The following is a 57444-nucleotide window of genomic DNA, read 5'->3' as shown; positions in this document are numbered from 1 at the left end:
GACAGGGAGCTGCCACAACCAAAACGCTCTTGTGGTCGAAACCACTGCAGCCAACCCGGAGGTCAAGAACCTAACTGCTTTGGGTACGGGCAAGCCCGCAGTGCTGGTGTTAGGCACACCAGTCAGGCCTTCAAGAAATCATTTTGGAAGACCCGCTGTGAAAACAGTGGGCTATCCAAAAGGCTCTTAGGAGCATTAATTCAGTGATTCAGTGCATGAGTAGCTGATCAATCTGCTCGATGAGAGCCGATGTACCAGGCAGTCAAGACTAAAACAGTGGTAATCAGAATGAGCGTGACTATCATTTCGGCCTCCGAAGATAAACTGAAGCGATTAGCAGTATAGGACAAATGGCGAACAGTGTCGCCATTTCCCAAAAGCTCAATACGCTATGACCAGTCATTCCAACAACAGCACCAATGAGTGCTGATGCGGCAATCGTATCGAGAAATCGGGCAAAGCCCTCATTCTGTTCTTTGTTAAATTTCATGTGGTCGACGACCTTGCGGCTGATCTTGCGCGGAGAAAAATCCGCCAGCACACCCCGGATGGGGTGGCTGGACTGGATCGACCGATCAGCCGTTGGTGCCGTCAGCCTGTGGGGCTTGGGCGGGCGTCTCGGGTTGTGCTGCAGGCTTCTCGTACGCCAGGGCGTAGCTCGATTGCCCGGCGGCCTTGATCCATACGTGAGTGACTTGGAGCAAACGCCCCTTCAACACGTAGCCGATCTGGCCAGCACGGTCGCCCCTTGTCACGCGATAGGTGTCAATGTACTGATCACCGATGCGGAACTTGATCATGACTTTGCAGTCACGGTCATTGGCTTGAGTTTCGAATTGCTTCAAAACATCGTGTGCTTGGGCGCTCGCAGCTTTGACATCGAACGGAACGAAGGTCATACCATCTTCGACACCTTTTTCACCGTGGAAACCACTGATGGAGCAGGAGACGAAAGGTTTGCCCTTGCGCACTGGCACTTCACGAACACGGCTGAGATAGCCAATGCCCATGGTGTGCATATCGACGTAGTTGTTACCCTGTTGCTTGGCGCTGTTAGAAGCGTTGGCAGAAGATTGGGTGTTGATTTCAGACATGGAACTCTCCTAAAAAGAAAAGGGAATTCCATGCCCCGCCGGGGATAGGAATCCCCAGTGGGTTGATAACAAAAATGCTCCTGTCCCTCTTGCGAGTGCCGCCAGACAAAATGTCTTGGAACCGAACGGCTTGGTGCAGCTTGCGCTGCGTTCCTGGTGCTGGCGAGCCAGCGGTACAAGAGCCTTCAATTTAGCAAACTATTTAGCTGATTGCAAGACCTTCACGTTAAACTTTCGCAACAAAAATTTGGGCAATTGATTGTTTGGGCTCGTGTGCGGCAACCAGGCAGGGATGGTCAGGTCATCGTCAGGTAGATCGAAGCTGATCCATCGCTCTAGGCCTTCGCAGGCCGTGACCCGGCCAACACCCAGGTGCAGAAATTCAGAATGGAAAACGCAACTGCCTGGCGGCAAGTGGCGGTGCGCAAAATGACTTCGCGCATCAATGACAACAGGTGGGAAAGGTAGGCGCATGTCGGGGGGACTTTCAAAAGTTGATGAAGCGACTCAATGGCCAGAGGCCTTGGGGCGCGTCCCCTCGCGTAATAGCGGGCTCGATAACAGGTCGAGACTGGTGAAAATTTTAGCATCGACACGAGCCCTGGGGTCGGCATGCATGAGAGTGACTGCCCTGCCCTTTGTTGCTGCCTGCATTGGTCGTATCGCCTGGAGCGCGCAATCGGCGGATGCCGCTTTGCTTGTACTCATGCTCATGCCGATATTGTGGGGAGCGGCCAACTCAAGATTGCACGCGGGCGCCGTGATGCTCGCATACATCATGGCCACGGGGGTGAATGCGCCCGCCGCACTAGCGGTTTTCAATCAGTGGTCACTCTATTCAGCCTGGCTGATTTGGGGCGTTTACAGCGTCATATATGCGGGCCTTTGGACGCTGTGTTGGTCAAAGAATGCATCCAGGCGTGCGTGGGGCATGTTGATGGCCATCGTGATCTTGACCTTGCCACCTTTTGGGACCACGTACTACGGCTCATTGCTGACGGCTTGCGGATGGCTGTTTGAAGGCTGGGGAATTTGGGGGATCGCGGCGTACATCCTGCTCATGATGCTGGCGGCCGCTGCACCAAGTGCGGGGGCGTTGGTGATGGGCGTCGTTGTCTTGATGGCATTTTCTACGACGACAGATCCGCGACAACTGACATGGCCAGATGTGACGCCAGTGCACACCGCCCTGCCCCGTTTTTCAGATTCAGATGTTCAGGCACGCTACGACAGAACATTCGAGCTGCTTGACCGAGCTCAGGCCGCATTGAACTCGCCCGGGGCCGCAATCCTGTTTCCGGAGAATAGCCTTGGTGCCTCTGAAGTCAGAACCCAATGGTTATGGGATGAAGTGGCGCATCGTTACTCGATAGCAGGCAAAACATTGATCATTGGTGGCGCACATGTTCATCCTGATCAGACGGCTGATAACACCCTGATTTTGATGGGCGCTACCAGAGGGATACTTCGAGCATCAGCCACGGTGCCCATTGGATCATGGCATCCGTGGCAGCAACAGGGGCACATGCAATCGAGGTGGTTTGACACCCCGGACACATTGCACATCACCCTCGATGGAAAGTCAGTACGGCTGGGGGCAATTTTTTGCTGGGAAGAGCTGCTGCCTTGGTCATGGATGCGTTACGGGGTGCTGGGCGTTGACCGCATTGCCGTGGTGAGCAACACCTGGTTTGATGCCAGCGGTGATGTCGACGCATCCCAAAAGCGCTCCAGCCAAGCTTGGGCGAGACTCTGGGGAATGAAATTTACGAGGGCTGTCAACAAGGCGTCGCCCTATCGCCTCACCACGCTAAGCCAGTAAAATATACACAAGTTTGTGTTTTAAAAAAAACCGGCAATAGATGCTACGGAGTTGTAAATGACGAAATCAATTTGCCTGTTTAATCACAAAGGTGGTGTGAGCAAGACTACGACCACGTTCAATCTTGGCTGGGGTCTTGCTCGGCTTGGTCACAAGGTCTTGATGGTTGACTTGGATGCTCAAACCAATTTAACGGGGCTTGTGCTGGGTTTTCAGGCCATTGATGATGAAAAAATGGATGCCTTCTACAGCAACAGAGACATCCTCACCCTTGGCCCAATTGTGCGTGCCTTGATTGACGGAAACACGCCCGATGAGTTTTTGAGGAACGAACGAGCCAAGGTCTTCAAAACTGGCCATGACAATCTTTTCTTGCTGCCTGGTCATCTGGATGTCTCTGATCTTGACTCGCAGATCAGTGTCTCGCTCAAGATCGCAAGTGGAATTCCATCCACCCGGAACATTCCTGGCAATTTGCCAAAAATTCTCAGCCTTGTTGCTAAAGACATGGGTGCTGATTACGTTCTCTACGATTTGAGTCCAAATGTTGGGGGCCTCAATGAAGTGATGTTAATGTCGAGCGATTACTTTATTGTTCCAACATCACCGGATTATTTTTGCTTACAAGCCATTGGTTCTTTGGAAAAAAATATAAAAAAATGGCACCGGGAAATCAAAAGATTTAAAGAGGATAATGATTTCGAGTCTCCAAGTTTTTCAATTAAAAATGAACCGAAATTCATTGGTGCTATTCAGCAGCGCTACAGACCTCGGAACGACAAACCGGCGACATCGTTTCAAACTTGGATTGATAAAATTCGTGATGCCATTGCAAACAAATTTGTTCCGTCTTTAAATCAACTGAACCTTGTTATTGAGCGTGAAAAAATTGAAAGCTTACTGAATGGAACAGGGCTCACACCTTTTGATCTTGCACACGTTCCGGACTTCAACTCATTGATTGCAATTAGTCAGCAACTCTCGAAACCCATTTATGCTTTGACTGATCAAGAAATCAAATCTGTGGGAAAAGTTTTTGGCCACGCCGAAGAAACCATGATTCGCAGTCGCGACAACTTCAATGAGGTTTTTACAGCTTTGGCAAACCGAATCGTTGAGTTGACGAAGTAGGCTAAATTTTCCCAGTCCCCGAAAAATCAAAGTTAGGCAAATTCGTCATCCTCACCCTCTTGCTTAGCCTGCCTCCAGCTTGCACGTCACGCACCATGTCGGTCGCTTGGAGAAGAACACAAGGGGGTGCGGACAATGGCCCTGGCAGAGGCCAGGCTCCTGCGCGCCTGTATTACTCGAACAGATCGGCATGCGTGCCGGCGCGCACGAATACGATCAGGCCATGTTTCCCGTCGTCGTCGATTTTGTAGGCCAGCAAAAAATCACCGCCGATATGGCACTCCCTACTCCCTTCCCAGTCGCCACCCAACGGGTGATCGAGCCACTCCGCTCCAAGCGGGGCATCGTTGGCGATCAATAAGAGCATGGCTTCCTTGAGCCGGTTCATGTCGTACCGGCCAGAACGTGACAACCGCTCCCAGTCCTTCAGGAAGGACTTTGCATAGTCCGCCGCACGCGGCAACGGGGCCCGTTTACTTGCCGCTGTTTTTTTCAAGGTCATCGAACAATTCAGTAGCAGTGTCAAAGCGAGCGCGGCGTGTGCGCGCAATCTCGTCGGCTTCGGCCATCGCTGATCGAGTTTCGGCGTTCGGCACCTTGAGCGTGAACGGCATTTGCTTGTCGGCAACGACGCGCATCAAAAAAACGCGCACAGCGTCCGAAAGGGACAGGCCCATAGCGGCCAGCGTCTCGGTGGCTTGCGCTTTAATTTGTTCGTCCACGCGGACGTGAACCATTGTGGTGGTAGCCATGGCAGCCTCCTTTTATTGATTGCGATACATTGTATCGCAATGTTACTCGCTTGAACGGTTGTTTAAATCACACTCATAAGTGCAAATCGTTTCCCGTGCCATTCAGCCTTGAGTAATAGGGGTGCTGCTGCATAGGCAAAGCCTGCGGCCTCCTAACGCCTGGCCATTGCCCCTATGGCAGCACCCAACGGCGCTTCAAACTGAGTTTTCAGGGATGAAATTTAAGAGGGCTGTCAACCTAAGTCATTAAGCATTCGTTATGATTGCATAAAATCTTAAATAGCGTCATTAAGTCCCATAGACGCACATCCTGTTTCGCGCTCCCCACGCGTGGGTTTTACCTCAACAACCCCATGGAGTTCTCATGACAAACACCAAATTCTCACGTCCTCTTTTGCTGGCTACGTGCGCATCAGCCCTTTTGCTGACTGCGTGCGGTGGCGGGGGAAGTGGTGGCGTCAACAACAACCTGGCCACGATCACTGGCTCGTCTAGCGGAGCGGTGACTGCATCCAGTACGACGGCCACGGGCGTGCTGACTGTGGTCGATCCTGATGCGGGCCAATCCACGTTTGCACTGCCAAGCACCCTTGCTGGCAGCTATGGCTTGTGGTCAGTGGCTATCACTGGGGCTACTGCAACTTGGCGCTATACGCTTGACGCATCCAAGGCACCATCCAGCGCTGCAATTGATGTTTTGAGCCTCAAAAGCCTTGATGGCTCAGCCACCCAATCAGTCACCGTGTCGATTGCCGCAAGCGGTGGCAATGGCTCGGCATTGGTGACCACTGTTTCTGATGCCGTGTATAACGGTGCTTATGCCTCGGAGAAAGTGGCAGTTTTCAACCGCCTGAATGAAGACCGGTCGAAATGTGGATTCGGTAAATTATCACAAAACGCAAAACTTGATCTTGCTGCGCAAAATCATGCAAATTACATTGCACTGAATAAAATAGCAAATACACATGATGAGACACAGGGCTCATCCGGCTTTACAGGAATTAATCCTACAGACAGATTTAAATACGTTAACTATGATTTCTCATATGGAAATGAGAATCTTGCACAAAAGGCATGGGGTTCTTGGTATTCTTCTAACCCTGAGTATTCTAGCACAGACTTTCAATCGACTAATATATTGAAGTTGTTGTACTCGACGGTTTATCACCTTTCAGGATTAATGGAAAAAACAACGCAGATTGGGATTGGTATTTCCAATTTCCAATATTTAAACGATGGTACTTCGAATGCCAAAACATTGAATATAGATACTGGAGTGCCTGTTAACAACACAACTGGTCAATTGATTGCCCCTGATGCAATACTTACTTTTCCTTGTGCTGGCATGACCGAGCTTATTCCTGCTTTCAAAGGAGAAAAACCCGATCCATTCCCATTGTCAGGCGATAGAAATACGTCGCCATATGGGCACCCCATTTACATCACCTCCGGTCCTAACACCACGGTTGCACTCACATCTGGAACAATCACACTGAAAAACGGTGCGGCCGTTGTAACAACAACACTCACAGCCGCTAACGATCCGCAGCGCCGTTTGCTCAGCAACCAAGTCTTTTTAGTGCCGACCACACGACTTGCGGACAACTCGGAATACGTCGTTGCCTTGTCTGGTACCAGCACCGGACTGATCGGTGCGGGAAATCTGTTGGGTACTTGGACAAAAGAATTTACTTTCCGTACTGGGACGATTTTGAGCCAGTAAACAGCTTCCTCCTTGCCCCAAATGCGGGGCTTTAACGGCGCAGCACTTTTGCTGCGCCGTTTTTTTTTGGTTTATGAATCAGCTCATTGACTTGCGTGACCTGCTCGCTGTTTACACCCGGTACAAGCTTTTGAGGCCATCGACAGTTCGGTCTTACGAAGATGCCATTCGCAATATGGAGCGCTTTGCGTTGACCTCCGTCCGACTGGAGTCACTGAATGTGGATGTGTTGCTCTCACACCGCGCTTGGTGCCTGGAGCGCATGCGACCGACGAGCTACAACAAGCACCGACGTCACCTTCGGGCACTGATCAATTTTGCCATTGCCGAGGGCCGAGTTCAGTCCCAACCCTTCGTCAAAGTAGGCCCAGCTCCTGTGGGGGCCAAGCGGCCGAAAACCGTTCCATCTTCTTGGTACAGGCGCACGATGACCTTGCTGGATTCAGACAGCGTGAGTGGCTTGAATCCGACCAAATTTTGGCGTTTGTTGTTTTCAGTGATGCACTTCACAAGCATGCGTCGGCGACAGATAGTTGAACTGAAATGGGAGCACGTTTTGTTGTCTCGCTCAGCCCTGCTCATGTCCTCAGAGGGCTCTAAAAGCAAGCGGGAATGGCTTGTGCCCGTGCCAGCTTGGATCAGCCAGGCACTACGTGAACTGCGATCTGAGATTGTGCTGAAATCGGGCCTGCCTGTACGACCAGATGACCAGGTGTTCTGCCTGCCTTTGCTGTCGCTTGGGAGGATCAAATCACCCGGAATGCTGGACGAGCACATCAGCCGTGCATTTGAGGCTTTGTCGCGGCATCTTGGGTACACGGTGAGCGCACATCGCGTGCGGCACACAAGCGCCACGGTGATGCTGGAGCGAACCGGCAACATCAAGGCGGTATCAGACATGCTGGGACACTCGGACATTAAGTTGACGGCCTCGACGTATGTACATCCCCGCCTGGGTTCATTGAGACGTGTGCAGCAGTCGCTCACGGGGTACAAGATAGAGCAGAACTAGAGCAGAACGCATAAGCAAATGCGCCCAAATTTGGGCGCTTTTTTTAAAAGAGACGAATTTCAAGGGAACATTTGACGTCTTGATTTTGCTTGAACAGCATAAATTAGAGACTTCAAAGAAGGAGTTTCTATGCTGACTGACCAACAAATCCAATGGGTCAACCTAATGCAAGATTGGGATGCGTCACCCGAATCAATTTCGCGCGCTATCGAGGTTCCAGTCGATCAGGTCATTGAAATTGTTGGAGACACAAATCTTCAATCGAACGGCCGAGACGAGTTAAAAAAAGCGCTTGTAAAAGACAATGACGAGTTGACCATGTTTTGGCTCCTGTTTCGCGAATCGTGGCGCAAAACAGAATCACCACTGAGTTGTGCCTATGCCTATTCCTATTTAAATAAAATGCTTAGACCAAATTCAACAGTCACATTCGAAGCCTGTGTTGAATTGATAGAGCTTGTTGACAGTGCTTTCGCCGCGCTCAAGACCTGCTCGAACTGCGGCCGCATGATGATCAACATTCCCTTTTTGCAGCCTTATGCGAGAGAATGCTGCCGTGCCTGATTTCGAATCAGGTTGCAAATGCAAAAGGGACCTGGGCCACCGAAATTTTCAGAGTTTGGAATGGAAGTGCGAAAGCAGATGCCATTGGTGCCTGTGTGTGGGGTATGGGCGCCAAAGCAACGAGTCTTGGTGATCTCGCCAATTGTCCAACTGGCTCTGGATTCATGGAGATGAAGGTAGAGAATCTCTCGTTGCCTTGAATCGAATTTTGAGGATGCCCACTCACTGTGGGCATTGCTCATTTCGACCTCACGAAGTGGCTGATTTCGAATCAGGCGGCCATTCCTGCAGGTTCTATGTGCGGGTCAAGCATAGGCTTTGCCATGGGTGAAACTGGTGAAATATCATTGACATCTAAAATTGACTGCCTAGGCCTTAGCCTGGACAAGGGTTGTCCATCTGGATATTTAATGCGCGAGGTTTACTTCGACCGAAATATGGGCTCACGCTTCTTTTCTTGTGTGAAGACATGATTTCGAATCAGGCTACAGGCATCCGTTCTTGGACAAGTCACTTCGTTGGGCAGCAGAAGTGTGTGCAGGGAAGTTGGTGCATCGCAATTCTTGATGATGGTCGTTTACAGCTGACATCTGGAGGATATTTGGAGGGTGTAAACGATGTCCCTTACGCAAATAACTCTTCAGCGTTTACGTTGGACGGGTGGCAAGCTGACGGTGGGTATATTCAGGGTTCAATTATTTCGGCTAAACCAATCTTGAACAACTCAAATAAATCAAATTTTTTGGGCACACCATCAGAAATTATTGATTGGGTAGTGACTATTCGTTGATTTCGATATCGATGCCCGCTCAATGCGGGCATCGTCTTTTTCGGTCTGGTAGATATCCTGATTTCGAATCAGGCAACAGGATTGCCATCGTGGACGAGTTATTTTCTTGATCAAAGCAGATGCTCTTATGGGGTATGCGCCACGATCTTCAGTGATGGCCGAATCCAATTTCCGCAATGGGGACCAGAAATTTTTGATGTTCCATTGGGGAATAATCCAATTGAAAGAAATAAAGTAACGGGAGATGGTGCATGCGTTTATACCCATTCAAGCATTTTTATTGGCCCCATTTTGAGCAACGCAGACAGACTTAAAGGCGCAGCCCCCTCGAACTGGCAGGTGCTCTATGGAAGTTATGACTCGATATGCCAATGAAACTGAACATGTGGGGTCTACCGTAAAAAACGATGCAGGGTCGTTTTTTACGGACTCCCGAAGCGCCTGATTTCGAATCAGTCAACTGGCGTGCGTGCATGGACGAGCTATTTTCTTGGGCAGCGTAAAGGCGATTACCGAATTAATAGTGACGGATCAATTACAACTGTATATGGATACACATTCCCAACGCCAATCGGTAACTCTACAGTCCATGACGCTACCCCTAGCCCAACATGCTGGGACCATGAAATTAAACCAGTATTTACCAACGCCGAAGCTTTGAATGGCTTCGCTCCATCGAATTGGAGCGTCATTACTACCAGCTGGAAGTGCGGCTGATTTCGAATCAGGGGGCGTATGGACCGAGCTGGACCTCGTACTTTCCTGGTCAAACGAAATGCACTGTTTCTGGATGTCTGGAAATTAAAGCTGATGGTTCATCCGTCTTTCGGTATCCAGTTACAGGGGTGACGGGGGGGCATTACCCCGCACCTTTTGAATTAACGCCAGTGGGTCACTATGCTGGATGCGGTCAAGGAGGCGCTATGAATGGATCAACTGTTGCAAGTCCGGTCGGAATGAATATGGTCGCGGGTGGACCTCCTACTGGTTGGACCTTGGTTTTTACGGCTGATAATGGCAACGCCTGTTCTGGGCCAAATTAAACTTCAGTGCTACCCGCACATCGCGGGCATTTTTTCGTTCACTCACTAATGCGCCTGATTTCGAATCAGAACGCAGGCCAGCGCTCGTGGACGAGCTACTTTGTCGGGCAAGAACGATGCGACACCACGAGTTATCTTTGGGGAGGGCCTTGCTACAAAATCTTGAGCGACGGTCAAGTACAACAAATCACATATCCAGGCGGCATTCCAACATATAACCCTTGGACCGGCCAAGGTGGACCAATTTATCCAACTCCGTTTGGTATGAATGCGATCAGTTCGGTTTGTGGTCCCACCATTCAACCCCAAAATGCGAACCTCGCACGATTTCAAGGGATACCTCCTACAGATTGGGAGGTCATTGACTCTTCCAATCCAAATTGCATACCAAGCGGTAATGGATCGAGCGCGGACTGATTTTTAAGGCGATGCCCGCTTGAAGCGGGCATCGCCTTATTGAACCTTGTGAAGAGGCTGATTTCGAATCAGAGCACAAGAGGCACATGGGCGACTGAGCCATTTATTTTCACGCCTGAGCCAGGCGTGGACTATGCGGAACAAGTCGTCTGCGTGTGGGGAATGGGCCTCACTGAAGTTCGAAAACCCTGGGGGCCAGGTACAGTGCCAGCGCCCTGTCCAACAGGCTCAGGCCTGGTCACCATGCACATTTACAACAACACTTCTGGCGGCGGCATCTGATCTGATTTTGAAGTCGATACCCGCAGAGAGGGCATTGATAGATTTCTGCCGTTGAAGCGCCTGATTGGCAAAGTTGATCCCGTCAAAAGGCGGGCTCGAATCCAATATCAACAACCGGTGTCGTACTTCAAACTGTGAAATACCCAGTCAGAAGGTGGTAGCCCATTCAGGCGCTCCGCACTTGAGAAAACGGGCTCGACTCTGACTTCGGAAATGTAGCTGCACCCATCACCGGCTGAAGACGATTTTGCTGAAAGCGCCGTCCATGCATGTGGCACGTCAAATGTTGTGCTGACAGCTGCTCTGGATGTTTGGACTCGACCATCGCTGAGGATGGTCGCACAAGCTGGCCAGTCAACACTGTCGCATTTCTGCTGGTTCAAAAAGTAGCTTGTCCAGGATCGAACACCTGCGCTCTGATTCGAAATCCGCCAACGGATCGATTCAATATCCGGCTACTGCTTTGCACAGATCGTATGGCTTATGAATTGGCTCGAATCTCCAGTTCCTTCGCTTGAAGTCCACGACACCAATTCTGAGTAACCATCCGGGCAGGAATTCGGTCTCCCGTCATAAAGTGTAGCTACTGACACCAGCTTAGGTGCCGTTGTGTTTTGATTCGAAATCAGGCGCTTCGAAGGGTTAAAAAAGATGATGCCCACATCAGGTGGGCATCGTTAGCTGACGCCATCAAAGGGCAAGGGAATCACAGCTGCTCGGACTGTCAATGTTCCAATTCGATATCGTCGTTGACAAATTGAAAGCCCAAGAAGTGGGAGCGCTTCCTGCAACAAAACTTTGCCCCATTGAAGATGCACTCAGATGATATTCAGTCCCAGATGCATCAACAAAACACCTCGATAAACCATTAAACATGAAAGGTGCGTTCGCTTGCCAAATTTCTCGACCATAGTGACTTGTAAAGGTTAGACCACCGTCGCTACGTATGCTCACGCAAAAATTTAGACCATGCGCTGTCTTACATTGCCGCTGGTCTAAAAAATACGCAGTCCAACTCTTGCCATATGCTGACTGATTCGAAATCAGGCTCGTTGGTAGAAAGCGAAACCTGATCCTTGATAACGCTTAATTTGTTTTCGGACAAGCCGATTCGATCCATTCTGGCAACGCCCCATTGCGACAAGTCCATGATTTGGGCGCTGTGCCATTCAATCTGTTTTCATCTGTCACTATTGGCCATACAGTAAATGTGATTTGCCCCTCCGAGCCGTCTGCTCCTGCTGATGACTTAGCAAATCCTACAGCCGAATTTCCAGCTGGAACTTGGGACGTAAAAATTCCACTGCCATGTCGAAACTTGACTCGACCGTCTGACAAGATTTCTACACATTGGACGCCCCACTCTGATCGATAACTTTCACAGCGAATCTCACCTAGAAAGTTGCTTGTCCATGACCGCTGGCCTGTGCTCTGATTCGAAATCAGTCTTTTATACAGGTAGCCCATGTTCGATCTTCCGATGTTCTTTTGGTGTAACCAGAGGGGCAACTGAAAGTCCATAAGTGAGCAAACGGTCCAGGCGTGTATGGGTTGTATCCATTGCAGGGAGAAGACGATACAGTCATCGTGTCCATAATTCCCAAAGTCGAATAAAAACCGCAAAGTGATCCTTGCACAGGTGTAGCCTGATTCGAAATCAGTACGCAGGCGCCCCCCGATAAAGTTGAACCAGCGGGGCAAGAAGGAACTGAGGTTGGATCTACAGATGGAGTTCCAGTCAATCGATCAGTTCGAGAAAGATCAATGGTCGACCGAGGCCGTGCCATTTCAGTGTTTTGAGCCATTGAGTCGACTGGCTGCACTGATGCGTACAGTGTCAGGCAGGACATCAGAAATCCTGCGATTTTGGTTGTAATTTTCATAGCGTTCTCCTTGGTGGTAAAAAACTTCTGGTTAAAAAATCAGTACGTGCAATAAGACATCACGATCACGTCGCCTGCAATAGTTCCGCCATTGCCGTTCGTGATGCGCAATGTCCAGCTGGTCCCGTTGTCAGTGATGAATCGGTTGACGAATTGAATGTTTTGCTGCTCATTGCCGGGGGTCGCTATCAAGCGTGTACCTGTTGACCCGGCTCCACAGCTTGGTTTGGGGATCACAGAGCCATCGACTGCCCGCCAGGTCTCTGCCGCCACCATGTAGCCAAATCGGTCCATGAGGGAGGCCCACTGACCATTCGTGCAGATGAGCATCACGCCAACACTTGAAATGGCGGAGGTGCCATTGGTTGTGCATGCGCCGCCACTGGATGCAGATCGAGAGATCGCCACCCATTGGCCGGAGGTCTGGTCACAGATTGCAAGTCCACCGCCTGAAATTGAGCGAAGCACGGTTGTAGCCGCCGTTGTCACCTGGGTGGCGCCCACTTGAGCAGCCGCGCTAGAACAGGCCTGGCCAGGAACAACAGGGTCAGTCAGGCCCAGAACCGGCGTGGCCATGGAGTTGCGTGATCCAGTGCGGCCGCTGTCATGAACTGCAAGGCCATCGACCCCGGAGCTGGTTTGAATGGTGAAAACCGTCCCTGCGGCCCGAACGCCCAGCGTGTTGTCTCCAAACACGCTGCCCATCGCAGTCCAAAATCCGGCATCACCACGAATTTTTCCGGCTGTATCAACGGTGTAGTTGGTCCCCGTGGCACCCACTTTGACCATGCCTTGTGGCCCGGTAAAAGTGCCTGTCGTGGCATTGAGCTGCCCCAGGCAATTGATGTTGATCACTCCAGACTTGAGGATCTGCACGCATACCTGACCTGTGGCCGGGTCCACCACAGCCAGGTCACCGTTTACCCGCATCGCTTCCCCGGTGGCATTTGTGCCGCTGACCGTGAGCCCCCCCTGAAAATTCGGGTCCCGGTTGTCGTTCATCTTGACGAACGTGTCGTAAAGCCCTGCATCCACATTCGATTGACCGCACACGATGCCGGTCACCGCCCCCAAGGGGTTGGCGATGCTCATGTTTGCGCCCCTGACCAGGGCTGGATTGTCCGAATGAGACCGTGCACCTCGGCCAGACATGGCCATCATCACATTGGTGGTTTCATCGTCACGGTATTTCCCCCGAACTTGGTATGCAGCCATCAGGCATGCGTTGGCCGTGATGACGCAGTTTGCCCCTGGGCAGCCTGACTTGGTCACGTAGACCTGGGCACGCTGATTGGATGGGGTCCAGGCGGGAAAACCGGAAGCCAAACGGCCTGTAGCAATCAATTCGTCCCGCGTGGGGGCCAAGTCATTGACAATTGCAGGCACATCAGTTGCTGCGGCAAGAGCCATGTAGTTGACCAGGATGTATTTCTGGCCAGCTGATGCGAGTGTGTCCAGGTGAATGCCTGTTGCCTGAGCCGTGGCGTCGTCTGAGATCTGCTGCAGCTTTGTGCTGGCCCAAAGGGCCAACACACCGGAGATGAGTATGGCGATAGTCAGCTCAAGCAGGGCAAAGCCCTTTTGCCGACGAGCGGCATGACCAGTACTGCGCCCTGTTGGACGGGGCTGATGGGGGGGCATACTCAACTCCTTGTGCATGTCAGCAACACTCAGCGGAACGTGAAGACAAAGGCGTTTGTGTCGCCGCCTGTGCATGCGTCTTGCGCAGCCTGGCCGTTGTACGCAGTGCCAGCTGGGATGGACTTGACCACGGTTCCGTTGATCGAGATGATTTCTGCCGTGTTTTGGATCTGTGTGCTGAAACTTGGGCACGCACCGTTGTGCACCGTGGGGAACGTCACGGTAAAGGAATCGCCGCCCGTTGTGATCTGTGCCGTGGCCACGGTTACCAGGGAGCCGGTTGCGCCCAGCGAATGGGAAACAGCAGCGGCGGCACCAGCACCGGTCACTGTCATGGCCGTCGAACGATCGCGCAGCGTGTTGGCCAGTGTGGCTGTAGTGACGCTGCTGTAAGGCGTTGGGCCTGCACCTTCGGTATTGGCCCGGATGCGCATCACTGCCTCAGCAAGCGCCTTGGCATGCGATTCAACTCGGCCCTCGATCATGTAGGCCCGGATTTTGGGCATTGACAGATAGGCAAGAACCGCGATCAAGATGAGCACAATTGTCAGCTCAAGCAAGGTGAATCCGCGTTGAACCAAGTTGCGATTTTTTTTCGTCATGCAATGAGTAGGGTTAATGACGGGGTTGATGCTGGCGTTTTCCATGAGGATCTCCTTTGAAGGGGTTAAGAAATTGTTAAATCACTGATGCGAGGTCATCGCATTCATCATCACGGTCTTCATTTCTCCGACCGTAGATTGAAAAGCTGCAACAAGCACAACGACTACTGCGAGTGCTGAGAGCAGCAAAATCCATCGCCAGACGATCATCTGGCGCACAAGCTTTGGCAGCCACAAGTCTTGAATGCTCTGAGCGATCACGCCGAATGCCTCAGCCAGGGGCTTTGCCCGAGTTACATCCATCAAACGCCAGTACATCGGTTGCGTGAAAATGCCAGTGCCAAACACTTCTGCGGAAGCCGCACCGGTCGCATCAATGTGGTCAATGACCCGCTGCAATTGCCAGCTTTTCCAGGTAGAGGTCGTGCTGCTGGCAAGCACTTCGATGGCCGAGCGCAAGGTCAGCATTGCAGATGCGTTTTTGCGCGTGAGGGTCGCCATGGTCAGGGCCGCTCGGATGCCAAACATCTCGTGATAGACGCGGTACAGCAAAATTTTTCTGTCTGCCCAGTCCCGGCCTGGTCCTACCCATCCATCCAGTGACCAGACGACCCAAGCCAGAGCAAGGGCGAAAATCACACCGATGTAGGGGCCGTACAACTTGACAAAATCTGCCCAGGCGGCAAGGCGACGGCCTACGGGTCCCCAGTCGGATGTAGGCACCTCAAATGCTTGCATCAACACGCCTACGCCCCAGGATGGCATGAAGGCCACAGCAATGACTGCAATGGCCATGGCCAGCAAGCCGACCCCAACAGATGTCTGTGCTGCTGACTGCAATTGCCGCTTGATCTTGGCGGTCTTGGCCAGGTCTTTGAGTGCGCCGCAAATGGCATCGCTGCCAAGATCTTGCTGAACTCGGATGATGGCCACATCATCGTCCGGCAAAAACCCCTCCCATGTGGCGGCCAGATCAGCACCAAGTTCTTCGTACCGTTCGGCCCAAATTTGCGACAACTGCCCCCGAGGCGTGCCTTCGTACCTGGCAGCGTCAGACTGAAAAATTTCAAGCTGCCGAATATTTTTGGCAGTCTCAAGCAGTGATCCCAGGTCTTCGTAATAGTCGGGCAACTGACGTGCAAAGGAGAGCATGGCCAGCTTTGTGTTCAGTGAGTTCATGCGACCCCGCCTTCAGTGGATTTTTTGGAGACAAATGAAGGGGTTGATCCAAAGATGTTGGCTCGTGAAGCATGTCGACGTGCTGACAGCATTTTTTCTGACGCAGCTTTGGCTTTCAGGGTCGAAAACGGTTCAAAGTGGTGTTCGATCTCGTAGGGATCAATGAGGCCCTTTGTGGCTTTGAGCAAGGCAATTTCCATGGCAGATTTGCCGACCAGATTGGATGAAGTCAGGTCCCCATCTGATAACCCTCTCCAGTACCGCTGCAGGTCAACTTTTTTACCCGCCAAAATCAACTCGCACATGGTTTCGTCGGGCTCGATCATCTCGGCCACCACGGTGCGTCCCAAGTAGCCAGTCAGGGCCTCCAGTCCGTGGCGACGGCATTTAGGGCAGCCTTGTGGATTGCGCACCCTAAAAACCCCCTGCCCCAGTCCATAGAGGCCTTCAATGTCATCGAACATGCGCTGGTGCTTTGTCAGGGCATCACCTTGCAAATCATCGGCCAGCTCTTGAGGCGTCAAAGCACATTCGCAATTGCGCAGCAACAAGGCTTGGTAGACGTTGAGCTTCAGCATCCCGGGGTCACCCAGCACATCCAGTGGAATGCCGACCTGAGGCGATGCGAACTTGGAGATGATGCCCAGGGCACTGCCCGCATGTGTTGTGGTGTAGCAGCTGTGTCCGCTTTCAAGAACGGCGCGAACCACCTTGCCGGTGGTCACATCTCGCACCTCTCCGAGCATGAACATGTCCAGTGCCGAGCGAAATAATGCGCGCACGCCCGCTTGAAAATCTCTGTCATCGTCACCGACCAGGTCGCGTGAAATGGTCTTTTGGTGCAGGTTGTCGTTTTCAATTTCGACTGGGTCTTCAAACGAAACAATCTTGGTGTTGGGGGGCAGCAAGCCCATCAAGATCGCCAAGGTGACGGTTTTGCCCGAGCCTACCGTGCCGGCCAGCGTCGTCAAACCGCCTTTGCCCATCACCACCCGTCGAAAAATTTCGACTTGTTCCGACAAATACCCTGCCTCTTCGAGCGTTTGGACGATACGGCTGCTGCCAAGCGGCTGCAGCCTAAACGTCACCGTACAACCCTTGTCGGTGGCCATGGAGGCCCAGCGAAGGCGCAATCTCGATTGCGTGCTCAGCGTGACATCAACGTTGCATTGCTGCTCTTGGCGGGGCTCGAACTTGCTGCCAGCACCGCCTTTGCTGTGCTGCCAGGCAATCCCCAGCATGGACATGAGCGTCTCGGTCGGCAGGCTCCACCTGGGCATGGTGATGTAGCGGCCATTGATCTTGAAAAAAACCTGACTTTCGTGCGCTGCGTGGCAGATTTTGAAATCAATGTCGTTGGCCCCCTGGGAGTGAGCCCACTCCACAATGTCCATGAACGATTGCCACAACGCCGATTGCGCACTGTCGCCCATACGGGCACGGACCATCCGCGTTTGCTGGGCAGACACGTCATCGGCCACAACGGCGGTGAGTACAGTCACTGAACACCACCATGCCTGCACACCAGTTTCATTAGGTGTGATGCCTCTGTGCTCCAGTCGTTCAAGCACAGAGCGCACGACATCGGCAGATGCCGTCCTGGACACCAGCAGTGTTGCCCGCGTCTTGGTAGCGTCAGTGCTCAGTACAGCAATAGAGGCAGCCAGGCTCGGTGCCAGATCCAGCTCGCGATTGAGGCATGCCTCAAATCCCACGCGGGTCAGGCCCTCGATGCTAGTGATGGGTTGAGGGTCAAAAACCAGACCCGCAAAATCCGCCGGAGCTGCTGCTTCAAAAGCGTCATGCTTCGTGGACGAGGCATCCGAAGACTGTGCGGCACTGATGGTGGATGCGGGTAAGCGCAAAACCGATTGGTTAGGCTGAGGAGCCTTGGGGGCGCGAAACATCGAGAGCATCAACGTACTCCTTGTGTGGACGTGGCCAGGGCGCCAGGTACAGGCGTGGGCGGATAAGGCAACGGCAGCAAGGGCGCTTTGGTGGTGGAAGCCGAAAGGCTCGGCTGATAGGCTTTACCGGTCCAGCAAGCGGTTTTCGGGCAAATGTCCCCTGCCTTCTTTTCTTGCCCCAAGATGACGCAACGCGAATGCATGTCCAGCGCAATCACTTTGCAACTAGCGGTCTCTGATTTGAGAATCGCCCCCAGTGAAAGCGCACGGAAAACCTTGTCGTTCAGATGCATGTCCACTCGCAGATCGGAGGACTGACCGTAAATCGCATCAAGGGTGATGCTCGCCGTCACCCTATCTTGTTCCCGAGGCTGAGACACCTGCTTGTTTTGCACGGGTTGGGATAAAACATCCCGAATCGTCACTGTCTGTGACTGCTGACCATGAGCGCTGAGCGCCATCACGAACATCAAGGCCACACACCAGATAGACTTACTTTGCATATACGGCTCCTGTCATGTCCAGAACGATCTCTGGGCGATCTCCGGGGTTCATGGTCAGGCGTGCGGTTTGCCAGTCCACTGGTAATGCCACAAACTCCTTGAAGACTTGGAAGCGTGCACGCAGAGAAATATTCGCTTGCTGGAGCAAAACTGCGTTGACAGGCATGTCAATGACACGCCCATCTTCGAATTTAGGAGGCTGCACCTGGATGGATGCAAACTTGATGTCGGAGGTAGACATCAGACTGCCGAGATTGCTTTGCACGATGGAGGCGGTTTGCACGAGATGATGGTTAACCGTCTCCAGTGCATCCTGTGCAATTGGCATAGCCGCATGTTTAACTTGCCAGGTCAATTTCAGCGCCTTGGCGGGCAGATACTCCACTTCAAATCCTGTAGGCACGTTGACCTTGGAATTCGGAGCGAAGGACTTTCCAGTCGTGGGCTCAGGTGCTGAATAACTCGCCTCGCAAGACCATAATTTGGTCTCATTTGCAAAACTTGAAGTGCACTGTGCGTTTTGTAATGCCCAGCCTTGAAGCTGCACGGGCAAAGGCAGAAAACTGTCAAACAGCTTTTGAATATCCAGGTGATGTGCTCGTTTACCCAGTTCCTTGGCAATCACCGCAGCCCAAAGCTGCTGCCCCTCTTCTTTTTGACGCAACTTTTTAGCCTGGGATTGAGAGACCTTGTCATCTTGCTGCTGCTGCAGATAAACCTCATAGCTGAGCAATCCAACGACCAACAACCCTAAGGCGATCTGAACGGGCACTGGGATGCGTTTGAATAGGCTTTGTGCGCCCACCTGTTGAACCCGCGCCCATGATCCTGGAGGCATGAGCATCAGGTCGGCAAATGCGAGCAATTCGGAGCCACCGGGCACATGCTGCAGATCCGAATGGACAGGCAGGGTTACCCCGCCGTCCTTGATTTGACGCAGGCGCTCGATGGCATCGGCAATCGAATCCATGATCAGCTCGGCCCCTGAGGGTTTGCCGTTCTGAACCGTGCACAGCCAAACACGCTCATCTGGTAGCCGCAAAGCAAACAAGCCATCACGGGCATGTTGTGCTGCCAGCATTGCAGCGCTGACCAGGTTGTCAGCCCTTTTGAGGGTCAAGCGCCCCAGTCCCAAAATCGCAGGTGCGACCACCATGTGTGTCGCTCGCACTTTGAGGGCGGCGTTTCTGCTGGTTTTGCTTTGAGTGCCTGCTGTGACCACCGCTTTCCATGAAAGCCCCAGCACCAACGTTTTATTGCCCGAGCTGCCTTCCAGCAGGGTCAGGTCAGGTGCCACTCCTTGCGCACTCTTGGGCTTTCGCGGACGAAATGCGCTGAATACTCGATTGGTGGACTCTGTGGCGGCCGCACGTTGGGGCGGCATCAGCTTCCTGCGTTTTTTCCAAAACATGGCTACCCTTTCAGAATCCATCCTCACTGACACACGTCACCAGGAGTACCGTGTGCGACTTCTGAAGGCTTGCTTTATCGGAGCCCCCCGCCAGCATCGGCATGCCCGGTGCCAGTCGGCGCTCGGTCGAACTCCCCGAAACACTGTCAATCGCACCAATCACCACTGTTTGACCTGATCGCATGGGCAACTCTTGAACAACGCCCGTGCCATTCACGGACTTTTGCTGAACCGTCACACCGTTGCTTGCGCTGCCGACAGGAAATGGCACCAGCGGATCAGCCGTTGTCACGTCGTAGCTGATGCTCAAGAAAATCTGCCCTGAGTCTTTGGCAACGGGGACGAACGTGAGGAATGTGCCCACGGTTTCCTCTTTTTGGCTCACGGTCGGAGACGGAGATACAGTGGTCAATCCCGATGCCGGTATGGCCTGCACCTGATCCACATAGCTGAAGGTGTTACGAAGTGCTTGAGTAATAGGGCGACCTGACGTTGTCACAAACGGGAATGTCCGGCGATTGACGACGGTGCCGACTTCGGAAAGCGCCTTGACGATCAAGGTGCTGCTCGCCAGCTTGCCGGTCAGAGCACTCAAGCCTACTGATCCAGATTGGCTACCCGTCAGGGTTGCTGGACTGCCCAATGAAGCCGTATTTGCGAGGTTTTTGTAGACCAGGCTCCAGTCCAGGCCAACTTCCGAGCTGTCCTTGGCCACGACTTCAATGGTTTCCAGAATGACCCGCACTCGGCGCGACATGGCTTTGTTCGTTTCCTCAACGAATGCCGTGATTTTTTCGAGGGAAGCAGGTGTATCCGTCACCACCAGTGTCTGCGACTCAGGTGAAAGCACAGCGCGTCCGCCTGAGGTGAGCATGGCCTCGACCGTATTTTTGACGCCGGTCAGCTGGTCCTGCTTGTCGAGCGTAAAGCCCGTTTTCGAGGCCGCTTCAAAAATGCCGTTGGGCACCGAGTTGCGCCCCAGGGACACCGCCGTTGTAGCCGAATGAGCCAGTGCATTGAGCTTGAAAATCTTGGTTTCGGTCCTGAAAAACTCAGCGCCACCGCCGACAGCTCGCCAGCTGACGCCCCCTTGGCGTGCGATTTCATCCAGCACGGTGTAGATGGGTGTTTTGTCGCCAATTGCGGATAGAAAAATCTGACCTGAACCGGTGCGAATGGAGCCGGGTGCCATGGGGGGATTGACTGAACTGGTGCCAGCCATCACCGTGAGGCGCGGTGAGAACATGGATGCAGGCAAGAGTGCGTCAGGCGTGATGGAAATCGAAAGCTTTGAAGCCTGGCTGATTTGCCGAATGGCCGTTTGCAGATCCACCCCGTCACTCGAAAACAGTGCGGTCACGGCCAAGTTGGCACGCAAAGCGGCTGGTAACGTGACTTCGCGGGCCAGTGGCACGCTTTTGCCCGTCAAAAATGGTTTGTTCACATCTTGGCCGGCAACGCGTGATTGTTCGGCTTCGTAAATGGATTGTCTGGTTCGTTCTGTGTGGCCTTTGGCATCGAGGTCAGCTCGATCTGTGAGCTCAACGACGCGAGGCTTGACGCTGCAGCCGCTCAACAAGGTCAACGCAGCCAATGCGGCAATTGAAAATCGTTTGTGGTTCATACCGAATCCTGTAGTTCCGTGGTTTAGAGACGATCGCAACGCTCAGAGCGAAGAACAACACGCAGCACTTTGTTGCTGTAGAAGCAAGGCTGTATGGGGGCATCTGTCAAAGCCGTGCTGTCGAGCAGCAGGCGCACCGCAGTTTTGAAGTCGGTGCCCAAGTTTTCGTCATTGGCCAGGACTGGAATATCGAAGCTGACGGTGTAATGTTCGGGACCAAAAGCCCAGCCAGCCGACTTTGACCACCTATCCAAGGCCGTACGCACCGTTTCTGGTGCCTGGAGCTTGAAAGGCGGAACCACGGGCGCGGCAGTGGTGACTGGTGTGCCGTATTGCCCAGGCAAAGGGGCCTGTACTGCAGACGCCTGCACTGTTTCAACATGCTGGGCAAATTGGGGCACCCTCCCCGCTGCTGCCCATGCGTTTTCCGTTGCCCGTTGTTGCCCTGAATCCGGCTGCTGGCTCACGGCAGCAGGCCTTTGCGCCGAGGCGTACTGTTGGATCGGGGTAACGGTTCCATAGGCCGCTGCGCCACCCATTCGCTCTGGGGTACTTTCTCCCGCATAAACCACGTTGATTTCCCGGCCATTTGCCCAAATCAGCTTCAGGGTCTGGTGGACACCGGGAATGACCAAATATGAGCCATCACGCTTAAGATCAATGATGCTTTGACCATTGGTTTTGATGGAGATGACTGCTGGAATCAGCGTGCCTTCGGGGAGTTGCAGGCGCGTGTTGGAGCCATCATCAAAGATGTTGACGCGAGAGTCACTCACTCGATAGCGGAAATTGAATGCACCTTTGTCCTGGGCTTGCACGGCAGGCATGGCCAAAATGCAAGCCACCAAAATGGCAGATGCGATGGGCTTTTGTTTCATATCAGATCAGGTCCTTGGTTGGTTAAAAATCAGCGGCGAGAAAACGGTTCAAGAACCATGTCTCGGGTCACGACCACTCGAAGCACATCGCCAGGTTTCACGCGCAACTCCGGTTTGATGTTCAAGTTGCGTTCCAGTGTTTTACGGGCGGTTTCCGCCAACACCCCTGCGGCTGTTGCGACACCGGATGCGCCGGTGGTATTGATCGTCACGGAGGCAGAGCCACCGGTCTGCTCAGCGGCGCGAGTGACCGCCGCAATCAAGAGGGAAGACCCATAGATCCGCCAAAACCGTGAGTTCACGTCTGCAGGAGCACCAATAGCACCCTCCATGTCTGCGGCTGGCATGCCCGCCAGAGCCACGGAACTCCCATTCGGGAAAATCAACCGCGTGAAGGCGATCAAGAGCCTTTCTTGTCCCTGAACAACCCCAGAGTCATACGCACAGATGACCCGTGATCCAGCCGGGATCAACAAATACCGCTGAGTCAACGAGTCGTAGATGTCTTCAGAGACCTGGGCTCGGCATGGGCCAGCAATATCCGAAGACACTGCTACGCGCATCACGACAGGTATGGTGTCGCCCTCCATGAGTGGATGGGATTCGGGGTTGCCTGGCTTGCCTTGGGAATACAAAGGCGCTGCTACGCCTTTTGGCAATGACTGCCGAAATTGATCTTGACTGGACTGTGCGGCACCCTGGCCACCTTGTGATTTCAGATATGCATCCAGCAATGCACTGGATGCGGGAGTGCCGCTTTGCACACCAGCTGCTGACGGTGCCTGCCGCATCGAGGGGCTATCACCAGTGCCTTTGGAGTTGGTACTGTCGTCCTTTTGCTCCCAGCTGGCCAGTCTGCGATTGGCGTCTCTGACGTTTGCGTCTTTCGATTGAGCATAGGCATCAAGTTCTTGATCGCTTGGAGGCGGCGGCGTAGATGCGGGCAGCCTGGGCGAGTTGGCTGATTTATCGGACCCTGAAGGGACTGGCGGCAAAGGGGTGAGTGGGCCGTCCTTGGATGCGCCACCCACGTCGGGGGCGGTTGCAGGCTTTGCAGCATTGGCCGCTTCTTCACGCGCACGCTCCAACTTCACACTCAAGGCCTCGGCATTCGGGGCGGGCTTTTTGGACAGTTCCAAGGACGCTTTTTCGGCTTCCTTTTGCAGCTTTTGATCACGCAAAGTGCTACCCGTCAACGTACGGTACAGCAGTGCTACAGCAATGAAAATGAGCATCGCGCCACCGGCGTAATGCAGCCACTTTCGCGTTGTTCCCAGCTTGAGCTTTGGCATGGTCAATCGCGAGTGATGTTGGAGGTACGAACTTCTCGGCACGCGGAATCAAATATCCCGCAACTGCCCGCCTTGTTTCGGATGCGAACTTCTTGCTTTCCGAGCTTCAAAAGCAATCCGCCCAGGTAGGTCTTTGGCAAAACGAAATATGTACCTCTTGGGACGTATTCGACAGGTTCGCCAACACCTTCTTTGCTCACAGAAAATATCGCGGGCCTGAGCACCAGTTGCTTGGAAAACTGGACCCATGTGCGAGAACCGTCATCAAACACTCGCTCTGGTTTGATGTCTGCATCGCCATCAATCGAGTAATTCATGTTTAGCTTGGAAAGCTGAATGCTGTCATCCATGCCCTCGTCTGCAGTTGAATGACGAGCGATAGCACCCGACTCAGAACCCACTATTTTGGGCGCCTTGGGTAGATCATCAGTCTCCTTGGGGGCCTCAAAAACACCATCGTGCGTGACCCAGGAGACCCGCTGATAACGCGATTGATCAGGACAACCCGCCACATCCAACAATTCGATCTGATAGCGGCGTTTTGAGGTGATCACGGTCATTGTTCCGCTGACACCGCGCACCTTGGACCGCACAAAAATGTCCTGTCCAGTAATGGCGACCTTCTGCTCCCATTCGGACTCGTCATTGAGGAATGAGGACAGCACCTTTTCGCCATCCTGGAATTCAAAGTGCGTGAACCGATTGAAGATGGTGTAGACCGGAAACAGGGCATTTTTGTCATAGCCGAAGACCACCAACCGGGAGTCGTGTGGCATCGGCCTGGCCTGAACTCCAGAGTCGGAGCTCGGCCCCCTCTCACGGCTCAATTGGCACAGATCCTTTGCCACAGATCGGGCATCTTTGGAATCCTTGGGCTGAGCTGCCGCGACATTGCAAACCACAATCGCTGTGAGGGCGAGCAAAGAAATAACGTGTTTCATTTGGATTCTTGATCGTTCATCGTGAAGTGGGTAATGACCAGGCCCAGTGGGTTGTCCTGGTCGTCAGCAGTCGTGGACACTTGCTTGGAGCCCAGTGATGCGTTTTCTGCGACAGTGCCGAACTCAACGGTCAAGAGTTTTCGACGGCGATCTGTTTCAACGCCATTGATCTTTTCTGCCCAGACCAAATCAATGAACGCTACCGAGCGGTCTTCATTGAAAGAGACGACAGGCGTGCCAATCAGCTCACGCGACAATCCAGGGATCTTTCCGATGCGGGTAGCGGTTTGATCCACCTTGTCGATCCAGTTGTCGAGTTCAGTTGCTGCAGCCCCTCGGGTCCATTTGTAGGCCCCTGGCAAGCCTTGTTTGAGCGTGGCGGCATTGATGACGACCAAACGGGCGGCCCAAAGACGGAGGAAAAAACCGATGTTTTTGTCACTGATCTTGAGTTCATCAGCGACCTTTCCTGAAGCGGCTACTCGCCCAGTAGCTGAATCCACCTCATAGAAAAATGGCACAACCTTTTTGAAGGGCATGGCAAACATCAACGTCACAATCAGCAATCCGACCATGACCATCAGCACCCCGTTCTTCTTTTCAAGTCGTGCGTTGTTGGCTTTGAGAGCTGATATCAGGTCTACGAATACACCAGCAGCGGCCAACCCCTCCTGCGTGCCAACTGGTGGTCTCTTGTGGTCGGTCATGCTTGGCCCCTGAGTGGAAATTTGACAAAAGTTTGTGTAGGAAATAAAGTTCGACTCAACGAGGTTGAAAGCCTCCCCCCTTCGGCAGCGAGAGCCGCTCGCACTTTTCCACTGTTCAACAACAACTGGAGCGAGTCATGGAACTCTTGCAATATCTCTACATTCACGCGCTGATCATTTTTTCGATCCCCATCGTCTTGGGTTTCGTTCTGAGAAAAATCGCGGGTAAGCACGCTCCTGCGTTCTATGAGCCGGAAACCGAGGCTGAAAAGATTGCAAGGCATTCCAAAGCGAAGCGTGATGCCGAGGATCACCATCGCATTTGGTGGTGCGACTGAAATATTCATTTCCCGCCTTTCATTGCTTTCTTGAAAGCGTCAAGCTGAGCGACCCCACCCTTAATCACAGCACCAGGAAAGTTGCCAACTGATTTTCCAGTGCTGCTTTGCCCAAACTTTTGAGCAGTAGCCCCACCCGATCCACTGATCAAGCCCTGAGCGATTCCAGGCACCTGCCACATCAAAAATGCAGAAATTGCTGCGCAGATGCAGATCAAAAACGCTGCCATTTCATCTACTGCCAGCATTTCTGAGCCACTTTTTACGTTGGCCACGTCAGCAACCGTTTTGGCTGTAGTGATGATTCCTGCGGTGATGCCCACCATGAAGAAGGCAACGACCTTGGTCAGACATGCGCCAATCGTGAAGCGCAACCAACCATCAAACAGCCACTCCATGCGCTGCCAGATGAGCCATGGCACCAAAATAGGCCCCATGGTCAACGCCAGCCCGAATAGCACTTCGGCAATGAAGATGGTCAGTAAGAATGCGGCTGTAGCAAGCATCAGAAATACCAAGGCCAGCAGTTTGAACAACCAGGTGAACAAGACCATGGGGAAGTTCAGCAAAATGTCAGACCACGTGGGTTCGGCACCACGGGTGGTGTTTTCACACTGAACAGCGGTGCTGATCGTGCCGGTCATGGGATCACTGACCTCCACGTCTTTACACTTGCTTGAGCGACTGTCGTACTCAGCTGAGACAAACAGTTTTTTCGCCGCTTCAAGCATCAAATTGATTGAGCCATCCACCGAGCTTGTGCCCGCCACTTTCAGGGACAAGTCATTGACATTGGATTGAAAAAATCCTCCAACCGTCCCAAGCCAACCAGCCAAAAGCATGGTTACGATGGAGTATTTGGCAATCGCTCCAAATGCGTCCATCAATGCCGTAGAGCCATCGCCACTGAGAAGCCAGATCACCACGATCCAGCCTGATGTGATGAGGAGCAGCACACCAGCCAGGTCCTGACCATCACCGATCAATACGCCCGACGTGCTTTGCGCGTGGGCGATGATCCCGTTGTAGATCGAAAGTAATGTTGCGCCTGCATCCAATGCCATGTCAGGCTCCAATCAACCGAAATAGGCGAAACACCACAGCCCACAGTCCATACAAAATTGTTGGTGGCGTGCAGATAACGCCAATCGCCAAAACAGCAGGCTCATGAATAGCCAGGCGAAAAGCTGAGGTCAATGCCAGCAGTGATAAGGACTTGCTGACGCGCTTGGGCACTTGAGGCAGTGTTACCCCGCTGTTGGATGCAGATGCATACAGACGCATCCAACGGAAAGTTGCACGGATCTGAGAGCCGGTGACCAAATCCCGACGACCGAGCGCAAGTGCAGATGTTTCAAAAATGTTCATGGCAATCAATACCCATTGCCACCAAGATTGCCCCAGGGTTTCAGGGGATCAATTCTTGAAGAAGTTGCTGAGTTGTCACGGTTTTTCCGTTCGCGGGCGCCCCGTACTGTTTGGTCATGAACGCCCGATTTGACTTCGGTATTGGCCACAGCATCAATTTGCTGTCGATTGGATTCTGCGTTTTGAGCGAGAACTGCAGCCTTGAGTTCCATGAGCTCCCCAGCAGTCATTGCACTGAGCTGTGACAGGCGCTGAATGCCTTGGACATTGCCAGTGATGTTGGCCGTTTCGTCAGCTACACGGCGAAACTCTTGCGACCGCTGCTGCATGTTGTCCAGGGCGCCGAGGTCTTGGTCCAGCCGCTGTCTATAGACACCGCCCTTGCGCTTGGCGAGCTCCAATTCATACTGGATGTATGAACGCAAATCAGTGCGGCCTGACCCAGAAAAATCAATGCCTCGGGCCTCAAACATGGCTCTCGCAGATGCAGCCGCATCACGCAGTCCCGTTGTTGCGTTTTTAAGGTCCTGGTAGGCGCGCACTTGAGAGCGGAACTGATTGATCACTGATGCCACATCGCCGCTGCGCAACTTTTCCAAGTTTGTTTGCATCGAGGTGAGTTGATCAAGCTGAACCAGTTTGCTTTGAACTTGTTCCGCAACCATTTCGGCCTGCTTGTAAACACCTGCAACCAACTCGGAGTTGTTCAATATCTGGGTTATTTCTGTTGACCCCCCAGTCCCCGCAATCGTCCCGGATTGAACTGAAGCTCCAAGAGCGATCAGAACAATGCCTGCGATCAACCGCTGAAAAATTGAGTTATCTTTACTCATGGCACAACTCCTGGATGTACTTTTGCTGCCAGCCATCTGGAAGCCCCATTTGGATGTAGTGATCCAATGCCTTCTGGGCTTTTGGATCAGAACGCACCATGGCCACGAGCTCAGGGGATAAGCGCATGCTGATGCGCCGGGAAATCTCACCTTGCTTGATGTAGTAGTCCTGACCCGGCGTGCCGCGTGCGATGTAATTCAGTTCGTGTTCACTAAAGCCCAACTCGTCGATGTACATGCGCGTAAGCGATGCCGTGTTTGCCCTCGGATTGGGCGTCAAGATCAGCGATGGAATGTTGTCGCGAATCGCAGCGAACACCGGACTTTGAATCAGCTTGTCAGGGTTTTGCGTATCGAGCGTGATGCGTGCACCGAGCTTGCGAAGCGTGACGAGCCATTCATCCAGCTCGTTGGCAAAAGTCGGTTGACGCACAAAATACCAAGCCTCAGGGATGTAGATTTGCGTTGGAATCGGTGCGTCTTCACGTGCTCCCATGTCCCTCAGTCGAACTTCAATTCGATAGAACGCGTACATCATGAACGGAGCTGCCAGTTCCTCATTGGACAGCACGCTGCCCATCTCGATGCCCGTCAATTGGTCGATATTGAAGTCATCGCTTGCGTTGTCGTAGTAGCCCGCATACACACTGTCGCCAACCCAGAGCGCCAATTGTTGTGCAAGCTCTGTCGTCGCATCAAGCCTGACGACAACGGTTCCCAACCGCAAAGCCGATGGTTCGACCTGGCCCAGCTCCGCCGTCGCACGCAATGCCACTTCAAGGTCTTTGCGGTCCACAGATGTGACGGTGTAGCCACGCATGCTGGCCAGAAGCTCCAGCCAACGCGTAATAAACGGCAAGTGCCTCTGACTACCCCCCTTCATCAAGGCCGCGATAGGGGACATTCTTTTACGATTGGCGCCCTCTTGTTTTTCTGGGTTCAGGTCAATGTAGTTGCCCCCTTGCAGGTAGATGGCAGGACGGCAGCTGTAGTTTTTGTCGAATACCAAAACTCGAGCACCGGGGTACTTTCTGAACTGTGACCACAGGATGGTGGAGATAGCCGTTTTGCCTGTCCCGGTTCCACCGATCACCAGTTCATGACCTACCTGGCCAACATAACCCGTGTAGTAAAACGGTGTTTTTGATTTGGTCGGGAATGCGACCAAGGCATGACACGGCGCACCCATTGAATCGCTCAGATATTCATTCACATAAGCGCCATCACTGACGGTTCTGGATGGGCACAGATCGACAAAGTTTTCAGATGTGATCTTGACCCAACGAGCAACCTCTTCTTGGCTACCCGGGATGGTTGCGCAAAAGCTGCTGAATTTGTGCAAGCCCTCCAGGCGCGGACTCAGGCGAGCTGCCTGCAAAATCTCTTCAACTTTTTTCTGAGCTGTTTCCAGGCCTGCCGTGGTGGCCGCTTGAATCATCACAACCCCATAGTAGTAGCCAGCCCCCTCTTTCCCCGCTTCAATGTTCTCCTTGAGAGCGCGGGCCTCGTTGGCATCGGACTCACGTGCTTCGTTTGTCTGCAGCCTGGACACGTCCCCATGGCTGACTGCAGCCGCAACGAAGGATTTCAGCGAGTACTTCCGATTGGCGTGATAAACCTCCGCCTCTGCAACAGCCTTTGCGCCCTTGCTTCGAGGTAACGCTTTGTAGACCTGAGACAGTGTGAATTCGCAGGGCGCTGACATCAGCTGGTCCAGAAGATCCATTCCGATTTTTTCGCGCCGACGCAAGTCCAGCGTGTAGCAGCAAGCCCATGATTTTTTGGTGTTGTGCTGAAACTCCAGCACGTCCGCATACTCATTGTTGATGGCGCCCTGGGGCAGAACTTCATCCAGCATGGATGCACCATGTATCGACAGTTCTGCTTGGCAGTCCAGATCGCTGGTAGGTGTGGACGCCAGCTGCAAAAATCCTCCGAGCACAGCACCGGTCATGACCTTCGTTTTCAAACCCGCTGTGCTCGCAAGAAAGGTATCGACCACCTTGTCAAATGACACCAAGGCCTGCTCTACCTCCTCCATGTTCGAGTAGGGAAAGTCATCATCGCCTTTGATGCTTTTGTAGAGACCCGCAAGCAAGATGCGGCCGATTTGGAACAACCCACCCCCTTGTGCTCGCGCAATGGCGCCGAGCAACCGTGTCGAACCTCCTACAGGCGGGAGACTCAAGATCAACGTGTGTCGGTTGACGTAGTGCACATCACTGATGAATTTTTCTGCCTGCAGATCGTTCATCCGCGATGTGATGAGATCGGGATAGATACCCTCCGGGTATTTTTTTGTGATTCTTCTGCGCACCTGCCAGGTAATTGTTGGACCCAGGTCTTGAAGCTGCTCCATCACATAGACCAGTTGAGCGCGCACTTGATTGACATCCTCTGGGTCAGATGAATCAACGTCTTTGCCGATGAAGTCGAAGCAGGCCATGAGTGATCCGTCTTTATTCAAAATCACACGCTCGTTGAGCGGCATCAACCAGCGAATGACCTCAGTCAGTGGGCTGCCCTCAACTTCTTCGAATCGCTCCGTGCGCTGGGCGACGCTGTGTCCCGGATCAAACCGAAAGCCGCCATAAACTTTGCTAGTCATAAGGCACGCCCCTGCATCAACCACTGTGGTCGATGCCCGCGCTTCATTCGTGCACCGAGCCAAGAGCCATAGCCTGCAGACTGCCGTACATACTTGATGTAGACGAACAACACGCGAGGCTGAAATTTGGTCACCACCATGAGCACCATGTGAAGCACCACGGTCATCACAAACCAAGAGTGGATACGCAGCCCAACCGCTAGAACCAAAAAGATTTCCAGGTTGATGACGAAAAGCCAGTCGTCCACGCCAAATGTGGTCATCTCAGTCAGCAAAGACTTTTTGACATCCGAGGTTTCTATAGTGCTCAGCATGGCGTTCAAGTCAGCAAAACAATCCAACACCAGTCACGATTTGGATCAAGGTTTCGATGTTCAGCGCAATGCTCAGGGCAGCCAGTACACCTACGGCTCTGGTCATCAACTGGCCGGACGGAGCCAGCTTCCACGCAATCAGCAAAATGGCAGATGCCACGACTGAAAGAACCACGAACAATTCGTTGTCCACCAGCATCTTGTAGGGTCGGCAGATGCCCTTAGACAGTACCCCGGCAGAAACCACTGAGGGGTGGCAGAGCAACCCCAGTAACGTGGCCATGACATAGGCCTTAGCGGTAGAAATTTGCGTAATCTTGTTCATGATCTTGATGCTCCTTTTGGGTTTACCTTGCACGCTGAAATAACGTGCGGGTCTGGTAGTGGTCATCTTGAAATCCTTCGATCAAAAGAATTTCAGATGGCCCGCGTTTACCCGCCACATTCGAGCAGTGCACGACGTAACGGAAAGTTGATGCAATCTGGCGGCGCAAATCATTCAGTGGCCAATTCGATGCTTCGGGTGCAACGCGCACCATGTTCTCCAGTCTGGACAAAGCCATACTCGCGCTGTCACTGTGGAACGTCACCGCTGAGCCAGGATGGCCCGTGTTGTAGGCATCCAAGATGTCGTAAAACTCGGCCCCGCGCCCTTCCCCGACCCAGATGCGGTTTGGACGATTGCGCAAGGCATGGCGCACGAGCATTCGCACATCAACACCTTGAGATGCATTCGCTTCGAATGCCAGCCAGTTGGGGACCTTGATCTGAAGTTCTGCGGTGTCTTCAATGGTGATGACCCGCTCATCCACGGGCAGCATCTGAGCGAGACAATTGAGAAAAGCTGTCTTGCCCGAACTGGTGGAGCCGGTGACCATGAAATTTTCATGACTGGCCACAAGCCAAGCCAAAAACTCCATGACCTCCGCGCCCCCGCCGCTGATGTCCTTGTCGAAGCTTTCGCGGTCGCGAGTCAGGTTTTTTGCAGGATCAAACGCACCCTGTTGCCGATAGTCCTCTAACGTGAACAGGCGTGATGAATGACGACGAATTGATATCGACGGCCCATGGACAGCAATGGGTGGCAATGTTGCAGCAATCCTCAGGCCTGGTAATCTGCAATCCAGTACCAGCTGCTTTGACTTGGTATTCAGGTTGCACAGCGTCGTGATGACCGATTCCAGCGTGGCAGACGAGAACGTGACATCGACTTTTTCAAATTTGCCGTTTCGTTCGATGAACACGGTTTTGGGGTCATTGATCATGACCTCTTGGCAGGCTGGGTCATTCAAATAGCCGCGGATCTGCTTGAGGTCCAATTCGATGATCCGCTCGGCCTGAGTTTTAAGGTCGCGAACTTCTTCAGTCATGCGCCATCCCCTCGTCGATCTCGTAGACCGCCATCCCCGCTGAAGCCTGCTGCTGCGTTTTTACAAATGTCACCGGCAAGGGGCCTTCAGGTTGCTTTTGCTCAGCCTTGCCAATCTTGAGCAAAGTGCGATGTATGCGATTTGCGTAGGCGATGCGTTTATTTGCTGATGACGCGTTGTAAGCCCCAACGGCCTCCCAGGTCACGCCGTACTTCTGGAAGTTTTGAGCCAAGATCCAGGCGCCTACAGCTGCGTTCACACAGGGATCAAACAGCTTTTGTTTGTCGATGCCATATTTAGAAAGCGTGGGCAGCCAGAAGCTGTTGATCTGAAGCAGGCCAAAGTCAACACTGCCATTTGCGTTTTCCGGGCCGATGGCTCGATGGTTCAAACCGCTTTCGTGTGTGGCCATTGCAACCAACAACTCCGGTGCGATTTGGTAGCGCTCAGCCGCTTTATTCAGGCATTCAATGACGGTGGTCGACCTATTGGACTGGCGCATTTGCGCGTGCGCCAACTGCTGATTGATCAGCAGAGCACCGCATACGGCCCAGAACATGGTCTTTTGGTTCAACACAATCCGACTTCAAAAAACCAGGGAGACCGAAGCCCCCCTGGATAAGCCCCCTTGCGGGGTGGAGCAATGCAGCCGTGGTCAAGACGCCTGCATGAACTCAGTTTCGGATTTCGTCAACGCTTTGTCGCTGGATCGTTCGCTTTTTTTAGGTGAAGATTTTTACTAACAAGGTTTGTGTATTGGTTTTAGAAAATATTCAATAGTGACAACAACTTACAAAGGTTAAACGTCTAAAGACCATAAGGACGTAATGGTCTTACCCAAAGGATTCACCATCGTGGTGCATTTTTAACACGATGGTGCGTTAAATGATCTAAGGGTTAATTATTTCTTAAATGCCTAAAAGTCTAATAAAAACAAGGACTTAAGCGCTTCGCGCAAAAATGAAAAAAGGGAAATTGCATAGGCACAATTCCCCTTGAATCAATATTACCACGGTCTTGTCTCGAAACGTTAACTTTTTCTTTATCAACATTCCGCAAACGATACTTCGGAATCCAAATCGATGGCGGCACACTAGGCTGCATGGAATCCATCATCATCAAGCAGCTGCTCGACAAACTGGAGCACAGCGTCTCCGGCTGGTCCATGCACTACAGCAACGAACCTTGGCTGCCGGAGCCAAATGAACTTGCCCAAGCGCTTTTGCGGCCCAGCAAATTGACAAATGTGCAAGTCACCCAGCTGCTTCAGCATTTTGCAATGCATCCAGCACTTCGTCAGTGGGCCGCCTATTCACCATCGGCCAAAACCCACTGGGACCCCCTGAGGCAGTCCTATGATGAGTTTTTATCGCTTCATCAGGACGCGGAGCCCTTCCTGCTGTTGATCCCCCGGGACCCAACCTCACTGCTCCATCGATTGTTGGGCCTGGTGCACCTACATGATGGCTCAAGCTCATGAATGATGCTGCAGCGAGTCTGATCGGAGCAACTGTGTTGCTGCTGTGCGGTGCCGCCATCATCATCAAAGGTCGTCGCCCACCGCCCACGGCTCAACCTGGTACTGCCGCGCCAATATCGTCCAGGCCTGCAGAGCTTCGGCCTGCTGGCCAGCAAAAAATTCTGGCCGCGAACGAGCTGCTTGATGTGACTGGAACCCAGGGCCTCGTAGAAGTCATTCGCAACCGGTTGGCGCTGACGGATCAAAATTGGCTGTCAGATGGTGCAACTGTCCTTGAGCGTTATTGCGAATTCGTGCAGCTGTTACCGGCAAGTGAGTCGCACCATCATGCACAACCCGGTGGATTGCTCATCCACACGCTCGAAGTCACCTCATATGCGCTGACGATTCGGCAAGGCTACAAACTTCCTGCTGGAGCCTCTCCGGAGGATCAAGTCAAGAAACAAGCCATCTGGTCCTATGAGCTGATGCTTGCAGCCCTTCTCCATGACATTGGAAAACCCGTGTCAGATGTCCTGGTGCAGCTTTATGGCTCTGATCCCAAAGTGCCCCTTGGACATTGGCAGGCACTCTCGGGCTCCATGTTGCAAACGGCAGGCACGCATTACGAAGTGGATTTTCCGGACAGCTCAAAGCGAGATTACAAGGCTCACCAGCGACTCGGTGTCGTACTGCTGCACGCCATCGTGCCGACCGCAACGATGCGCTGGCTCTCAACCGATCCCCAGCTGCTGCCCGCGTTGATCGCCTTTCTGGATGGTCAACAAGATGTACCTGGTGCAAAAGACTTCAAGGACATCATCCAAAAAGCCGACTCTTTATCTGTTTCAGACAATTTGCTCAATGGCCCACGAACCCGGTATTCGAAGGCCCGACAAACCCCTCTGATTGAGCGCCTGATGTGGGGTCTGAGGACTTTGCTGGCCGAAGGCCAGCTGTCGCTCAATCGACCTGGTGCAACTCTTTTCTTTGATCCTGATGGACTTCATTTTTGGGCGGTCTCAGCGACTCTGGCTGAAAAAGTCAGAGCCGTCCTCGATGAGCGTGAAATCAGGCAATCTGGTGCAGCAGCAATTCCCAAGGACAACACTCGGCTGTTTGACACATGGCACGAATACGGAGCCCTTGTTGCCCCGACGAAAGAACACGGCAAAGGCTCCGTCTGGTGGGTACGAATTGACCTTCCCGAATGGACTCAAGTTTTGACCGTCCTCAAATTCAGGATATCGGACACCTATTCCGGCCAGTCTGTTCCCCAGGCTTTACCGGGGACCATTACACCCGTTGCACCGAATCACAGCAGTGCCAAGGGTACAGCTGGTGCAGCGGCTGGATCGGAGGATACACCTGCAGGTGGCATATCCAGCGGGGTAACAGCCTCAGAAGAGGACACCCAGGTGCTCGATCAAAGCCACACACTACCGGCTGATCAGGCCTCCAGCCCAGCGCTGTCAGCCGTTGAAGCGGGGGACGCGATCATTGAACAAATGCTCGCTGGCTACGACAACGCATCAGCAAGCAGCAGTCCTGCTGCAGCTGCGCAAAATCACAAAGCAGATGAGGATTTTTTAGACAGCAATGACAGCGCCGGAGCGGTCATCCTGCAGGTCAAACCACCCGTGCAGGCTCTGACCATACCCAAGAGCCCCCCTACTCCCAAAAACAGAGCCTACGGCGCTCAGTCGCGGCCTGATGCAGACGCATTTTTTGCATGGATTCAGCAAGGGCTTGGAACAGGGGACATTAGCTATAACGAAAGTGACAGTGTTGTTCACTTCACTGCTGAAGGTATGGCCATCGTCAGCCCGCGTGCTTTCAAAATTTACCTAGAAAGTCACCCCTATAAATCTGATCTGGGGCAGTCCAAAAATGCCCTGAATGCGATTCAAAAAGATGTGCAACGTGGGGGCTACATACAGCGAAATACCAAGCTCAAAACGAGCTTTCATATTTACCTGGTCAAGGCCCCTGATGGGACTTTGAGTGGCGGTCGACTGACAACCTACATCGTCCCCAATCCGCAGGCATATATCCGCCCCGTTCCTTCTCCAAATCCGGCCTTGGTTTTGGACACCCAAAGTGAGAACAGCGATGACAACAAAGTATCCGATTGACAACCCTTTTCGAAAGCCTGTTGAGCTGATATCAGCGGCAACGAGTATTGGCGCGGCCATGGTGCTTGTCGGCACTGGCATCGCCTACGGACTGGATACCGGCATTTTGATTTCTGGTGCAGCCGCCTTGCTGACGATGGGACTGTGGCGATTGCGGCAAGGTCTTGGTGTTCTTCGATTTCACAGGAACTTGAGATTCCTCCCCATGTACACATTGACCAGCGAGGACATCCCCTGGTCACCCAAAGAGATGTTCATGGGCATGGGGTTTTGGTGGTCACAAAAGCATACGCAGCGGCTTTACCTGGCCAGGCAGCCTCAAAACCGGCACCTACGCGCCCGCAACGATCAATACGAGTGGGCCAGGCAATATGGACGTGATCATCCGGACGGCTGGCTGACGAAGTGGCTCAATCACCCCTCCCCCTGGAATCCCTACGCCCCATTGCCGCCGGTCGGCGGTGATCCCGCCATTCATGGGATTGAACCCGATGAAGGGGAAATTTGGGCGTCACGGGGTGAACGTGTGGGGCACACGCTGGTGCTAGGCACCACCCGTGTGGGGAAAACGCGATTTGCTGAGATCTGGATCACTCAAGATATTCGAGCTGGAAACGTCGTGATCGTCTTTGATCCTAAAGGCGATGTGGCATTGCTCAAACGCATGTTTGCTGAGGCAAAGCGTGTTGGGCGCGAGAAGAATTTCTATTTTTTTCATCTGGGCTACCCCGAGGTCTCTGACCGTTACAACCCCATCTCCAGCATAGGGCGGATTTCAGAGGTGGCCACTCGCGTGGCCAACCCCCTGCCCGGGGAAGGCAACAGCGCGGCTTTCAAACAATTTGTCTGGCTCTATGTGAACATCATTGCCAGGGCGGCCGGAGCCCTGGGCCTGAGCCCCGACTACAAGATGATTTACAAGTACGCAGCCGATCTGGACGGATTGGCGCAGCAGTACCTGGTTTCCTGGCTCAATAGAGCCCATCCAGGCTGGGAAGCGGACAAGGAAGCCAATGATGCCAAGATGAGCGAGAAGCTGCTGCAAAACAAAATTCAGCAAACCGGACGCACGCAAACCATCATTGAGCTGATGGATCTGATCCAGAACAAGAGTTGGAACGATGACCCTATTGCCAACGGACTCGTGTCCGTTCTGGCCAACAACAAATCCAAGTACCAGGCGCTGATCAATAGCCTTTTCCCGCTGCTCGAAAAACTCACCACGGGCCAAATTAGCGAGCTGCTTTCTCCAAGCTGGGATGATCCCAAGGACAAACGCCGTGCGTTCACTTGGGAGCAAATCATGGACACCGGCGGCATTGTGTACTTCGGCCTCGATGCCTTGAGCGACGCGGAAGTGGCAGGCACAGTTGGCAATGCTGCTTTTTCAGACCTCACATCCACTGCAGGCCGCCGCTACAAATATGGTGGTGCCGTGGGTCAGAGCACTTCCGTCGACGTGAGCAAAGCGACGAAGGTTTCAATCCATGCAGATGAGTTCAATGAATTGATCGGGGATGAATTCATCCCAATGATCAACAAAGCTGGCGGTGCCGGCTATGAAGTCACTGCGTACACGCAGACATGGAGCGACGTGGAAGCACGGGTTGGCAACAAAGCCAAAGCCTCGCAAATTGGCGGCAACTTCAACAGCCTCATCATGCTTCGAGTCAAGAACATCGAAACGGCTGAGATTTTGACCAATCAGTTATCTCAAGTTCAGGTGCTCAGCAAAACACAAGTCTCCGGGACTTCCGATGTTCAAGACCCAGATCAATTTGCCGATTTCTCTGCCAAAGCGGAGGATCGGATTGCAACTGAAACAGTCCCCATGCTGGAGCCTGCGGATCTGACACAACTGCCCAAGGGTCAGGCTTTTGCTTTGCTGGAAGGTGGTCAGCTTGCCAAAATTCGACTCCCATTGCCCGTAGAAGACTCTTCTGATCCGGCATGGCCTGCATCAATGGAAGTCGTTTTCTCAGGGATGCACGCTCAATACCAGAGGTATTTGGCCACGTTACCCTTGGAAGCTGGTGCCGAAGCCCAAGATCACGATGTTCTGACTATGGAGGGGAAGGGTCATGGCCAGTAAGCCCAATGAAAATACCGTTGCACAAGCGACGTTTGCGCCCTTCCGCCTGGCCTGGCGGTTGCTGAGCGCCACAGTGTTGCTTTGGTTTGTGAGCTGTGTCATCCAGATTGCCTACATCCATTGGCGTCATGTTGATCCAGTGACGCACATCCAAGACCAACTTGAATACTACACAGGTGACTCCCCGTCCCATGGCCTGGCCGTGCAAATGGGAACCGTGACCTTTGAGCATTTGATTGAACGATGGAAGCTACACCGTTGGAAGCCTAATGAATCTGTCACTGCTGCAGGTGAAACTTCGGTTGCCCCCATGATTAAGCGAGGGATTTGGGCCAGTTTTCAAGCCGAAATTGAGACAACCATGTACAACACCGTGCTTTTTGCTGCAAAGTTGGGCGTTGCCCTTGGACTCATCCCGCTTTATCTGACCTGGCTGTTTGCATTCGGTATGGATGGCCTTGCGCAACGCTACATCCGGCGAGCATGTGGGGGTTATGAAAGCGCAAGCATCTACCACCGGGCCAAACTTTACGGCACTCGGCTGTTACCGCCTTTTGCCGCCGTGGTTTTCATGTGCTCACCGATTCCGATTTCAGCCTTGCTGATCTTTGGGCCAGCGGCACTATTCAGTGCCTTACTGGTGAGACTGCAGGCGACGTATTACAAAAAATATTTGTGAAAACTGAAAGGACCACCATGATGTGTATCGTGGCTTATTGGTGCGCAAGCCGCACCCGCTAAGTCTTTAGCGATTTCGCCTCGAAGTCGGCCGAGGTAACGTGCACCTTGGAATTTCGACTCCCAATAGATCCCGTTGAGGCTTAGTTCACCGCGGCAAGCACACGCTTCAGATCAATGAACATCGTTGTTGTGGCGCTGTCACCTTCATTGCTGATGCCAATTGGAAGAAAGCCCTTGGCAGAATAGAAGTTGACAGATTCCGGCTTGGAGTCCACAACCAAGAATCGGCATCCTGTGTGCGGCATTACATGCTCTGTAATAAGTCCGATGATGAAGTCAACTAGTTGACTCCCAATACCTTGGCGTTTGAGGCTCGAATCAACCGCCAACCTGGCCAACTTGATAGCCGGATAGTCCTTGTAACGGAAACCATCCAGCACCACATCATGTTTGTCAAACTGCTCCACGGCCATATGAGTGCACAAAGTCGTGATGTAAGCCAAAACCTTCGTCTCGCCTTGCCGCACAAGCACATATGTCCGCGCTAAATGCTCCTGATGAAGCTTCTTCGCTTCTTTTCGCAAGAAACTCTTGAGAGGTGAAAATACAGGATCACCCAGGCTCAATGCATTGCAGCCATCGGCGGCAGAAAGCTCACGCAGTTCAAAGCCCACATGTCATCCGAGATCTTTTACAGTCTCACGTGAAGGCTTGAGTTTGATGACCACAGAACCTCGCTTAGCAAAGCTCAAGGCAAGTTTGCGGCCATTCTCTGCAGAAGCAATGGCAGCACGAGTACCGCGCCCGTTTAACAACTTCCGCGTGAGAGCTTTCGCTTCATCACCAGAAACTGTAACTGAACCAAGAAAATTGCTCTGAACTGCCATTTGCTTATTTTAGCAGCATGCTACAGATGGGCCTATGGGGGGCTAACTGCACACATCAAGTAGTGGATGTCTGCTGAAAATTACGTTGACCCTTCGATTACTACAAAATTACTAAGCCGTGATCCTCCTGAAAGTAGCGATGTCAAAATGAAGTGGACCCCAAAGTCAGGACAGACTTGAAAAGACCACCATGATATATGTCGTGGCTTATTGATGCGCAAGCTCAAAAGGATGAACCTGGATGTCACCATCAGGGAACGAAGCAACCAATTTCAATTCACCACCTAGTGCCTTGACATACTCCCGTAGAGTGCTGACGTACATATCGTCACGTCGCTCAAGTTTCGAAATCGCAGCTTGTTCTACACACATCGCCTTGGCTACCTCAACTTGAGTTGTTTGCCGCGACCTTCTTAGTTCCTGAAGTTGCATTTCCACAAGCATAGCCTCAGCACGGGCCGCTGATCGTGATTGTGCCTCCGGCGACATACGGGCGCGCAATTCATTGAATTTTTTAGCCATTGATCTGTCCTTCCTTTTTTAGAGTGTCAATGTGACTGTCGTACAAGGTGTCAGCTTTCGGCACATGTTTTTCATACCAGCGGTCATCGCCTGTTTTGTCTCCGCCAAGGAGCAGGATGGCGCAACGTCGCGGATCAAATGCATACAACACCCTATAGGGCCGACCTTCATGTTGAACCCGCAACTCACGCATGTGGGAATGCTTGGACAATTCAATCCCAGAAGTATGAGGAAATCCAAGATTCGGACCTTTTTCTTGAAGCATTCGCACTGATGCGTCGATAGATTCCTGTTCGGCTTCGGTCAAATCTCCCCACCATTCCCCAAGTTCATCCGTGTATTCAACCTCCCAAGCTTGATTCATTATTCCTCCTGAAGACTATTCGGTCAAGTGAATATTTTAGGATAACTTGATTTTGATCTGGAAAATTCAGGACTGCGTGCGGGGGAAGGAGCCGCATCACAATTCGCCGATGGGTTCAACACGCTGATCAAACCTTACCTCGCAAGGATTTCTGGCAATTAGCGGCCAGCTAGTAACGTGACGGCGACTTCGACCTGTGCCTTTAGCAACCCACTTCCCAGAGCCCCATGGGGCTCTTTCGTAGCGAATGTCAGCCGGGAGTCAGGCCAGGCAAGGTAGTACAACAAAATTACTAATCCATGGTCCTCCTAAAAGTAGCAATGTCAAAAAACAAGTTTTTCTCCTATGCCCCGACACAACTCCCCTGCTTTCAAACTTTGATATCAAGGCTGCGGAACGGTGTTCAATGTCCAGAAGCGATTGCCAAGCACTTGGGCGTCACTCCACAGACAGTCCGTCGGTGGATGAAGTCAAACTCCGCCCCACGAGCAGTTTTGTACGCCCTTTTTTGGGAAACTGATTTAGGATTCTCTGTGGTGAATTGCGAGTTACACAACTTGGCACAGGTTCACAGGGCTCATGCCTCCAGTCTCACGAGATACGTGTCGACACTCCACGCCAGAATCGAGTTTCTGGAAAGTCGAAGAATGGGTGAATCCGCCAATCAGCCGTTTTTTAGACAGCTTCCTGGCATCAGCGAAAACACAACCCTGATAGGTGCTAATTTCTGGATTGAAAAAACTGTCTCCAGCGCCAAGGCTCGTTCACCAGTCCAACTGGCCTGAAGGCGTGACGCTCAACTGTTGCACTCTTGAACATTTTTCCAAATAAATACACATATTTGTGGTTTTTTCGTGATATAAAGGTGTCGGGTAGTTAACGAGAGTAAGCCTCTTCAACCCTTTATAGAACTTAAATGTTCACCTTATGTATATTATGTTAAGTTAAACTGACCAATGAATTTCCAGATGAATGGTTCGCCAAGACACAAGTCAAGTTTGTCTTTTTAGAATGAAGGTGTAGTCTTTCATCCGTGCCAACTCTCGCCTCAACGCACACTGCATCGATGACAACGCTGCAACAAACGCTTGAATCTTGGACAGTTCTTCCGGAATCGTGCCGTGTGCAGGGATTCACCACGGTTAAGCGCGTGTTGCACTTCGTTTTACTTGACCGCCATGACGAAGATTGCAATAGATCCATGTCCAGATAGAACTTTTCCAAAGTCACCTCCAAAACTAGAAAGATACGCCTTGCGCAACAGCAACGAAACTTTCGGCACCATGGAAATGATCGTCGCCATGATCATTTCAGGGAGCATTGGTCTCTTTGTCGTCAAATCAGGACAATCACCCGAGAATATTGTCTACTTCCGGTGCGCGATCGCCTTTATTTGCTTGCTTCCTGTCATTATCTTTTCCGGGCAACTCAAAAAGGCGTATTTCACGCCAAAGAAATTGGCGATGATGGTGGGGTCGGGATGGTTGTTGATTTTTAACTGGATACTTCTATTTAAGGCTTTTCCACTCACCTCAATATCACTGGCAACGATCGTTTACCATGTCAACCCGTTCATCATTCTTTTATTAGGTGTTCTGATTTTCAAAGAAAAATTCACGCCATCGGACGGTTTTTGGATCGGACTGGGATTTATTGGCCTGGTCATCATTATCGGCATCCATCAAACCAGCCTGTCGCAACAAGAGTTAGTCGGACTCGGCTTGGTGCTAATTGCGACAAGCCTTTATTCAGGATCGGTACTGATTACCAAAAAACTTTCTGGCACGCCACCATTGCTGATCGTCTTGGTTCAAACATTTGCCGGAGCCTTGATAACTTACCCACTGACCACATCACTCGCTCAAAGTGTCACCTTCGATCAGTGGCAGTTCATTCTTCCACTGGGTGTTGTTCATACCGCATTTTTATATGGGCTGATTTACTCCGCCATAGCCAAACTCCAACTGAGCGTGATTGCTATCCTGTCATTTATTTATCCAATCTCTACGGTGGTTTTTGATTACATTTTTTTCGACCATGTTATTTCTCTGCGTCAGGCCATCGGTGCCTCACTGATTTTGATTGCTACAGTCGGGGTGAAACTCCATTGGAAATTTCATTTTGGATTTCGAAATAATTCATGACCAAACAACCGCATATTAGCGAATTTAATTACGACAACGTGAAGTCGCGACATCCAGCCATCGACAAATAAAATTGATGCCAACCGCAAACAAGGAGTCAAGCAATGGACGATATTCAAGCATTCGCACAACAGGTCTTTGCTAACCAAGCTTTCAGTCAATTCATAGGTGCTGAACTGACGCAATCCACCAACGATAGCGCTGAGCTGACACTCACCATTCAGAACCACCACAAACAGCAGCATGGTTTTGTCCATGGTGGGGTGATCAGTTATCTAGCGGACAACGCCATCACCTTCGCTGGGGGCCTGGCATTGGGTGGTAATGCGCTGACGGCGGAATTCAAAATCAACTACATCCGTCCCGCAGTCGGATTGCATTTGGTCGCACGGGCACAGGCACGAAGCGCGGGCAAGCGGCTGGCCATTTGCCAGTGCGAAATCTACGCTGCTGATGCCGCCTCCGAAAAACTGTGTGCACTCGCGCAAGGAACCGTTGTTCTGGCAGGCTAAGACCCTAAACCCAACCAAAGCCGCAATACGGGTCCAGGTTGACCGATTGCAGGGGTGATCAGGCGCCAATTGGCCCCCCGCAATCCAAATGCAGGATGCATCACTGCCCTGCCATCTGGCCCTCTCCTTGATAGACCAGCCATGCAGCAAGTGGTCAACGGATTTACTCAGTCACAGGTGCAGAAAACACAGCATCACTCACCGACAAGAAAAATTGGCCGCGTCTTCCGTGTTGCCGGAGCCGTTGTAGTGCGCGTATTGGGGATAGGCGCACAAAGGCCGGGTGCGTTGGGCCGACCAGTCCGCTGGCAATTCAGGGTTGATGCCGCCCGCATTGCCAACGCCGCGTGCGCTGGCCACCACCGCCTTGGGGGCCACGCCCTGCTCCACCCACTGCACCAGGGGTGTCAGCAAATCAAATTGATCGGTCGCCAGACCCGCGCTGCAATGGTTCATGCCCGGCACAGGAAAGTAGCGGGCAAAATCGCCCCCCGGATTGACCTTGGCTTGCGCCAGACGCTCCATCCACTGGCGGGTGTCCTCGGCTGAAAAAATCGCGTCACTCACCCCGTGAAACAGCACCATCTTGGCGCCTCGTGCACGCAAGGCAGCCAGATGGGCGGGCTTGTCTTGCGCAGGCGGCGTCATGAGCGACCAGCCGGACTCGCGATACACCTCGTTGGTCGCAGAAAACTGGGCCAGGCGCGCCGTCACATCCTCCTTGAGCGGGTTCACCGGGCTCGGCGGCACACTGAACACCGTGCTGATGGCCAAGGGGTCGCGGATCAAAGAATCAATGAATTTCCAGCTGCCCCAGTTCGCGCCTGCGATGCCCGTGTCATACGGAAAGCTGGCGTAAATCGGCTGCCCCGCAGCGGTTTGGGCGCCGCCAAATACGCCTGAAATCACATTTTTCTGAGCCGACGTCAGGCAAGCGCCCGTGCGTTCGCCCGTGCAAGTGGGCACATCGGCTTGCACGCTGAAGGCAGCCTGGCAAGCCTGTGTGGCCTGCACCATGCCATCACGCACACCGTCCAGGGCATCGCACTTGTCGGCAATGGCCCGCGACACGGTTTGCCTTTCTTGCGGGGTGAAGGCGCTGGCCAAGTCGGGCAAGGTGCCATTCGGGTTCATCGGGTTTTTGACCGTGGCACCCGCTGTGGCGATCCCGGCCCACTGCTGAGCCCCCCATATCTGGGCCAGTGCGGCATAAGGCAGGCGGTAACCGGGTGCGCCCACCAAATAGCCGTCGTATTGATCGCCTAAACGTGAAGCAGCCACCATGGCATGCCGCCCCCCATTGGAGCAGCCGCCAATGTACGAGCGGTCGGGCGCCTTGCCATAGGCCACCTGAATCAGCTGTTTGGCCATGGGGGTGAGTTTTTCAACCGCCTGGTAGCCATAGTCCAGGCGGGCTTGCGGCTCCAGGCCAAAAAACGGCGTTTGCGGCCCGGTGTGACCGGCATCCGAGCTGATGACGGCAAAGCCTTGCATCAAAGCGCCCGTCAGTGGCCCGCCCCCCAAAGCGCCCAGCGCAGGCACCACCGCACCGTCCAGGCCACCATTGCCTTGGTAATAAAAACGGCCGTTCCAGGCAACCGGCAAACGCATCTCAAAGCCGATGGCGTAATCACGCCCATCGCTGCCCTTGCGCTCATGCATGCGGCCCTTGACCAGGCAATGCTCGGGCACGGGCCGGTCGCCTTGCATGACGGCGCCTGCCGCAACAGATGTGCTTGATTCAATGCGGGTTTGGGCCAGATTCAACTGCCCTGCCAGCGCGCTGCAGCTGGACAAGTTGGCGCCTGTGGCCGACTTCAAGGCAGGCGCCGAGCTCCCCGGCAAGCTGCTGCAAGCGATCAATACGCCGCCGGCTGAGAGCACGGTCAGGCCCTGAATGGCCAGAGTGAATGTGGTTTTTTTCATGGTTTGTCTCCGGTTGTAGAGGGGTTTTTCATGGCACAGGCTTGTGGATTCGGCCCCGCGAAGTCTTTCTTCGACAAGCGTTTTGTCTGTGGGCGGCGTCAGCCCCGAATTGGGACCTGCACTCAGGCGTGTCATGCCGGGGCTGAAGCCACCGAGCTACGGGTTGACATGGCGCAGATGTCAGACATAAGCGTGCCTGAACCATCGATGTACCGGCCTTGCTCGGGAGGCAGTGATTGCGAAGCATGCGCAGCAGTACGCCTCAGGCCACTTCAAAAAAGCGCATCACCACCCGGTCGGGGTGGCGTGCGCCAGTGCCGATGAACAGCCGCTCGCTGATCCAGCCCAAAGCGGTGGACGCCGTCTCGAAACTCGGGCTGCACCGGAAGTACACCGATTGCGGCTCCACTGGCTCGCCACGCACCAGCCGGGCCATGACCTCGGGCGCGGCCGTGCGCACGGCACGGTTTTGCACAAAAATCAAATCTCCGCCATCGGTCTCGATCACGTAGCGGGCATCCAGCTCGGCCATGCGCGGGTTCAAAATCAATTGAAAGTCAGCCCCGCCCGGCAGCACACGGGCAGACCAGCCCTGCCCTTGCACCTCGCCTCCCAAAATCGGGATCACCCGGCGCATGCCATGCAAGGCCTGTCCGACCTCTTGGGGCTTGTCCACATGCACCGATAAATCGGCAAAAAAGTTCAGTTGGGGCGTGGGTAAATTCAGCATTAGACAAGGGTATTCCTAAATATTCGCGCCGTCTGTCCTCCTTTAAGATGACACGGACTTTCAGGTTGACCGATGCGCCAATGGACCCCTTCTCAAAGCAACAGCCCCGTTCAGGTGCTCGAAGGCCTGATTGGCTTGATCGGTCAAGCCGAATTCGAGACCTCGCTTTTGGGTGAACTGCAAGCGGTGGTGCCTGCGGCCTCGTACTCGATCTACCAAACCGGCTCGGGCTGCGCCCCTGAACTTTTCATGTCGGCCAGTTTGGGCGTGCCAGACACCACACGCGATTGCTGGAACGCCTATTTGTCAGGCCCTCATTTGAGCGACCGCACCCTGGCCGCTGAATCAGCGCCGGTTAATGGGCCTGTGCTGTGCCACATCACGGCGCCAGAAGTTCCCCCGCAGCACCGTGCCCGCGTGTACGAAGCACATGGCATGGCCGAGCGCGTGTCCGTCGTCCAACACCAGGACGCATCGGTGTTTGCCATCAACTTTTACCGGCACGAGCACCAACGCCCTTTCAGCGATGCCCATCTGGCCAATTTTGAAGCGCTGGGACCGGCCTTGCTGCGATTGGCACGCAAGCAAATCGAGTTGGTCAAACCCCGCAAAATCCTGCCCCCAGAAGACATCGTCCATTGGGTTCACAGATTGCAGAACTTGGGCAAAGCATTGACCCCGCGAGAGATCGATGTGTGTGCCCGTCTCTTGATGGGCATGACGCAAGACGGCATCGCCCAAGACCTGAGCCTGAGTGTGCCCACCGTCAAAACCTACCGCAACCGCGCTTTCGCACGCCTGGGCATTCACTTCAAAAACCAGCTGTTTGCCCTGTTTGCGCGCACTTGATCGGTTAATGAACGAAGCCATTGTCGGGGTCTTCGACCACCGACCTACAAAAACCTTGCTGCCCCGTAGGTTGGTACTCAAAGAGTCCGACGTGGTGCGCTTCGGCACCGCTACTGCCCGAACTGAAGGCAACGGGGCCAGCCAACAAATGTCGGGGTCTTCGACCACCGACCTACAAAACCTTGCTGCCCCGTAGGTCGGCACTCGAAGAGTCCGACGGGGTGCGCTTCGGCACCGCTACTGCCCGAACTGAAGGCAACGGGGCCAGCTAAAAAACGTCGGGGTCTTCGACCACCGACCTACAAAAACCTTGCTGCCCCGTAGGTCGGCACTCGAAGAGTCCGACGTGGTGCGCTTCGGCACCGCTATTGCCCGAAGTGAAGGCAACGTGGCCAGCCAACAAATGTCGGGGTCTTCGACCACCGACCTACAAAAACCTTGCTGCCCCGTAGGTCGGCACTCGAAGAGTCCGACGTGGTGCGCTTCGGCACCGCTACTGCCCGAACTGAAGGCAACGGGGCCAGCCAACAAATGTCGGGGTCGGTCTTCGACCACCGACCTACAAAAGCCTTGCTGCCCCGTAGGTCGGTACTCGAAGAGTCCGACGTGGTGTGCTTCGGCACCGCTACCGCCCGAACTGAAGGCAACGGGGCAATCCATCAAATGTCGGGGTCTTCGACCACCGACCTACAAAAACCTTGCTGCCCCGTAAGTCGGTACTCGAAGAGTCCGACATGGTGCGCTTCGGCACCGCTATTGCCCGAAGTGAAGGCAACGTGGCCAGCCAAAAAACGTCGGGGTCTTCGACCACCGACCTACAAAAACCTTGCTGCCCCGTAGGTCGGCACTCGAAGAGTCCGACGTGGTGCGCTTCGGCACCGCTACTGCCCGAACTGAAGGCAACGGGGCCAGCCAACAAATGTCGGGGTCTTCGACCACCGACCTACAAAAGCCTTGCTGCCCCGTAGGTCGGTACTCGAAGAGTCCGACGGGGTGCGCTTCGGCACCGCCACTGCCCGAACTGAAGGCAACGGGGCCAGCCAACAAATGTCGGGGTCCTCGACCACCGACCTACAAAGCCTTGCTGCCCCGTAGGTCGGCACTCGCAGAGTCCGACGTGGTGCGCTTGGGCACCGATATTGCCCGAAGTGAAGGCAACGTGGCCAGCCATCAAATGTCGGGGTCTTCGACCACCGACCTACAAAAACCTTGCTGCCCGTAGGTCGGTACTCGAAGAGTCCGACGTGGTGTGCTGAGGCTCAGGGATTCAGTACCAGCTGATGCGTCCAACGGCCGGGTTCAAACTGCAAGGCACGGTAAGTGCCTTGTGCCCACGCCTGGCTCATGTCGCGGCTGCGCGGAGAAAACACATGCCCGCTTTGCCCTGTTTGGTAAATGAACTGTGACTGGCCCGATGGCGACAGGTCATACACCGCCCGCAATGACGCCGCGTGCCGGTTGGCAAATGGCTCTTGTTTGTCATTGGCCCAATACTGGCCCACATTCACGGTGAACAAGTCCCCCGCACTTTCGGTGCGCACGTCAAACACGGCATTCAGATAAGGCACCTTGCCAAAGGGCTTGTGTCCGCTGATGGCCGGGTGCCAGGCGCCCCAGCGCCATTGCGTCATCTGACTGCCTTGGCTGGCGGCAATCCGCGTCAAGGCGCGGTCCAAAGCGGTCGACACTTGCGTGGCACAAGCTTGTGGGCCACACCAAAAGGCGTCATTGCGGCTCAAGATGCCTTCGACTGCGGCACGGAAGTGGCGCTTGCCATACAGGGCCTGAAACCTGCCGGCCCCCAGCTGCGGCACGAGCAAAGCCCGTGTCAACTCATCGGCCCAGACGTTGAAGATCAAGGCCGCTGCACTGTCTCGGCTCATTCGGCCATCAAATGCCGCCAGCACGTTCAATGCCTGTGCGCCCAGCGGATGCTGAGGCTTGGCACTCAACACGGTGGGCAGCAAAGCCTTGGCGCCCAAGGACAGCACGTCGTTTTGAATGGCTTGCAGGCTCTCGCGGCTGTGCTTGGGTGAGGCAGCCAGCAGTTGTTCGATGCGCTGAAAGCGTTCAGGCGTGGTCCAGTCGCCGCCAATGAAGTGGGCATAGCCTGGCGGCAAGATGTTTTGGTTGGCTGTGGCATGCCAGCCTTTTTGTTCAATCTGCGCGCCGTCCACCGCCGGGTTTTGAGCGGTGGGCAACCAGCCTGTCCAGTCGTATGGCGCCAGCCAGCCGGGCGATGGGGCCACACCCCGAATGTCGTTGCTGGCCGCACGCGTGGGCAGCTTGCCCACCGCCTGGAAAGCCACCGCACCTTGCGTGTCGGCCATCACAACGCTTTGCATGGGGGCGTGGTGATCGGCAAAGGCCTGCTGCAATTGCGGCACGGTTTGCGCCCAATTGGCTTGCATGCCCGCGTCCACCGTTTTGTTGTCGGGCGTCAGGGCCGACCAGCGCAGGCTGATGGCATAGCGCTTGTCGTCGATCAGGCCACGGTATTGCGGCTGCACATCGCTGATGACTGGGCCGTGGCGGGTGCTGCGCACTTGCAGCGACACATCGGCCTGCCCTTTGACCCGGATGGTTTCGCTGCGACTTTCAAATGCCGCCCAGCCTTCAGGCGTGCGGTACTTGTCCGGTTGCGTCGCGTCGAGTTGCTCCAGGTAAAGGTCCTGCACGTCAGGCCCGGTGTTGGTAAAGCCCCAGGCCACGCCCGGTGTGCGCCCAAGCACCACAAAGGGCAAACCGGGCAAAGTGGCACCGATCACGTCCAGCGCGGGGTGTTTTTGCCCCCCGGGCAACTCCCCTGCTGGCGCTTTGAGGTGGGCAAAGTACCAAATGGCGGGTGAGCTCAAGGCCAAATGCGGGTCATTGGCCAGCAAGGGTTTGCCGGACACGGTGCGGCTGCCCGGCACCACCCAGTTGTTGCTGCCCTTGCCTTCCAAAATGCCCATGTCGCGCACCCAGTCGGCAGACCATTGGGCCAGAGCGCTGTCCTGCGGTCGGGCTTGTGCGGCTTTGGAAGCGGCTGGCGCGTACACGCCCAGACGGGCATACAAGGCGGGCAAATCCACGGCGGTGGCGGGCTTTTCTCCAGGGTAGGCAGGGAGCAACTGCCACAGCTGCTCGTTGCTGAGCACCTGCGAGGCCGACAAACGGGCGAACTCCTGGCCCCAATTGCCGCCCAAATCAAGCGCCATCATGAGCGCCCAGCCCACGCTGTCCTCGGGGCTCCAGGCTTGGCCGCTTTGGCCACCGGCCTGCGTGCCCAGCAGTTTGAATTCTGGCGAAGGCCGCACCTGGCCACTTTGCCAAGCGTCCTGAATCCCATCGCTGTAAGCCTGCAAAGCGGCCTGCGTGGCAGGAGACAAGCCCTTCAACTGTTGGCGGGCCATGCTGATGATGCCCAGCGTGCGCATCAGCTTGTCGGTGTCCAGCGTGGCGGCGCCCAGAATTTCAGATAACTCGCCGCGCATCAGGCGGCGGTTGAACTCCAACTGCCAGCCGCGCTCTTGCGCGTGCACAAAACCCATGGCACGCCAGGCATCCACGGCACTGCCTGCGGTGATATGGGTCACATCCGAGGCATCACGCGTGACTTGAACAGGCCCATTCAAACCCTTGAGCGAGGCTTGGCCATCCAACTTGGGCATGCTGCGCAACAGCTGCACGCTGACCACACCCCCTGCCGACAAAGCAGCCACCACGCACAGCAGCGCCAATCGTCCCAACCATTTCATCTGTGTCTCCTGTTTTTATAAAAAAGATTCAACTTCCAAGCGGAACATGCTGCTTGCCTTGTATGTCGGTACTCGAAGAGTCCGACATAGAGCACTCAAGCACCGCTGCCCAAACCCAGGCCCATGTGTCGATACAACCAACGTCGGGGTCTTCGACCACCGACCTACAAATGACCAGGTTGTCCTGTAGGTCGGTACTCGAAGAGTCCGACATGGCACATTCAAGCACCGCTGCCCAAACCCAGGCCCATATGTCGATACAACCAACGTCGGGGTCTTCGACCACCGACCTACAAATGACCAGGTTGTCCTGTAGGTCGGTACTCGAAGAGTCCGACATGGCACATTCAAGCACCGCTGCCCAAACCCAGGCCCATGTGTCGATACAACCAACGTCGGGGTCTTCGACCACCGACCTACAAATGACCAGGTTGTCCCGTAGGTCGGCACTCGAAGAGTCCGACATGGCACATTCAAGCACCGCTGCCCAAACCCAGGCCCATATGTCGATACAACCAACGTCGGGGTCTTCGACCACCGACCTACAAATGACCAGGTTGTCCTGTAGGTCGGTACTCGAAGAGTCCGACATGGCACATTCAAGCACCGCTGCCCAAACCCAGGCCCATATGTCGATACAACCAACGTCGGGGTCTTCGACCACCGACCTACAAATGACCAGGTTGTCCTGTAGGTCGGTACTCGAAGAGTCCGACATTGAACGACCAATTACCACTGCCCGAAGCGAGGACTGCGGGGCCATCCGACATGGCTTGCTCAGATTCTCAAATATGGCCCCAAACCATCAGCGCGTCACGCCCTTCGGTGACAAAGTCCACCTTGGCACCCACGGGCAGCAGCACCTTGGTCTCCACATGGCCAAAGGGCAAGCCGGTGAGCACCGGGGCCTTGATCTGGCTGCGCAACCAGTCGACCACCGTGGCCAGCTTGAAGCCTTTGTCGTGCGCGGGCACCAGCTTGTAGTTGCTGAATTGGCCTATCAACACCGCTTTTTGCTGGGCCAACACACCCGCGTGCAGCAGCTGCGTGAGCATGCGCTCGATGCGGTAAGGGTGCTCGCCCACGTCCTCAAGAAAGAGCACACCACCCTTGACTTGCGGGAAGTACGGTGTGCCCAGCAAAGAGGTCAGCACCGTCAGGTTGCCGCCCCACAGCGCCGCGTCTTTCACCAACACGCGGCGCTCGGTTTCAACCTTGGGCAGCTGCCAGCCCGTGCCCTCGCCTTGCTCCAGCAGCAGGTCGTCAAAGCAGGCTTGCATGATGTCGTCGGGCTCCTGCTCGGGGCCAAAGTCTTCCCCAAGGGCCGGGCCCTGCCAACTGATGTGCCCGGTCTTGGCATACACCGCTTGGTTGAAGGCGGTGAAGTCGCTCAAGCCCACAAACTGCGTGCCACCATCGATGGCTTTGGCGATCTGCTTGTAGGGCAAGGCAGGCAGGATGCGCGTGAGGCCGTAACCGCCGCGCGAGATCAGCGCCACGTCAGCTCCGCTGGCAGCCGCGCGTGTGATGGCCGCAATGCGCGTCGCGTCGTCGCCCGCAAAGCGCATGTGGCTGGCCAACGCCGCTTCATCCACTTCGACCTGGTGGCCTTGGGCTTGCAAGCGCTTCACGCCACGGCGAAAAGCGGCTTTGTCGCGCACTGCGCTGGAAGGGGAAAAAATGTAGATATGGGCCATGGCTCGTGTTCTTCTTCAGGGCCTGAAGTGTCGCACAGCCGCTTCGGCAATCGCCCTGCCCTGCTCCTGCACAAAATGGCCTGCATCGGGCAGCAGCATGGGCTCTGGGCAGCCATTGATCTGGCTTTGCAAATGGCGCATCACCGGCTCGCCCAGCACCGGGTCTTGTTGGCCAATGGCCATGAAGCTTTGGCCTTGCCAGTCGTTGCGCCAAAAGTCACGCGCTTGCCGCGAGATGGCCGCGCCGGGCGAATCGGCGAACTCCGGCACCATGGGCGGAAAGGCGCGCAACGCGGCGCGGTAGCCCTTGTCCGGGAACGGCGCGTTGTAGGCGGCCGTCTCGGCAGGTGTCATGCTGCGGTTGCCCCTCGCGAACAGCTTGCCCACATCGAACTGTGGCTGGCTTTGGCACCAATCGCGCCAGGCCAGAAAGCCCTCGCTCAGCGGCTGCTCGCCCGTGGCCAAGGTGGTGTTCATGACCAACAGACCCTTGTAACGCTCGGGTGCAGCCATCGGCAAAGTCAGCCCAAAAATGCCGCCCCAGTCCTGTACCACCAGCACCACGCGCTGCAGATCGAGCCGCTCGATCAAATCGAGCAAGGACTGGCGGTGGGTTTCAAACTGGTGAAAACTGTCCTTCTTGGGCTTGTCGCTCTTGCCAAAACCGATCAGGTCGGGCGCCACCACGCGGTGTCCCGCTGCCAGCCAGAGCGGGATCATCTTGCGGTACAGGTAGCTCCAGGCCGGGTTGCCGTGCAGGCACAGCCAGGTCAAAGGTGCGTTCGCATCGCCCTCGTCCAGGTAATGCATGCGCAGCCCGGCGATGCTGGGCAAATCATTCACGTAGCGCGGCTGCCAAGGGTAGTCGGGCAAATCTGCAAAGGCAGCATCGGGCGTGCGCAAAGCGTTTTCTCTGAGCGGATGAAGGTTCCTTCTCTTGGGCCTGAAAAAATCTTTGAGCAGCTGGCCGCATGCCTCAGCCAGCACGCCGCCCGTGACCTGGGTTTGGTGGTTCAGCTGCGTGTGGTCAAACAGGTTGAGCACCGAGCCCGCCACCCCGGTGCGCGGGTCGAGGGCACCAAACACCACCCGGTCGAACCGGGCGTGCAACATGGCGCCGCTGCACATGGCGCAGGGCTCCAGCGTCACGTATAGCGTGCAGCCGTCGAGCCGGTAATTGCCCAGCAAGCGGGCCGCTTCGCGCAGCGCCACCACTTCGGCATGCGCAGTAGGGTCGTGGCTGGCAATCGGGGCGTTGCGGCCCGTGGCGATCACCTGGCCATCCTTGACGACCACCGCACCCACCGGCACTTCACCCGCTTCTGCGGCCTGGCGGGCCTGCTCCAGCGCCAGGCCCATCCAGTGGGCGTCTTGGCTTGGCGTGTCCACAGTCAAGCCACCATGCCCAGTCGCTGCATCCACTGCGCCAAGGCTTGTTCTTGTTCGCCGCCTTGGGCGTACGCCGCATGCATGGCCGCGTGCGCTTCTGGTCGGTGCTGGTTGATCTTGACCTTGGCTTTCAGGTCGAGAATCTTCAATTCAAACGCCACAATGCCATTCAACATGCCGTGGGCGTAGCTCTCGGGCAGCGCACGCCACTGCGCGGCATAAGCGGGCTCGTGGTCTGCAATCATCTGCTTGAGCATGGCGTCTTTGGCATCGTCACCGTCCAACATGCGGGCCTCAACCCGGGCATGCACCGCCAGATAAGTCCACGTCGGCACGCGTTGCAAGTCAGGGTAAACGGCTGGCGACATGTAGGCCTGCGGCCCCATGAACGTCACCAGCGCCTGTGGCCGTGCTTGCAAGAAACCGGCATGCGGATTGGCACGGGCGCAATGTCCCAGCAGTGCCACCGGCTGGCCGCCCTCCTCGATCAACTTGAGCGGCAAATGCGTGACAAACGGGAAGCCATCACCGTCTGTGGACACCAAGCTGGCGAACGGGTGCTCTCGCATGATGGCCGCAGCGTGCTGCGGGTGGTTGAATTGTTGGGGCAGGTACATGTCGATGAATGTACCAAACACAGAGCGTTCATTGCGCCCTGTAGATACGGCACGCTGAAGTTTGCATTTTTTGGCCCCCCCCCCGTAGGTCGGTGGCTTCAGCCCCGACAAATGCCCGCGCCCAACCAGCACTGTTGGAGCAGAAGCTACCGACCTACAAAATCATTGGCCATTGAACAGTTCACAGGGCCAGATCAATAATCAGTCTCGTGCAATTGCCCATTCGATTTTGACGCTCCAAGCTTGAGGATCTAAGATGTTGACCATGCCCAAGCAGAAACAAAATCCACTTGCAACCAACAACATGCGCCCCATTCATCCAGGCGAAGTGCTTCGTGAAGAATTTTTAATGCCCTACCAACTCACGGCGCATGCGCTCTCAATGGCGTTGCAAGTACCCGCCCCGCGCATCAACGACATCGTGCGAGAAAAACGCGCCATCACCGTGGACACCGCCTTGCGCTTAGCCAAGTTTTTTGGCAATAGCGCCGAGTTCTGGATGGGCCTGCAAACCGACTTTGACATGGCCGTGGCACGTTGGTCGGTGCAAGATGCGCTGGATCGAATTCGGGTATTTCAGCCCGACAAGGCCTGATTAAAGAAAAGCAGCCGAATATGATTTCCAAGTACAGCAAGGAGCAGAAGGAAGGCTTGGCCCGCTTCATGGATACGATTGCCGCGTCCTCCTTCATTGGAGGGGTTGTGGGATTGACAGGGCACAGTCCCCTAAATAATCTAGAAATTGGCGTGCTGTTTACTGCCTGTCCTATACTATTGACATTCGCATGGAAACTCAGGAGACCCGCAACATGATCACTGCAATGGTTATTTTTGTCCTGATCGCTGGCTGCGTGACTTGGTACGTCACCACGCACTGAACACAGCAAGCACCGTAAAAAAGCCGCTTTTCAGCGGCTTTTTTGCGGTTCACGATTTTGTAAATAGTCTGTCCATGACTTCCCGAGTCACTCCCACTCGATCGTCGCTGGTGGCTTGCTTGACACGTCGTACGTCACTCGATTGATGCCGCGCACCTCATTGATGATCCGCCCCGACACTTTCTTGAGCAGCGCATACGGCAGCTCAGCCCAGTCGGCCGTCATGAAGTCGCTGGTTTGCACGGCGCGCAGGGCCACCACGTAGTCGTAAGTGCGGCCATCGCCCATCACGCCCACGCTTTTCACGGGCAGGAACACGGTGAAGGCTTGGCTGGTCAGGTCGTACCAGGTCTTGCCCGTTTCGTCGGTGAAGTTGCGCAGCTCTTCGATGAAAATCGCGTCCGCACGGCGCAGCAGGTCTGCGTATTCTTTTTTGACTTCGCCCAAAATGCGCACGCCCAGGCCCGGGCCTGGGAAGGGGTGGCGGTAAACCATCTCGCGGGGCAAGCCGAGTGCCACGCCCAGCTCGCGCACTTCGTCTTTGAACAGTTCGCGCAGCGGCTCCAGCAGTTTCAGGCCCAACTGCTCGGGCAAACCGCCCACGTTGTGGTGGCTCTTGATGGTGACGGCCTTCTTGCTCTTGGCACCACCCGACTCGATCACGTCGGGGTAAATCGTGCCTTGGGCCAGGAAGGTCGCGCCTTTGTGGCCGCCGTCGCCAGCCTTGAGTTTGGCCGCTTGTTCCTTGAACACATCGACGAACAAGCCACCGATGATCTTGCGCTTGGCTTCGGGCTCGCTCACGCCCGCCAACTTGCCCAAGAACAGCTCGCTGGCATCGACGCGGATGACTTTCGCGTGCAGCTTGCCCACGAACATCTCCATGACCATGTCGCCTTCATTCAGGCGCAGCAGGCCGTGGTCCACAAACACGCAGGTCAGCTTGTCGCCAATGGCGCGGTGAATCAGGGCTGCAGCCACCGACGAATCGACGCCGCCCGACAAGCCCAGAATGACTTCTTCGTCACCCACTTGCTCGCGGATCTTGGTCACAGCTTCTTCGATGTAGTCGCCCATGATCCAGTCAGGGCGGGCCTGGCAGATGTCGAGTACAAAGCGGTTGAGCAGCGCCTGGCCCTGCACGGTGTGCGTGACCTCGGGGTGGAACTGCACTGCGTAAAAGCGGCGGGCCTCGTCGGCCATGCCGGCAATCGGGCAAGCCGGTGTCGAGGCCATGACCTTGAAGCCGCCAGGCATCTGGGTGACTTTGTCGCCGTGGCTCATCCACACCTTGAGCATGCCGTGGCCTTCGGCCGTGGCGAAGTCTTCAATGCCTTTGAGCAGTTCGGTGTGGCCGTGGGCGCGGACTTCGGCATAGCCAAACTCGCGTGTGGTGCCCGCCTCGACCTTGCCACCCAGCTGCTGGGCCATGGTCTGCATGCCGTAGCAAATGCCCAAAACCGGCACGCCCAACTCAAACACCGCATCAGGCGCTTTGTCGTCCACCTCGTACACGCTGGCGTGTGAGCCCGACAGGATCACGCCCTTGAGGTTGCCGTCTTTGGCGTATTCACGCACCCAGTCGCTGCTCACGTCGCAGGGGTGCACTTCGCAAAACACATGGGCTTCGCGCACACGGCGGGCGATGAGCTGGGTGACTTGCGAGCCGAAGTCGAGGATGAGGATCTTGGAGTGAGACATGCGAAAAGGAATGCGTTAAGTGGGTGAAGATTCATCGGCAGCCAGCATGGACTTTACGCTGGCGACCAGGGGCGGCAGATGTTGATTGACCACGGCTTGGATGGTCAGGACATCTATGTCACCCAAGTAGTTGTGCACCAGGATATTGCGAAAGCCACTGATTTCGCGCCATGGGATGGCTGGAAAATGTGCTTTGAGTTCTTCAGGTAGCAATTGCGTGGCTTCGGACAGCGTTTGCAGATTTCTGAGGGTGGCGTCGTAAAGCACCTCGTCATTCGTCAAATCACCACGCGCCTGAATGCGCGCAATTTTGGCGGCCACGTCCAGGATGTGGCGTGCATACGCATGCCATGACTTGCTCATAGCGCAACAGCTTCAGCCAGCACTTGCGCTCTGACATGGGGGTTCAACTCGTGTTCAGGAACCAGATCCACTTTGCGATGCAGCAAATCTCCCAAACCTTGTGCCAAGGGCATGCGCTGGGTGAACAAGTCATAACCGCGAGGGAGTTCGACGAGAAAGTCCACATCGCTGTCCGAGGTCTCCTCGCCACGCGCCACAGAACCAAACACGCGCAGACGAGAAGCACCAAACTGAGCAGCGATGCTGTTCAGGTGGGTGTTCATCTGGCGAAGTTGGTCAAGCAACATGGCAGGTTTCCTTAATGGCTCACGATTTTGGCCGAAAGCAAGAAATGAGCGCAAGCATCACTCCGCCCGGTAATTCGGCGCTTCTTTGGTGATCTGCACGTCGTGCACATGGCTCTCACGAATGCCTGCAGCCGTGATTTCCACAAACTGCGATTCGTTGTGCATGGCCTCGATGGTGGCGCAGCCGCAGTAACCCATGCTGGCGCGCAAGCCGCCGGCCATTTGGTAAATGATGGAGACGACCGAGCCTTTGTAGGGCACGCGACCTTCGATGCCTTCGGGCACCAGTTTGTCGGCGTTGGGGTTGCCGGTGCTGGACTCCTGGAAGTAGCGGTCTGCACTGCCCTGCTGCATGGCGCCAATCGAGCCCATACCGCGGTAGCTCTTGTAGCTGCGGCCCTGGAACAAGACGATTTCGCCGGGCGCTTCTTCGGTGCCCGCG

Annotated in this window: 53 protein-coding genes (1 of these 53 running past the window's edge); 16 read left to right on the top strand and 37 right to left on the bottom strand. The window is 54.4% G+C overall.

What is annotated here, in order from left to right; translation table 11 throughout:
- Positions 1–301 precede the first annotated feature (301 nt).
- Both B9Z51_RS18800 and B9Z51_RS06965 read right to left on the bottom strand, forming a co-directional pair.
- The gene (locus B9Z51_RS18800; protein WP_146187703.1) at positions 302–541 is read right to left on the bottom strand and encodes a hypothetical protein; all 240 of its coding nucleotides are present in this window, start codon (positions 539–541) and stop codon (positions 302–304) included.
- A 34-nt stretch (positions 542–575) separates the two neighbouring features.
- On the bottom strand, positions 576–1094 hold the full coding sequence (locus tag B9Z51_RS06965; RefSeq protein ID WP_108373155.1) for a DUF3577 domain-containing protein: 519 nt from the start codon (positions 1092–1094) through the stop codon (positions 576–578).
- 616 nt (positions 1095–1710) lie between these two features.
- Here B9Z51_RS06965 and B9Z51_RS06960 point away from each other — a divergent pair.
- The gene (locus tag B9Z51_RS06960; protein ID WP_108373153.1) at positions 1711–2916 is read left to right on the top strand and encodes a hypothetical protein; all 1206 of its coding nucleotides are present in this window, start codon (positions 1711–1713) and stop codon (positions 2914–2916) included.
- Positions 2917–2973: 57 nt separating this feature from the next.
- Positions 2974–4047, top strand: coding sequence for a ParA family protein (locus B9Z51_RS06955; protein ID WP_108373151.1), 1074 nt, complete (start codon positions 2974–2976; stop codon positions 4045–4047).
- A 172-nt stretch (positions 4048–4219) separates the two neighbouring features.
- Here B9Z51_RS06955 and B9Z51_RS06950 read toward each other — a convergent pair whose 3' ends face one another.
- Both B9Z51_RS06950 and B9Z51_RS06945 read right to left on the bottom strand, forming a co-directional pair.
- Positions 4220–4549, bottom strand: coding sequence for a type II toxin-antitoxin system YafQ family toxin (locus B9Z51_RS06950; protein WP_108373149.1), 330 nt, complete (start codon positions 4547–4549; stop codon positions 4220–4222).
- Entirely contained in the window at positions 4521–4799 is a 279-nt protein-coding gene (locus B9Z51_RS06945; RefSeq protein WP_233254867.1) for a type II toxin-antitoxin system RelB/DinJ family antitoxin, read from the bottom strand. Before B9Z51_RS06945 ends, B9Z51_RS06950 begins: the two co-directional genes overlap by 29 nt.
- Positions 4800–5163: 364 nt before the next feature.
- Between B9Z51_RS06945 and B9Z51_RS06940 the strand changes: the two genes are divergently transcribed.
- From B9Z51_RS06940 to B9Z51_RS18180, 4 genes are all read left to right on the top strand, one after another.
- Positions 5164–6522, top strand: coding sequence for a CAP domain-containing protein (locus B9Z51_RS06940; protein ID WP_108373147.1), 1359 nt, complete (start codon positions 5164–5166; stop codon positions 6520–6522).
- A 73-nt stretch (positions 6523–6595) separates the two neighbouring features.
- Entirely contained in the window at positions 6596–7534 is a 939-nt protein-coding gene (locus tag B9Z51_RS06935; RefSeq protein ID WP_108373145.1) for a site-specific integrase, read from the top strand.
- Positions 7535–7663: 129 nt separating this feature from the next.
- Positions 7664–8098 (top strand): hypothetical protein, encoded by a 435-nt coding sequence (locus B9Z51_RS06930; protein ID WP_108373143.1) that lies wholly within the window; start codon positions 7664–7666, stop codon positions 8096–8098.
- Between the two features lie 469 nt (positions 8099–8567).
- Positions 8568–8888, top strand: a complete 321-nt coding sequence (locus B9Z51_RS18180; protein WP_146187702.1) for a hypothetical protein — start codon at positions 8568–8570, stop codon at positions 8886–8888.
- A gap of 3664 nt (positions 8889–12552) precedes the next feature.
- On the opposite strand, the gene B9Z51_RS06915 is transcribed toward B9Z51_RS18180, so the two are convergent.
- From B9Z51_RS06915 to B9Z51_RS06865, 11 genes are all read right to left on the bottom strand, one after another.
- Positions 12553–14154 (bottom strand): type II secretion system protein, encoded by a 1602-nt coding sequence (locus B9Z51_RS06915; protein ID WP_158272844.1) that lies wholly within the window; start codon positions 14152–14154, stop codon positions 12553–12555.
- A 29-nt stretch (positions 14155–14183) separates the two neighbouring features.
- A complete protein-coding gene (locus B9Z51_RS06910) occupies positions 14184–14756 on the bottom strand; it encodes a type II secretion system protein (protein ID WP_233254866.1) in 573 nt (190 codons plus the stop codon).
- An 81-nt stretch (positions 14757–14837) separates the two neighbouring features.
- Positions 14838–15935: a hypothetical protein gene (locus tag B9Z51_RS06905; RefSeq protein ID WP_108373133.1), complete on the bottom strand. Its 1098-nt coding sequence runs from the start codon at positions 15933–15935 to the stop codon at positions 14838–14840.
- Positions 15932–17851: an ATPase, T2SS/T4P/T4SS family gene (locus B9Z51_RS06900; protein ID WP_108373131.1), complete on the bottom strand. Its 1920-nt coding sequence runs from the start codon at positions 17849–17851 to the stop codon at positions 15932–15934. The genes B9Z51_RS06905 and B9Z51_RS06900 overlap by 4 nt, the downstream gene beginning before the upstream one ends.
- Positions 17851–18345, bottom strand: coding sequence for a hypothetical protein (locus B9Z51_RS06895; protein WP_108373129.1), 495 nt, complete (start codon positions 18343–18345; stop codon positions 17851–17853). Before B9Z51_RS06895 ends, B9Z51_RS06900 begins: the two co-directional genes overlap by 1 nt.
- Positions 18335–19756, bottom strand: coding sequence for a hypothetical protein (locus B9Z51_RS06890; RefSeq protein WP_108373128.1), 1422 nt, complete (start codon positions 19754–19756; stop codon positions 18335–18337). Before B9Z51_RS06890 ends, B9Z51_RS06895 begins: the two co-directional genes overlap by 11 nt.
- A gap of 10 nt (positions 19757–19766) precedes the next feature.
- Positions 19767–21380 (bottom strand): hypothetical protein, encoded by a 1614-nt coding sequence (locus B9Z51_RS06885; RefSeq protein WP_108373126.1) that lies wholly within the window; start codon positions 21378–21380, stop codon positions 19767–19769.
- A 23-nt stretch (positions 21381–21403) separates the two neighbouring features.
- Positions 21404–22258, bottom strand: coding sequence for a TcpQ domain-containing protein (locus B9Z51_RS06880; protein ID WP_108373124.1), 855 nt, complete (start codon positions 22256–22258; stop codon positions 21404–21406).
- A 29-nt stretch (positions 22259–22287) separates the two neighbouring features.
- The gene (locus B9Z51_RS06875; protein WP_108373122.1) at positions 22288–23550 is read right to left on the bottom strand and encodes a TrbI/VirB10 family protein; all 1263 of its coding nucleotides are present in this window, start codon (positions 23548–23550) and stop codon (positions 22288–22290) included.
- A 2-nt stretch (positions 23551–23552) separates the two neighbouring features.
- Entirely contained in the window at positions 23553–24491 is a 939-nt protein-coding gene (locus B9Z51_RS06870) for a TrbG/VirB9 family P-type conjugative transfer protein (RefSeq protein ID WP_108373120.1), read from the bottom strand.
- The gene (locus B9Z51_RS06865) at positions 24488–25198 is read right to left on the bottom strand and encodes a VirB8/TrbF family protein (RefSeq protein ID WP_108373118.1); all 711 of its coding nucleotides are present in this window, start codon (positions 25196–25198) and stop codon (positions 24488–24490) included. The genes B9Z51_RS06870 and B9Z51_RS06865 overlap by 4 nt, the downstream gene beginning before the upstream one ends.
- 137 nt (positions 25199–25335) lie before the next feature.
- Here B9Z51_RS06865 and B9Z51_RS06860 point away from each other — a divergent pair, with 137 nt between their 5' ends.
- Positions 25336–25536 carry a hypothetical protein gene (locus B9Z51_RS06860; RefSeq protein WP_108373117.1) on the top strand — a complete coding sequence of 67 codons (201 nt, stop codon included), beginning with the start codon at positions 25336–25338 and terminating at the stop codon, positions 25534–25536.
- 5 nt (positions 25537–25541) lie between these two features.
- Here B9Z51_RS06860 and B9Z51_RS06855 read toward each other — a convergent pair whose 3' ends face one another.
- The 8 genes from B9Z51_RS06855 to B9Z51_RS06825 are packed head-to-tail and all read right to left on the bottom strand — an operon-like array spanning position 25542 to position 32588.
- Positions 25542–26600, bottom strand: coding sequence for a type IV secretion system protein (locus B9Z51_RS06855; protein WP_108373115.1), 1059 nt, complete (start codon positions 26598–26600; stop codon positions 25542–25544).
- Position 26601: 1 nt separating this feature from the next.
- Positions 26602–26904 carry a hypothetical protein gene (locus tag B9Z51_RS18175; protein WP_146187701.1) on the bottom strand — a complete coding sequence of 101 codons (303 nt, stop codon included), beginning with the start codon at positions 26902–26904 and terminating at the stop codon, positions 26602–26604.
- A gap of 5 nt (positions 26905–26909) precedes the next feature.
- Positions 26910–27737 carry a hypothetical protein gene (locus B9Z51_RS06850; protein ID WP_146187700.1) on the bottom strand — a complete coding sequence of 276 codons (828 nt, stop codon included), beginning with the start codon at positions 27735–27737 and terminating at the stop codon, positions 26910–26912.
- Positions 27730–30345 (bottom strand): VirB4 family type IV secretion system protein, encoded by a 2616-nt coding sequence (locus tag B9Z51_RS06845; protein WP_108373111.1) that lies wholly within the window; start codon positions 30343–30345, stop codon positions 27730–27732. The genes B9Z51_RS06850 and B9Z51_RS06845 overlap by 8 nt, the downstream gene beginning before the upstream one ends.
- A complete protein-coding gene (locus B9Z51_RS06840) occupies positions 30342–30668 on the bottom strand; it encodes a hypothetical protein (RefSeq protein WP_108373109.1) in 327 nt (108 codons plus the stop codon). The genes B9Z51_RS06845 and B9Z51_RS06840 overlap by 4 nt, the downstream gene beginning before the upstream one ends.
- A 1-nt stretch (position 30669) precedes the next feature.
- On the bottom strand, positions 30670–30984 hold the full coding sequence (locus B9Z51_RS06835; RefSeq protein WP_146187699.1) for a hypothetical protein: 315 nt from the start codon (positions 30982–30984) through the stop codon (positions 30670–30672).
- Positions 30985–31006: 22 nt separating this feature from the next.
- Positions 31007–32029 carry a CpaF family protein gene (locus B9Z51_RS06830; RefSeq protein ID WP_108373105.1) on the bottom strand — a complete coding sequence of 341 codons (1023 nt, stop codon included), beginning with the start codon at positions 32027–32029 and terminating at the stop codon, positions 31007–31009.
- Entirely contained in the window at positions 32022–32588 is a 567-nt protein-coding gene (locus B9Z51_RS06825) for a lytic transglycosylase domain-containing protein (protein WP_108373103.1), read from the bottom strand. Before B9Z51_RS06825 ends, B9Z51_RS06830 begins: the two co-directional genes overlap by 8 nt.
- A gap of 543 nt (positions 32589–33131) precedes the next feature.
- Between B9Z51_RS06825 and B9Z51_RS06815 the strand changes: the two genes are divergently transcribed.
- Genes B9Z51_RS06815 through B9Z51_RS06800 form a run of 4 tightly spaced genes read left to right on the top strand, consistent with a single transcriptional unit; the run spans position 33132 to position 38394 of the window.
- Positions 33132–33509, top strand: coding sequence for a hypothetical protein (locus tag B9Z51_RS06815; protein WP_108373099.1), 378 nt, complete (start codon positions 33132–33134; stop codon positions 33507–33509).
- Positions 33506–35623, top strand: coding sequence for a MobH family relaxase (mobH, locus tag B9Z51_RS06810; RefSeq protein WP_108373097.1), 2118 nt, complete (start codon positions 33506–33508; stop codon positions 35621–35623). Before B9Z51_RS06815 ends, mobH begins: the two co-directional genes overlap by 4 nt.
- On the top strand, positions 35601–37715 hold the full coding sequence (traD, locus tag B9Z51_RS06805; RefSeq protein ID WP_108373095.1) for a type IV conjugative transfer system coupling protein TraD: 2115 nt from the start codon (positions 35601–35603) through the stop codon (positions 37713–37715). The genes mobH and traD overlap by 23 nt, the downstream gene beginning before the upstream one ends.
- Complete coding sequence (locus B9Z51_RS06800) at positions 37705–38394, top strand: DUF4400 domain-containing protein (protein ID WP_108373093.1); 690 nt, start codon at positions 37705–37707, stop codon at positions 38392–38394. The genes traD and B9Z51_RS06800 overlap by 11 nt, the downstream gene beginning before the upstream one ends.
- Positions 38395–38536: 142 nt before the next feature.
- Here the strand turns inward: B9Z51_RS06800 and B9Z51_RS06795 are convergent, their stop codons facing one another.
- From B9Z51_RS06795 to B9Z51_RS06785, 4 genes are all read right to left on the bottom strand, one after another.
- Positions 38537–39070, bottom strand: coding sequence for a GNAT family N-acetyltransferase (locus B9Z51_RS06795; protein ID WP_146187698.1), 534 nt, complete (start codon positions 39068–39070; stop codon positions 38537–38539).
- Between the two features lie 3 nt (positions 39071–39073).
- Positions 39074–39283 carry a hypothetical protein gene (locus tag B9Z51_RS18170; RefSeq protein ID WP_146187697.1) on the bottom strand — a complete coding sequence of 70 codons (210 nt, stop codon included), beginning with the start codon at positions 39281–39283 and terminating at the stop codon, positions 39074–39076.
- A gap of 207 nt (positions 39284–39490) precedes the next feature.
- Complete coding sequence (locus tag B9Z51_RS06790) at positions 39491–39805, bottom strand: XRE family transcriptional regulator (RefSeq protein ID WP_108373090.1); 315 nt, start codon at positions 39803–39805, stop codon at positions 39491–39493.
- A complete protein-coding gene (locus tag B9Z51_RS06785) occupies positions 39798–40169 on the bottom strand; it encodes a type II toxin-antitoxin system RelE/ParE family toxin (RefSeq protein ID WP_108373088.1) in 372 nt (123 codons plus the stop codon). Before B9Z51_RS06785 ends, B9Z51_RS06790 begins: the two co-directional genes overlap by 8 nt.
- A 647-nt stretch (positions 40170–40816) precedes the next feature.
- Between B9Z51_RS06785 and B9Z51_RS18795 the strand changes: the two genes are divergently transcribed.
- The 3 genes from B9Z51_RS18795 to B9Z51_RS06770 all read left to right on the top strand — a co-directional run bounded on the left by B9Z51_RS18795 (position 40817) and on the right by B9Z51_RS06770 (position 42825).
- Positions 40817–40954, top strand: coding sequence for a hypothetical protein (locus B9Z51_RS18795; RefSeq protein WP_233254865.1), 138 nt, complete (start codon positions 40817–40819; stop codon positions 40952–40954).
- A 393-nt stretch (positions 40955–41347) separates the two neighbouring features.
- Positions 41348–42313: a DMT family transporter gene (locus B9Z51_RS06775; protein WP_199227480.1), complete on the top strand. Its 966-nt coding sequence runs from the start codon at positions 41348–41350 to the stop codon at positions 42311–42313.
- Positions 42314–42417: 104 nt separating this feature from the next.
- Complete coding sequence (locus B9Z51_RS06770; protein WP_108373085.1) at positions 42418–42825, top strand: PaaI family thioesterase; 408 nt, start codon at positions 42418–42420, stop codon at positions 42823–42825.
- 198 nt (positions 42826–43023) lie between these two features.
- Here the strand turns inward: B9Z51_RS06770 and B9Z51_RS06765 are convergent, their stop codons facing one another.
- Together B9Z51_RS06765 and B9Z51_RS06760 are read right to left on the bottom strand one after the other, a co-directional pair.
- On the bottom strand, positions 43024–44751 hold the full coding sequence (locus tag B9Z51_RS06765; RefSeq protein ID WP_108374810.1) for a tannase/feruloyl esterase family alpha/beta hydrolase: 1728 nt from the start codon (positions 44749–44751) through the stop codon (positions 43024–43026).
- 262 nt (positions 44752–45013) lie between these two features.
- Positions 45014–45481, bottom strand: coding sequence for a DUF3237 domain-containing protein (locus B9Z51_RS06760; RefSeq protein WP_108373083.1), 468 nt, complete (start codon positions 45479–45481; stop codon positions 45014–45016).
- A 72-nt stretch (positions 45482–45553) separates the two neighbouring features.
- On the opposite strand from B9Z51_RS06760, the gene B9Z51_RS06755 reads away from it, so the two are divergent.
- Positions 45554–46330 (top strand): LuxR family transcriptional regulator, encoded by a 777-nt coding sequence (locus B9Z51_RS06755; protein WP_108373082.1) that lies wholly within the window; start codon positions 45554–45556, stop codon positions 46328–46330.
- A 1259-nt stretch (positions 46331–47589) separates the two neighbouring features.
- On the opposite strand, the gene B9Z51_RS06745 is transcribed toward B9Z51_RS06755, so the two are convergent.
- From B9Z51_RS06745 to B9Z51_RS06725, 4 genes are all read right to left on the bottom strand, one after another.
- Positions 47590–50070, bottom strand: a complete 2481-nt coding sequence (locus B9Z51_RS06745; RefSeq protein ID WP_108373078.1) for a penicillin acylase family protein — start codon at positions 50068–50070, stop codon at positions 47590–47592.
- A 785-nt stretch (positions 50071–50855) separates the two neighbouring features.
- Positions 50856–51767, bottom strand: a complete 912-nt coding sequence (locus B9Z51_RS06735; RefSeq protein WP_108373074.1) for an LD-carboxypeptidase — start codon at positions 51765–51767, stop codon at positions 50856–50858.
- A 15-nt stretch (positions 51768–51782) separates the two neighbouring features.
- Positions 51783–53162 (bottom strand): tRNA adenosine(34) deaminase TadA, encoded by a 1380-nt coding sequence (tadA, locus tag B9Z51_RS06730; protein ID WP_108373072.1) that lies wholly within the window; start codon positions 53160–53162, stop codon positions 51783–51785.
- Complete coding sequence (locus B9Z51_RS06725) at positions 53159–53773, bottom strand: FMN-binding negative transcriptional regulator (RefSeq protein ID WP_108373070.1); 615 nt, start codon at positions 53771–53773, stop codon at positions 53159–53161. Before B9Z51_RS06725 ends, tadA begins: the two co-directional genes overlap by 4 nt.
- A 304-nt stretch (positions 53774–54077) precedes the next feature.
- On the opposite strand from B9Z51_RS06725, the gene B9Z51_RS06720 reads away from it, so the two are divergent.
- Entirely contained in the window at positions 54078–54368 is a 291-nt protein-coding gene (locus B9Z51_RS06720) for a HigA family addiction module antitoxin (protein WP_233254864.1), read from the top strand.
- A 370-nt stretch (positions 54369–54738) separates the two neighbouring features.
- Here B9Z51_RS06720 and guaA read toward each other — a convergent pair whose 3' ends face one another.
- The 4 genes in view from guaA to guaB are tightly spaced (at most 57 nt apart) and all read right to left on the bottom strand, a layout consistent with a single transcriptional unit that may run on beyond the window.
- Positions 54739–56352 (bottom strand): glutamine-hydrolyzing GMP synthase, encoded by a 1614-nt coding sequence (guaA, locus tag B9Z51_RS06715; protein WP_108373069.1) that lies wholly within the window; start codon positions 56350–56352, stop codon positions 54739–54741.
- 15 nt (positions 56353–56367) lie between these two features.
- Positions 56368–56715, bottom strand: a complete 348-nt coding sequence (locus tag B9Z51_RS06710; RefSeq protein WP_108373067.1) for a DUF86 domain-containing protein — start codon at positions 56713–56715, stop codon at positions 56368–56370.
- Positions 56712–57002, bottom strand: a complete 291-nt coding sequence (locus B9Z51_RS06705) for a nucleotidyltransferase family protein (RefSeq protein WP_108373065.1) — start codon at positions 57000–57002, stop codon at positions 56712–56714. Before B9Z51_RS06705 ends, B9Z51_RS06710 begins: the two co-directional genes overlap by 4 nt.
- Before the next feature lie 57 nt (positions 57003–57059).
- On the bottom strand, positions 57060–57444 hold the final stretch of the coding sequence (guaB, locus tag B9Z51_RS06700) for an IMP dehydrogenase (RefSeq protein ID WP_108373063.1). The gene runs 1085 nt beyond the window's last position; 385 of the gene's 1470 nt are visible here — the last part of the coding sequence; the start codon falls outside the window, past its right edge; its stop codon occupies positions 57060–57062.

Origin of the sequence: Limnohabitans sp. T6-5, assembly GCF_003063315.1 — a bacterium.
Taxonomy (GTDB): Bacteria; Pseudomonadota; Gammaproteobacteria; order Burkholderiales; family Burkholderiaceae_C; genus Limnohabitans_A.
The sequence above is the reverse complement of the archived record's forward strand: the minus strand, read 5'-3'. Positions and strand labels throughout refer to the sequence as shown.

Bases quoted from the DNA above. Each gene is read 5' to 3' on its own strand.
- B9Z51_RS06965 (WP_108373155.1), bottom strand. From the start codon at position 1,094: ATGTCTGAAATCAACACCCAATCTTCTGCCAACGCTTCTAACAGCGCC.
- B9Z51_RS06960 (WP_108373153.1), top strand. From the start codon at position 1,711: ATGAGAGTGACTGCCCTGCCCTTTGTTGCTGCCTGCATTGGTCGTATC.
- B9Z51_RS06955 (WP_108373151.1), top strand. From the start codon at position 2,974: ATGACGAAATCAATTTGCCTGTTTAATCACAAAGGTGGTGTGAGCAAG.
- B9Z51_RS06950 (WP_108373149.1), bottom strand. From the start codon at position 4,549: ATGACCTTGAAAAAAACAGCGGCAAGTAAACGGGCCCCGTTGCCGCGT.
- B9Z51_RS06945 (WP_233254867.1), bottom strand. From the start codon at position 4,799: ATGGCTACCACCACAATGGTTCACGTCCGCGTGGACGAACAAATTAAA.
- B9Z51_RS06940 (WP_108373147.1), top strand. From the start codon at position 5,164: ATGACAAACACCAAATTCTCACGTCCTCTTTTGCTGGCTACGTGCGCA.
- B9Z51_RS06935 (WP_108373145.1), top strand. From the start codon at position 6,596: ATGAATCAGCTCATTGACTTGCGTGACCTGCTCGCTGTTTACACCCGG.
- B9Z51_RS06930 (WP_108373143.1), top strand. From the start codon at position 7,664: ATGCTGACTGACCAACAAATCCAATGGGTCAACCTAATGCAAGATTGG.
- B9Z51_RS18180 (WP_146187702.1), top strand. From the start codon at position 8,568: ATGATTTCGAATCAGGCTACAGGCATCCGTTCTTGGACAAGTCACTTC.
- B9Z51_RS06915 (WP_158272844.1), bottom strand. From the start codon at position 14,154: ATGCCCCCCCATCAGCCCCGTCCAACAGGGCGCAGTACTGGTCATGCC.
- B9Z51_RS06910 (WP_233254866.1), bottom strand. From the start codon at position 14,756: ATGACGAAAAAAAATCGCAACTTGGTTCAACGCGGATTCACCTTGCTT.
- B9Z51_RS06905 (WP_108373133.1), bottom strand. From the start codon at position 15,935: ATGAACTCACTGAACACAAAGCTGGCCATGCTCTCCTTTGCACGTCAG.
- B9Z51_RS06900 (WP_108373131.1), bottom strand. From the start codon at position 17,851: ATGCTCTCGATGTTTCGCGCCCCCAAGGCTCCTCAGCCTAACCAATCG.
- B9Z51_RS06895 (WP_108373129.1), bottom strand. From the start codon at position 18,345: ATGCAAAGTAAGTCTATCTGGTGTGTGGCCTTGATGTTCGTGATGGCG.
- B9Z51_RS06890 (WP_108373128.1), bottom strand. From the start codon at position 19,756: ATGTTTTGGAAAAAACGCAGGAAGCTGATGCCGCCCCAACGTGCGGCC.
- B9Z51_RS06885 (WP_108373126.1), bottom strand. From the start codon at position 21,380: ATGAACCACAAACGATTTTCAATTGCCGCATTGGCTGCGTTGACCTTG.
- B9Z51_RS06880 (WP_108373124.1), bottom strand. From the start codon at position 22,258: ATGAAACAAAAGCCCATCGCATCTGCCATTTTGGTGGCTTGCATTTTG.
- B9Z51_RS06875 (WP_108373122.1), bottom strand. From the start codon at position 23,550: ATGCCAAAGCTCAAGCTGGGAACAACGCGAAAGTGGCTGCATTACGCC.
- B9Z51_RS06870 (WP_108373120.1), bottom strand. From the start codon at position 24,491: ATGAAACACGTTATTTCTTTGCTCGCCCTCACAGCGATTGTGGTTTGC.
- B9Z51_RS06865 (WP_108373118.1), bottom strand. From the start codon at position 25,198: ATGACCGACCACAAGAGACCACCAGTTGGCACGCAGGAGGGGTTGGCC.
- B9Z51_RS06860 (WP_108373117.1), top strand. From the start codon at position 25,336: ATGGAACTCTTGCAATATCTCTACATTCACGCGCTGATCATTTTTTCG.
- B9Z51_RS06855 (WP_108373115.1), bottom strand. From the start codon at position 26,600: ATGGCATTGGATGCAGGCGCAACATTACTTTCGATCTACAACGGGATC.
- B9Z51_RS18175 (WP_146187701.1), bottom strand. From the start codon at position 26,904: ATGAACATTTTTGAAACATCTGCACTTGCGCTCGGTCGTCGGGATTTG.
- B9Z51_RS06850 (WP_146187700.1), bottom strand. From the start codon at position 27,737: ATGAGTAAAGATAACTCAATTTTTCAGCGGTTGATCGCAGGCATTGTT.
- B9Z51_RS06845 (WP_108373111.1), bottom strand. From the start codon at position 30,345: ATGACTAGCAAAGTTTATGGCGGCTTTCGGTTTGATCCGGGACACAGC.
- B9Z51_RS06835 (WP_146187699.1), bottom strand. From the start codon at position 30,984: ATGAACAAGATTACGCAAATTTCTACCGCTAAGGCCTATGTCATGGCC.
- B9Z51_RS06830 (WP_108373105.1), bottom strand. From the start codon at position 32,029: ATGACTGAAGAAGTTCGCGACCTTAAAACTCAGGCCGAGCGGATCATC.
- B9Z51_RS06825 (WP_108373103.1), bottom strand. From the start codon at position 32,588: ATGTTCTGGGCCGTATGCGGTGCTCTGCTGATCAATCAGCAGTTGGCG.
- B9Z51_RS06815 (WP_108373099.1), top strand. From the start codon at position 33,132: ATGGAATCCATCATCATCAAGCAGCTGCTCGACAAACTGGAGCACAGC.
- mobH (WP_108373097.1), top strand. From the start codon at position 33,506: ATGAATGATGCTGCAGCGAGTCTGATCGGAGCAACTGTGTTGCTGCTG.
- traD (WP_108373095.1), top strand. From the start codon at position 35,601: ATGACAACAAAGTATCCGATTGACAACCCTTTTCGAAAGCCTGTTGAG.
- B9Z51_RS06800 (WP_108373093.1), top strand. From the start codon at position 37,705: ATGGCCAGTAAGCCCAATGAAAATACCGTTGCACAAGCGACGTTTGCG.
- B9Z51_RS18170 (WP_146187697.1), bottom strand. From the start codon at position 39,283: ATGGCAGTTCAGAGCAATTTTCTTGGTTCAGTTACAGTTTCTGGTGAT.
- B9Z51_RS06790 (WP_108373090.1), bottom strand. From the start codon at position 39,805: ATGGCTAAAAAATTCAATGAATTGCGCGCCCGTATGTCGCCGGAGGCA.
- B9Z51_RS06785 (WP_108373088.1), bottom strand. From the start codon at position 40,169: ATGAATCAAGCTTGGGAGGTTGAATACACGGATGAACTTGGGGAATGG.
- B9Z51_RS18795 (WP_233254865.1), top strand. From the start codon at position 40,817: ATGGGTGAATCCGCCAATCAGCCGTTTTTTAGACAGCTTCCTGGCATC.
- B9Z51_RS06775 (WP_199227480.1), top strand. From the start codon at position 41,348: ATGACGAAGATTGCAATAGATCCATGTCCAGATAGAACTTTTCCAAAG.
- B9Z51_RS06770 (WP_108373085.1), top strand. From the start codon at position 42,418: ATGGACGATATTCAAGCATTCGCACAACAGGTCTTTGCTAACCAAGCT.
- B9Z51_RS06765 (WP_108374810.1), bottom strand. From the start codon at position 44,751: ATGAAAAAAACCACATTCACTCTGGCCATTCAGGGCCTGACCGTGCTC.
- B9Z51_RS06760 (WP_108373083.1), bottom strand. From the start codon at position 45,481: ATGCTGAATTTACCCACGCCCCAACTGAACTTTTTTGCCGATTTATCG.
- B9Z51_RS06755 (WP_108373082.1), top strand. From the start codon at position 45,554: ATGCGCCAATGGACCCCTTCTCAAAGCAACAGCCCCGTTCAGGTGCTC.
- B9Z51_RS06745 (WP_108373078.1), bottom strand. From the start codon at position 50,070: ATGAAATGGTTGGGACGATTGGCGCTGCTGTGCGTGGTGGCTGCTTTG.
- B9Z51_RS06735 (WP_108373074.1), bottom strand. From the start codon at position 51,767: ATGGCCCATATCTACATTTTTTCCCCTTCCAGCGCAGTGCGCGACAAA.
- B9Z51_RS06725 (WP_108373070.1), bottom strand. From the start codon at position 53,773: ATGTACCTGCCCCAACAATTCAACCACCCGCAGCACGCTGCGGCCATC.
- B9Z51_RS06720 (WP_233254864.1), top strand. From the start codon at position 54,078: ATGCGCCCCATTCATCCAGGCGAAGTGCTTCGTGAAGAATTTTTAATG.
- guaA (WP_108373069.1), bottom strand. From the start codon at position 56,352: ATGTCTCACTCCAAGATCCTCATCCTCGACTTCGGCTCGCAAGTCACC.
- B9Z51_RS06710 (WP_108373067.1), bottom strand. From the start codon at position 56,715: ATGAGCAAGTCATGGCATGCGTATGCACGCCACATCCTGGACGTGGCC.
- B9Z51_RS06705 (WP_108373065.1), bottom strand. From the start codon at position 57,002: ATGTTGCTTGACCAACTTCGCCAGATGAACACCCACCTGAACAGCATC.